The sequence below is a fragment of the Paraburkholderia phytofirmans PsJN genome (assembly GCF_000020125.1).
In the GTDB taxonomy this organism is placed as follows: Bacteria; Pseudomonadota; Gammaproteobacteria; order Burkholderiales; family Burkholderiaceae; genus Paraburkholderia; species Paraburkholderia phytofirmans.
Genome location: NC_010676.1, coordinates 2,285,583 through 2,341,867, shown reverse-complemented (window position 1 = coordinate 2,341,867; position 56,285 = coordinate 2,285,583). Strand labels below are relative to the sequence as shown.

Annotated in this window: 50 protein-coding genes and 1 pseudogene (1 of these 51 only partly in view); 32 read left to right on the top strand and 19 right to left on the bottom strand. The window is 63.1% G+C overall.

The genetic code is table 11. The annotated features are described in order from the left end of the window. The 5 genes and pseudogenes from BPHYT_RS30250 to BPHYT_RS30235 form a co-directional block, all read right to left on the bottom strand. A protein-coding gene (locus BPHYT_RS30250; protein WP_012427941.1) for an MFS transporter crosses the window boundary here: on the bottom strand, window positions 1-797 show its 5' portion. 562 nt of this gene lie to the left of the window's left edge; only the first 797 of its 1,359 coding nucleotides appear in the window; the start codon lies at window positions 795-797; its stop codon lies beyond the left edge, outside the window. 75 nt (window positions 798-872) lie between these two features. Continuing rightward, complete coding sequence (locus tag BPHYT_RS30245) at window positions 873-2,093, bottom strand: porin (protein ID WP_012427940.1); 1,221 nt, start codon at window positions 2,091-2,093, stop codon at window positions 873-875. Window positions 2,094-2,442: 349 nt separating this feature from the next. After that, window positions 2,443-2,787 (bottom strand): cupin domain-containing protein, encoded by a 345-nt coding sequence (locus BPHYT_RS30240; RefSeq protein ID WP_012427939.1) that lies wholly within the window; start codon window positions 2,785-2,787, stop codon window positions 2,443-2,445. A 34-nt stretch (window positions 2,788-2,821) separates the two neighbouring features. Further along, window positions 2,822-3,011, bottom strand: a pseudogene (locus BPHYT_RS39285) (succinylglutamate desuccinylase); the annotation flags it as partial. A gap of 14 nt (window positions 3,012-3,025) precedes the next feature. Continuing rightward, window positions 3,026-4,108 (bottom strand): tartrate dehydrogenase, encoded by a 1,083-nt coding sequence (locus tag BPHYT_RS30235; RefSeq protein ID WP_012427938.1) that lies wholly within the window; start codon window positions 4,106-4,108, stop codon window positions 3,026-3,028. Between the two features lie 145 nt (window positions 4,109-4,253). Here BPHYT_RS30235 and BPHYT_RS30230 point away from each other — a divergent pair, with 145 nt between their 5' ends. Beyond that, window positions 4,254-5,210, top strand: coding sequence for a LysR substrate-binding domain-containing protein (locus BPHYT_RS30230; protein WP_012427937.1), 957 nt, complete (start codon window positions 4,254-4,256; stop codon window positions 5,208-5,210). A gap of 60 nt (window positions 5,211-5,270) precedes the next feature. On the opposite strand, the gene BPHYT_RS30225 is transcribed toward BPHYT_RS30230, so the two are convergent. The 4 genes from BPHYT_RS30225 to BPHYT_RS30210 form a co-directional block, all read right to left on the bottom strand. Beyond that, entirely contained in the window at window positions 5,271-5,768 is a 498-nt protein-coding gene (locus BPHYT_RS30225; protein ID WP_012427936.1) for an Lrp/AsnC family transcriptional regulator, read from the bottom strand. Window positions 5,769-5,823: 55 nt separating this feature from the next. Then, entirely contained in the window at window positions 5,824-7,221 is a 1,398-nt protein-coding gene (locus BPHYT_RS30220) for an aspartate aminotransferase family protein (protein WP_012427935.1), read from the bottom strand. Window positions 7,222-7,404: 183 nt separating this feature from the next. Beyond that, entirely contained in the window at window positions 7,405-8,331 is a 927-nt protein-coding gene (locus BPHYT_RS30215; RefSeq protein ID WP_012427934.1) for a 2-hydroxyacid dehydrogenase, read from the bottom strand. Window positions 8,332-8,337: 6 nt separating this feature from the next. Continuing rightward, window positions 8,338-9,210: a GNAT family N-acetyltransferase gene (locus tag BPHYT_RS30210; protein ID WP_041759755.1), complete on the bottom strand. Its 873-nt coding sequence runs from the start codon at window positions 9,208-9,210 to the stop codon at window positions 8,338-8,340. A gap of 525 nt (window positions 9,211-9,735) precedes the next feature. Here BPHYT_RS30210 and BPHYT_RS30205 point away from each other — a divergent pair. The 10 genes from BPHYT_RS30205 to BPHYT_RS30160 all read left to right on the top strand — a co-directional run bounded on the left by BPHYT_RS30205 (window position 9,736) and on the right by BPHYT_RS30160 (window position 20,537). Then, on the top strand, window positions 9,736-10,404 hold the full coding sequence (locus BPHYT_RS30205; RefSeq protein ID WP_012427932.1) for a haloacid dehalogenase type II: 669 nt from the start codon (window positions 9,736-9,738) through the stop codon (window positions 10,402-10,404). 43 nt (window positions 10,405-10,447) lie between these two features. Then, the gene (locus tag BPHYT_RS30200; protein WP_012427931.1) at window positions 10,448-11,722 is read left to right on the top strand and encodes an NAD(P)/FAD-dependent oxidoreductase; all 1,275 of its coding nucleotides are present in this window, start codon (window positions 10,448-10,450) and stop codon (window positions 11,720-11,722) included. Window positions 11,723-11,801: 79 nt separating this feature from the next. Continuing rightward, window positions 11,802-13,418, top strand: a complete 1,617-nt coding sequence (locus BPHYT_RS30195) for an ABC transporter substrate-binding protein (protein ID WP_012427930.1) — start codon at window positions 11,802-11,804, stop codon at window positions 13,416-13,418. A gap of 81 nt (window positions 13,419-13,499) precedes the next feature. Further along, window positions 13,500-14,453, top strand: a complete 954-nt coding sequence (locus BPHYT_RS30190) for an ABC transporter permease (protein ID WP_012427929.1) — start codon at window positions 13,500-13,502, stop codon at window positions 14,451-14,453. After that, the gene (locus BPHYT_RS30185; protein WP_012427928.1) at window positions 14,450-15,400 is read left to right on the top strand and encodes an ABC transporter permease; all 951 of its coding nucleotides are present in this window, start codon (window positions 14,450-14,452) and stop codon (window positions 15,398-15,400) included. The genes BPHYT_RS30190 and BPHYT_RS30185 overlap by 4 nt, the downstream gene beginning before the upstream one ends. After that, the gene (locus BPHYT_RS30180) at window positions 15,400-17,244 is read left to right on the top strand and encodes an ABC transporter ATP-binding protein (protein WP_012427927.1); all 1,845 of its coding nucleotides are present in this window, start codon (window positions 15,400-15,402) and stop codon (window positions 17,242-17,244) included. Before BPHYT_RS30185 ends, BPHYT_RS30180 begins: the two co-directional genes overlap by 1 nt. After that, window positions 17,241-17,555 (top strand): (2Fe-2S)-binding protein, encoded by a 315-nt coding sequence (locus tag BPHYT_RS30175; RefSeq protein WP_012427926.1) that lies wholly within the window; start codon window positions 17,241-17,243, stop codon window positions 17,553-17,555. The genes BPHYT_RS30180 and BPHYT_RS30175 overlap by 4 nt, the downstream gene beginning before the upstream one ends. Further along, window positions 17,540-18,946, top strand: a complete 1,407-nt coding sequence (locus BPHYT_RS30170) for an FAD/NAD(P)-dependent oxidoreductase (RefSeq protein WP_012427925.1) — start codon at window positions 17,540-17,542, stop codon at window positions 18,944-18,946. The genes BPHYT_RS30175 and BPHYT_RS30170 overlap by 16 nt, the downstream gene beginning before the upstream one ends. Further along, the gene (locus BPHYT_RS30165) at window positions 18,943-20,112 is read left to right on the top strand and encodes an NAD(P)/FAD-dependent oxidoreductase (protein ID WP_012427924.1); all 1,170 of its coding nucleotides are present in this window, start codon (window positions 18,943-18,945) and stop codon (window positions 20,110-20,112) included. The genes BPHYT_RS30170 and BPHYT_RS30165 overlap by 4 nt, the downstream gene beginning before the upstream one ends. Continuing rightward, window positions 20,109-20,537, top strand: coding sequence for a helix-turn-helix domain-containing protein (locus BPHYT_RS30160; protein ID WP_012427923.1), 429 nt, complete (start codon window positions 20,109-20,111; stop codon window positions 20,535-20,537). The genes BPHYT_RS30165 and BPHYT_RS30160 overlap by 4 nt, the downstream gene beginning before the upstream one ends. On the opposite strand, the gene prpR is transcribed toward BPHYT_RS30160, so the two are convergent. Next, window positions 20,494-22,485, bottom strand: a complete 1,992-nt coding sequence (gene prpR, locus BPHYT_RS30155; RefSeq protein ID WP_012427922.1) for a propionate catabolism operon regulatory protein PrpR — start codon at window positions 22,483-22,485, stop codon at window positions 20,494-20,496. The two genes, BPHYT_RS30160 and prpR, sit on opposite strands and share 44 nt — an antisense overlap. A 218-nt stretch (window positions 22,486-22,703) precedes the next feature. On the opposite strand from prpR, the gene prpC reads away from it, so the two are divergent. From prpC to prpF, 3 genes are all read left to right on the top strand, one after another. Further along, window positions 22,704-23,873 carry a bifunctional 2-methylcitrate synthase/citrate synthase gene (gene prpC / locus BPHYT_RS30150; protein ID WP_012427921.1) on the top strand — a complete coding sequence of 390 codons (1,170 nt, stop codon included), beginning with the start codon at window positions 22,704-22,706 and terminating at the stop codon, window positions 23,871-23,873. Between the two features lie 328 nt (window positions 23,874-24,201). After that, on the top strand, window positions 24,202-26,799 hold the full coding sequence (gene acnD, locus BPHYT_RS30145) for a Fe/S-dependent 2-methylisocitrate dehydratase AcnD (RefSeq protein ID WP_012427920.1): 2,598 nt from the start codon (window positions 24,202-24,204) through the stop codon (window positions 26,797-26,799). Between the two features lie 110 nt (window positions 26,800-26,909). Beyond that, entirely contained in the window at window positions 26,910-28,097 is a 1,188-nt protein-coding gene (gene prpF / locus BPHYT_RS30140) for a 2-methylaconitate cis-trans isomerase PrpF (protein WP_012427919.1), read from the top strand. A 256-nt stretch (window positions 28,098-28,353) separates the two neighbouring features. Here the strand turns inward: prpF and BPHYT_RS30135 are convergent, their stop codons facing one another. Next, window positions 28,354-29,187, bottom strand: coding sequence for a class I SAM-dependent methyltransferase (locus BPHYT_RS30135; RefSeq protein WP_012427917.1), 834 nt, complete (start codon window positions 29,185-29,187; stop codon window positions 28,354-28,356). 230 nt (window positions 29,188-29,417) lie between these two features. Between BPHYT_RS30135 and BPHYT_RS30130 the strand changes: the two genes are divergently transcribed. After that, complete coding sequence (locus BPHYT_RS30130; RefSeq protein ID WP_012427916.1) at window positions 29,418-30,467, top strand: AraC family transcriptional regulator; 1,050 nt, start codon at window positions 29,418-29,420, stop codon at window positions 30,465-30,467. A gap of 31 nt (window positions 30,468-30,498) precedes the next feature. Here BPHYT_RS30130 and copM read toward each other — a convergent pair whose 3' ends face one another. After that, window positions 30,499-30,912 (bottom strand): CopM family metallochaperone, encoded by a 414-nt coding sequence (gene copM, locus BPHYT_RS30125; RefSeq protein WP_012427915.1) that lies wholly within the window; start codon window positions 30,910-30,912, stop codon window positions 30,499-30,501. 29 nt (window positions 30,913-30,941) lie between these two features. After that, a complete protein-coding gene (locus BPHYT_RS30120) occupies window positions 30,942-31,139 on the bottom strand; it encodes a heavy-metal-associated domain-containing protein (RefSeq protein ID WP_012427914.1) in 198 nt (65 codons plus the stop codon). A 151-nt stretch (window positions 31,140-31,290) separates the two neighbouring features. Between BPHYT_RS30120 and BPHYT_RS30115 the strand changes: the two genes are divergently transcribed. The 9 genes from BPHYT_RS30115 to BPHYT_RS30075 all read left to right on the top strand — a co-directional run bounded on the left by BPHYT_RS30115 (window position 31,291) and on the right by BPHYT_RS30075 (window position 39,767). Then, window positions 31,291-31,731, top strand: coding sequence for a hypothetical protein (locus BPHYT_RS30115; protein WP_012427913.1), 441 nt, complete (start codon window positions 31,291-31,293; stop codon window positions 31,729-31,731). A 97-nt stretch (window positions 31,732-31,828) separates the two neighbouring features. After that, the gene (locus tag BPHYT_RS30110) at window positions 31,829-32,134 is read left to right on the top strand and encodes a hypothetical protein (protein ID WP_012427912.1); all 306 of its coding nucleotides are present in this window, start codon (window positions 31,829-31,831) and stop codon (window positions 32,132-32,134) included. Next, on the top strand, window positions 32,131-33,591 hold the full coding sequence (locus BPHYT_RS30105; RefSeq protein ID WP_012427911.1) for a TolC family protein: 1,461 nt from the start codon (window positions 32,131-32,133) through the stop codon (window positions 33,589-33,591). Before BPHYT_RS30110 ends, BPHYT_RS30105 begins: the two co-directional genes overlap by 4 nt. A gap of 1 nt (window position 33,592) precedes the next feature. After that, a complete protein-coding gene (locus BPHYT_RS30100; RefSeq protein WP_012427910.1) occupies window positions 33,593-34,888 on the top strand; it encodes a multicopper oxidase family protein in 1,296 nt (431 codons plus the stop codon). Between the two features lie 54 nt (window positions 34,889-34,942). Next, window positions 34,943-35,278 carry a copper-binding protein gene (locus BPHYT_RS30095; RefSeq protein ID WP_012427909.1) on the top strand — a complete coding sequence of 112 codons (336 nt, stop codon included), beginning with the start codon at window positions 34,943-34,945 and terminating at the stop codon, window positions 35,276-35,278. 135 nt (window positions 35,279-35,413) lie between these two features. Next, window positions 35,414-36,997: a tetratricopeptide repeat protein gene (locus BPHYT_RS30090; protein WP_012427908.1), complete on the top strand. Its 1,584-nt coding sequence runs from the start codon at window positions 35,414-35,416 to the stop codon at window positions 36,995-36,997. Between the two features lie 124 nt (window positions 36,998-37,121). Beyond that, entirely contained in the window at window positions 37,122-38,081 is a 960-nt protein-coding gene (locus BPHYT_RS30085; RefSeq protein ID WP_012427907.1) for an O-fucosyltransferase family protein, read from the top strand. Window positions 38,082-38,240: 159 nt separating this feature from the next. Continuing rightward, the gene (locus BPHYT_RS30080) at window positions 38,241-38,555 is read left to right on the top strand and encodes an antibiotic biosynthesis monooxygenase family protein (protein WP_012427906.1); all 315 of its coding nucleotides are present in this window, start codon (window positions 38,241-38,243) and stop codon (window positions 38,553-38,555) included. 204 nt (window positions 38,556-38,759) lie between these two features. Continuing rightward, complete coding sequence (locus tag BPHYT_RS30075; RefSeq protein WP_012427905.1) at window positions 38,760-39,767, top strand: zinc-dependent alcohol dehydrogenase family protein; 1,008 nt, start codon at window positions 38,760-38,762, stop codon at window positions 39,765-39,767. Window positions 39,768-39,807: 40 nt separating this feature from the next. Here the strand turns inward: BPHYT_RS30075 and BPHYT_RS30070 are convergent, their stop codons facing one another. The 3 genes from BPHYT_RS30070 to BPHYT_RS30060 all read right to left on the bottom strand — a co-directional run bounded on the left by BPHYT_RS30070 (window position 39,808) and on the right by BPHYT_RS30060 (window position 42,273). After that, complete coding sequence (locus tag BPHYT_RS30070) at window positions 39,808-40,431, bottom strand: ABC transporter ATP-binding protein (RefSeq protein ID WP_012427904.1); 624 nt, start codon at window positions 40,429-40,431, stop codon at window positions 39,808-39,810. 117 nt (window positions 40,432-40,548) lie between these two features. Further along, entirely contained in the window at window positions 40,549-41,397 is an 849-nt protein-coding gene (locus tag BPHYT_RS30065; RefSeq protein WP_012427903.1) for a shikimate dehydrogenase family protein, read from the bottom strand. Window positions 41,398-41,580: 183 nt separating this feature from the next. Beyond that, the gene (locus BPHYT_RS30060; RefSeq protein WP_012427902.1) at window positions 41,581-42,273 is read right to left on the bottom strand and encodes a phosphatase PAP2 family protein; all 693 of its coding nucleotides are present in this window, start codon (window positions 42,271-42,273) and stop codon (window positions 41,581-41,583) included. A gap of 751 nt (window positions 42,274-43,024) precedes the next feature. Between BPHYT_RS30060 and BPHYT_RS30050 the strand changes: the two genes are divergently transcribed. From BPHYT_RS30050 to BPHYT_RS30020, 7 genes are all read left to right on the top strand, one after another. Further along, window positions 43,025-44,593, top strand: a complete 1,569-nt coding sequence (locus BPHYT_RS30050) for a sensor histidine kinase (RefSeq protein ID WP_012427900.1) — start codon at window positions 43,025-43,027, stop codon at window positions 44,591-44,593. Beyond that, window positions 44,575-45,951 (top strand): sigma-54-dependent transcriptional regulator, encoded by a 1,377-nt coding sequence (locus BPHYT_RS30045; RefSeq protein ID WP_012427899.1) that lies wholly within the window; start codon window positions 44,575-44,577, stop codon window positions 45,949-45,951. The genes BPHYT_RS30050 and BPHYT_RS30045 overlap by 19 nt, the downstream gene beginning before the upstream one ends. A 139-nt stretch (window positions 45,952-46,090) precedes the next feature. Next, window positions 46,091-46,897 (top strand): hypothetical protein, encoded by an 807-nt coding sequence (locus BPHYT_RS30040; RefSeq protein WP_012427898.1) that lies wholly within the window; start codon window positions 46,091-46,093, stop codon window positions 46,895-46,897. Window positions 46,898-46,924: 27 nt separating this feature from the next. After that, on the top strand, window positions 46,925-47,491 hold the full coding sequence (locus BPHYT_RS30035) for a hypothetical protein (protein ID WP_012427897.1): 567 nt from the start codon (window positions 46,925-46,927) through the stop codon (window positions 47,489-47,491). A 50-nt stretch (window positions 47,492-47,541) separates the two neighbouring features. Then, window positions 47,542-48,708, top strand: a complete 1,167-nt coding sequence (locus tag BPHYT_RS30030) for a metallophosphoesterase (protein WP_083772108.1) — start codon at window positions 47,542-47,544, stop codon at window positions 48,706-48,708. Continuing rightward, the gene (locus tag BPHYT_RS30025) at window positions 48,705-50,015 is read left to right on the top strand and encodes an MFS transporter (RefSeq protein ID WP_012427895.1); all 1,311 of its coding nucleotides are present in this window, start codon (window positions 48,705-48,707) and stop codon (window positions 50,013-50,015) included. Before BPHYT_RS30030 ends, BPHYT_RS30025 begins: the two co-directional genes overlap by 4 nt. A gap of 9 nt (window positions 50,016-50,024) precedes the next feature. Beyond that, the gene (locus tag BPHYT_RS30020) at window positions 50,025-51,296 is read left to right on the top strand and encodes an arsenic transporter (protein WP_012427894.1); all 1,272 of its coding nucleotides are present in this window, start codon (window positions 50,025-50,027) and stop codon (window positions 51,294-51,296) included. 195 nt (window positions 51,297-51,491) lie between these two features. On the opposite strand, the gene BPHYT_RS30015 is transcribed toward BPHYT_RS30020, so the two are convergent. After that, window positions 51,492-52,517 (bottom strand): NAD(P)H-dependent flavin oxidoreductase, encoded by a 1,026-nt coding sequence (locus BPHYT_RS30015; RefSeq protein ID WP_012427893.1) that lies wholly within the window; start codon window positions 52,515-52,517, stop codon window positions 51,492-51,494. Between the two features lie 531 nt (window positions 52,518-53,048). Between BPHYT_RS30015 and BPHYT_RS30010 the strand changes: the two genes are divergently transcribed. After that, window positions 53,049-54,953 (top strand): AAA family ATPase, encoded by a 1,905-nt coding sequence (locus BPHYT_RS30010; RefSeq protein ID WP_012427892.1) that lies wholly within the window; start codon window positions 53,049-53,051, stop codon window positions 54,951-54,953. Between the two features lie 80 nt (window positions 54,954-55,033). Here BPHYT_RS30010 and BPHYT_RS30005 read toward each other — a convergent pair whose 3' ends face one another. Beyond that, window positions 55,034-55,294 carry a hypothetical protein gene (locus BPHYT_RS30005; RefSeq protein ID WP_012427891.1) on the bottom strand — a complete coding sequence of 87 codons (261 nt, stop codon included), beginning with the start codon at window positions 55,292-55,294 and terminating at the stop codon, window positions 55,034-55,036. Between the two features lie 89 nt (window positions 55,295-55,383). Next, window positions 55,384-56,178: a sulfite exporter TauE/SafE family protein gene (locus BPHYT_RS30000; RefSeq protein ID WP_012427890.1), complete on the bottom strand. Its 795-nt coding sequence runs from the start codon at window positions 56,176-56,178 to the stop codon at window positions 55,384-55,386. Between the last annotated feature and the right edge of the window lie 107 nt (window positions 56,179-56,285).

Genomic DNA, 56,285 nt, shown 5'->3' with positions numbered 1-56,285 from the left:
TAGGCGATCCACAGCATCACCGAACCGATGATGTACGAGCGCGACAGCACCACCGCCATACCCTTGCCGCCGGTTTGCGGCGCGGTTTCGGTCATGACGAAACTGCCCGCTTGCGCAGCTTCGCTCGAAATGCGCGCGAGCGCCGCGCGAATCCGTTCGACCGGCTTGTTATTGGCCACCATGTAACGCACCGATTCCGGCATCTTGATCGCCAGCACGATCAGAAGCAGAAGCGGCGTGATGCCGCCGAGCAGCAGCACGCTGCGCCAGCCGAAATGCGGAATCATCCACGCCGCGAGGAATCCGCCGAACGCGGCGCCGAGCGGGAAGCCGCAGAACATCAGGTTGATCACCGTTGCCCGGCGGCGGTCCGGGCAGTATTCGCCCATCATCGTGACGGCGTTCGGCATGGCCGCGCCGAGACCGACGCCGGTGATGAAGCGCAGTGTCGTCAGTTGTTCGATGCTGGTCGAGAAGGCGGAGCCGAGGCACGCCACGCCGAACAGCAGCACTGAGCCGAGCAGCAGCGAGCGTCGCCCGAGCCGGTCGGACAGCGGTCCCGAACCGAGCGCGCCGCAGGCGAGGCCGAACAGCGCCGCGCTCAACACGGGCGCGAGCGCCGGCCGGGTGATGCCCCATTCGGCGATCAGCGAAGGCGCGATGAAGCCGATCGCGGCGGTGTCGAAGCCGTCCAGCAGGACGATGATGAAACACATGAAAAACACGAGCCATTGGAACGGCGAAAACGGATGCTCGTTGATAAAGGTCTGAACGTTCACAGCGGTGCTGCGGTTCATGATGGTCTCCTCACTGCTGAATACGGAAAGGCTCGTGAGAACGAGCCTTTTCTTTTTATACGATCGAACGCCGTTTTAGAAGCGGTGCACGATGCCCACGCCGGCGGCGAACTGGCTGCGCGACGACGACGGCGCGCTCTGGAAGCCGTCGCCGATGGTTGCCGTCGCGCTGATAATGTGGCCCGAGCCCGCAGTGCCCAGCGTATTGCCGTTGGTGCGCTGGAACGCCTGCAATGCATAGAGCCCGGTGCGCTTCGACAACGAATAGTACTCGGACAGGTTGACCTGCTGATACTGCGCCGAACTCGTGATGCCGTTCGCCTTGGTGGCGCGCGTATAGCTATAGCCGGTCGCGAAGTCCCACGAAACGGTCGGCTTCCAGTGCAGCACGACACCGCCCGTGTTGAAGATCGCCGTATCGCGGAAGCTGGAGCCGACACCCGGAATGTACTGCACATTCGAGTAAGCCGCGGACACGTCCCAGCCGCCGCCGAAGTTATAGCCGCCGGTCACGGCAAAGCGCTGCTGCGCCTGCGCCGTTTGATAGCCGTTGGTCACGGCCGACACGCCCGGTTGCGCGCCGTTGTTCGACACGGTCGAATCCGCGCCGTATGCGCCGCCGCCGAGCGTCGAGTTGTTGATGCGCATGAAGCCGACCGCGAGTCCGACCGGACCCTGGATGTACTGCACCGCGCCGCTCCAGGTCGAGCCGCGGTTCAGGTTGCCCGGCACGCCGCCGAGCGAGTACGAACCGCTGAACGTGAAGCCGTACAGTTTCGGCGACGTATAGACGAGCGAGTTGTTCGCGCGGTAAATCGTATCGAGCGCGTCGACGTCGCCCGCGTGCGCGCCGTAGAAGCCCGTGAGCCACGTGGTCGGGCTATACGGCGACAACATCGAGTAGTACGCGGTGTACTGGCGGCCGGCCTGCAACGTGCCGTAAGTCGGATTCGTCACACCGACCCATGCCTGGCGGCCGAACATCGCGTTTGAGAATTGCTGCGCGCCGGTGGCGGAATTGAAACCCGACTCCAACTGGAAGATGGCCTTGGTGCCGGCGCCGAGATCTTCCGCGCCCTTCAGGCCGAAGCGGCTGCCGGCCCACACGCCGTTGATCATATTCACTTTGGACTTGCCGCCGGAGGTCGAACCGAGCGAGGGCGCCTGGCTGCTTTGATAGCCGATACCCGTGTCCACGATACCGTACAGCGTCACGCTGCTTTGCGCGAAAACTGGTGCGCTGGCCAGAGCGGCGATCGCACAGGCGAGCCGGGTCATAGTGATATTGCGATGCATGAAGTGTTCTCCAATTCGACCTGCCTGAACCGCGTCGGCAGTTTCTGCGAGGCGGTCGTCGTCATTTCTTTTGTGCGAGATGTTCGTATGTAGAACTGCGATTCTTTATGCGAACAAGTCGGCACTGTAAGTAATACGACGACGGAGGGTCAACGCGGGATTACCCGACTCTGTTGCAGATGCACATCGATTGGAAGAGAGCGCTGGACAGGGCGAAAGATCGGCGGGGCCGCGGCGCATCGCGGTGCGCCGGGAAAAGGCGGGATTGGTATGCGGGACGAGCGCCGGCCTGACGGGCGCCGCATTGTGCGGCGCGGCGCAGCGCTCGTGGGAATGCGCGACGCGGCGCTCAGAAGATGACGTACACCTTGCGCATGGTTTCCTCGACTTCCCAAAGCCCTTCGGTATTGGCTTCGAAGAAGAGGGTGTCGCCGCTTTGAAAGTGAATGGTTTCTTCGTTATCGGGCGTGAAGCGTCCGCGTCCCGCGACGAAGTGCATCACTTCGGCTTGCTTGACCGAGCGGCGGTACGTGCCGGCGGTGCATTCGAAGATGCCGGTATCGACGGCTTCGCTGCCCTTGATAACGCGTTGCACGCCCGACACCTGAATCGGCGTCGTGCCGGGCAGTCCAACCTTGCCCCAGTCTTCGAGATCTTGCAGATTCACGCTTTGCTTGAGCTGCTGTACCTTCATCTTCACGTTACCTTTTGAGTGTGCACGGCCCGTTTCACTGGCCGCTAGATGGGTTGTTTGTCACGGTCTGCTCGATCTTGCCAAGGCGCACGACGGTCACGCCGCGGCCGTAGTTGCCGCAGCGCAGGCATGACGAGCATGCAGTTGTCGTAGGGCGTGGTGAGCGCCTCGCCGTTGGACCAGCCGATCACGGCACCGGCCTCGGCGAAGATCTCGAGACCCGTGGTGAACGAAAGACTCAGGCGAGTCTGGCCGCGATCGCCTGGCCGACTTCGGTGGTGTTCGCCTTGCCGCCGAGGTCGCCGGTGTGCGGGCCTTCCACCAGCGTTGCTTCGATGGCGGCAAGAATCGCGTCGTGCGCCTCGCGCTCCTTGCCCTCGTGATTGCCGAGGAAGTCGAGCATCATCGCGGCCGACCAGATCATCGCGATCGGATTGGCGATGTTCTTGCCGGCGATATCCGGCGCCGAGCCGTGCACCGGTTCGAACAGTGAAGGAAACTTGCGGTCCGGATTCAGATTGCCCGACGGCGCGAGACCGATCGTGCCGGTACAGGCGGGGCCGAGGTCGGACAGAATATCGCCGAACAGATTGGTGGCCACCACCACGTCAAAGCGATCCGGGCTCAGCACGAAGCGCGCGCAGAGAATGTCGATGTGCTGCTTGTCCCACGTCACGTCCGGATACTGCGCTGCGATACCGGCCGCGACCTTGTCCCACCACGGCATGCTGATCGCGATGCCATTGCTCTTGGTCGCCACGGTGATCTTCTTGCGCTCGCGCCGTTGCGCGAGATCGAACGCGAACTTCAGCACGCGCTCGCTGCCGTGCCGTGTGAAGACGGATTCCTGCAGCACGAATTCGCGCTCCGTGCCTTCGAACATCACGCCGCCCACCGACGAGTACTCGCCCTCGGTGTTTTCACGCACGATCCAGAAGTCGATGTCGCCCGCCCTGCGGCCCGCGAGCGGCGAAGGCACGCCGGCAAAGAGGCGGGCCGGGCGCAGGTTGATGTACTGATCGAATTCGCGGCGGAACTTCAGCAGCGACCCCCACAGGGAAATATGGTCGGGCACCGTGTCGGGCCAGCCGACCGCGCCGAACAGGATCGCGTCCGCCGATTGGAGTTGCGCTTTCCAGTCGTCCGGCATCATCTTGCCGTGCTTCGCGTAGTAGTCGCAGCTCGCCCATTCAATGTGCTGATACTCCAGCTCAATGCCGAAGCGCGTTTTCACCGCCTCCAGCGCACGAATGGCTTCCGGCATGACTTCGACGCCGATGCCGTCGCCGGGAATGACTGCGATCCGATATTTCTTCGACATGTTGTGCTCCTCCGCTTGGGTCTGTTGGGGCTTCTGAACGATTCGACAACGTTATTTTATTCCTGCTGTTTGAGACTAAAATGGTCGCTTTAGTTAAGCCACTGTGCACGATTCGTGTACAAACTCAGGTGTGAGCAATCGACCCATGAACGCCATACCCTCACCCGATCTCGGCGATTTGCGCGTGTTCTGCGAAGTGGCGCGCAAGTCCAGTTTCAGCGCGGCGGCGGAGGCGCTGTCGGTGTCCGCGGCCTACGTCAGCAAACGCATCAACGTGCTCGAGACTACGCTCGGCACGCGTTTATTGCACCGTTCCACGCGCCGGGTTGCGATCACGGAAGCCGGTGAGCGCGTCTACACGTGGGCCGAAAAGATTCTCGACGACGTCGATCAACTCGTGGAAGACGTCTCCACCACGCGCCGCATTCCCGGCGGCAAGCTGCGCATTTCCAGCAGCTTCGGCTTTGGGCGGCGCTTCGTCGCGCCCGCGCTCGCGCGTTTTTCCGAGCGCTATCCGCAACTGAGCGTGCGGCTCGATCTGTTCGACCGTCTCGTCGATGTCGGCGGCGAAGGCTTCGACCTGGACGTGCGCATCGGCGACGAGATCGCGCCGCATCTGATCGCGCGGCGGCTTGCGTCGAATCATCGCGTGTTGTGCGCTTCGCCCGATTACATCGCGCGGCATGGCGCGCCGCGCCAGCTTGCCGAGCTGTCCTCGCATGCGTGTCTCGCGATCAAGGAGCGCGACCATCCGTTCGGTCTGTGGCGTTTGACGGTGCGCGGCGAGACCGTGTCGATCAAGGTCACGGGACCGTTGTCGACCAATCACGGCGAAGTGGCGGTGGAGTGGGCGCTGGCCGGACGCGGCATCGTGCTGCGTTCCATGTGGGACGTGCGGCCGCTTCTCGAAAGCGGGCACCTGCAGCAGGTGCTGCCCGAGGTCACGCAACCGGCGAATCTGTGGGCGGTGTATCCGGCGCGGCTCGCGCAATCGGCGAAGGTGCGGGTTTGCGTGGACTTTCTGAGCGAGGAGTTCGCGCAAGGGAATGCGCGAGGCGACGATGCGGCCGGCGTGAACATGGCCGGTGTTGCCGACCGTTGAACGTTGAATACTGAACGCTGAACGACGGCAAGATCCGGCCGATCAGAAACCAGCCGACGCCTAGTGATGATTCTGCGAGAACAGCGTTTCGAGCGGGTAATGGCTCTTCACGAACGGCGACTTGATGATCACGTAGCTGAAGTACTTCTCGATGCCGATATCGCGCTCAAGCAGCCCTTCCACGATGCTCTGATAATGGCTCACACTGCGCGTGACGAACTTCAGCAGGTAGTCATAGCCGCCGCTCGCCAGATGGCACTCCACAATCTCGTCGACGTTGCGAATCGCATTCACGAACTTGATGAAGTCTTCCCGCCGATGATCGGCGAGCGTGACCTCAGTGAAAACGATCTGCACGTCGCCGAGCTTTTCGAGCTGGATCTGCGCGCCGTAGCCGATGATGTAGCCGGCTTTCTCCAGACGCTTGACGCGGATGAGGCAAGGACTGGGCGACAGCCCGACCGCGTCGGCAAGCTCGACGTTGGTTATGCGGCCTTTCTTCTGCAATTGGGAAAGTATGCGCAGGTCAATCCGGTCTAGCTTGCAGTCGCTGCTCATCGTAACGTTGTCGCTCCGGCGATCGGTGTGTGGGGGACTGGGATGGCCCTCTACTCTAGCATGCGATGGCATGAGTTTTGACCTTCAACGCGGCACGCACATCGGCTTGTGCGAGTACGTCGTCGAGCGTCTTTTCAAGCCGTTCGAACATCAGGTCGAACTCGGCCTCGGTGTACGAGAGCGCCGGTGCGAAGCCGAGGATGTTGTCGCCGAAAGCACGGAAAATCAGGCGGTTTTCATAAGCGGCGGCGGCGATCCGTTCGGACAGTTTCAACGCCGGGTCGAAGCCCGCCTTGCTGTCTTTGTCGGCGACGAGTTCGAGCGCGCCGAGCAGGCCGCGGTGGCGCGAGTCGCCCACCAGCGGATGCGCGAGCAGCGCGTCGAGACCGCGCGCGAAACGCGGCGCGCGCGCCACGCCGTTCGCGAGCAGACCGCCTTCGTGATACAGGCGCAGCACTTCGAGGCCGATCGCCGCGCTCACCGGATGCGCCGAATACGTGTGACCATGGCCGACCACTGCTTCGGCGTGGCTGTCCGCGATGCCCTGATAGATTTCATCCGACATCAGCACGGCGCCCATCGGCGCGTAGCCCGCAGTCAGACCTTTGGCCACCGTCATCAGATCCGGCTCGACGTTTTCGCCCTGGCAGGCGAACAGCGGACCCGTGCGGCCGAAACCGGTGATGACTTCGTCGGCGACGAACAGAATGCCCAGCTTACGGCAGCTTTCACGCATGGCCTTGAGCCAGCCGACCGGCGGCACGATCACGCCGCCCGAGCCCTGAATCGGCTCGCAGAAAAACGCGGCGACGTTGTCGGCGCCGAGCTCGGCCACCTTCGCTTCCAGCGCGGCCACCGAGGCGGCGATCAGCGCGGCGTCGTCGGCGAAATCGTTGCGGTACGCGTACGGCGACGGCAGATGATGCTGGTTCGGCAGCGGCAAGTCGAAGTTGCGGTGGAACGCGGGCAGGGCGGTGAGGCCGGCGCCCGTCGTCGACGAGCCGTGGTAGCCGCGTTGCAGCGCGATGATGTGCTTCTTCGACGGCCGCCCGGTGGAGTTGAAATAGTGCGTGATGAAGCGCAGCGCCGAATCGACCGCGTCCGAGCCGCCGAGTGTGAAGTACACGTGTTGTAGCGAAGCGGGCGACACCTCGACGAGCTTCTGCGCGAGTTCGATGGCCGGCTCCGAGCCGAAATGAAAATAGCCGGTCGCGTAGGGCAGCTTCTGCATCTGCGCGGTGGCGGCGTCGACAATGCTCTGCTGGCCGTAGCCGACGTTCACGCACCAGAGTCCGGAAAACGCGTCGAGCAGTTCGTTGCCGGCCGCGTCGCGCAGAAACGCGCCGCTGGCGGATTCGAGAACGGTGACGCCGCGTGCTTCGTGCGCGCGGTAGTTGATGACCGGGTGAATCAGATGCTTGCGGTCGGCTTCAATGAGCGATTGAATCGGCATGATGGTTTCTCGTCGCGGAAAGGGGCTGTTGACGGTTCCATACTACTGACCAGCGACGGTCGCCTGCTTACCTAAACAATTGCCTGAAAAGCGCGCACGACGCGTTTTGATGCACGGTCTTGGCATTTTCTGCTGCGGACGCTGAAAAGCCGCGTCGCGCGGGCGTTTCATGCGGTGCCGCCCTCAATAGCCTTGCACGCGGTCGACCTGGCCGAGCATCGGCAAGCCTTCGCGATGACGGCGCAGGTTCTCCAGCACCACGTCGACGGCGGTGTCGGGCCGCGTCGCGCTGGCGATATGCGGCGTGATGCGCACACGTGGATGCGTCCACAGCGGATGACCGGCGGGCAGCGGCTCGGGATCGGTCACGTCGAGAATGGCGTTGCGCAACTGGCCGCTTTCGAGCGCGGCCAGTAGATCCTGCTGATTCAGATGCGGACCGCGTCCCGTTTGAATCAGCGACGCGCCGCGCGGCAGCTTCGCGAACAATTGCGCGTCGAGCAGCCCGCGCGTCGCGGGCGTGAGCGGCAGCAGGCAGATGAGGATATCGGTGCGCGCAAGAAACGCATCCAGCGCGCCTTCGCCCGCGTAACACGCCACGCCTTCGATCTCGCGCAGAGACCGGCTCCATCCCGCACAGTCGAAGCCGAACAGGCGCAACCTTTCCAGCACGGCCGTGCCCAACACGCCGAGCCCAAGCACGCCGACGCGGCGCTGGCTGGCGGGCTTGAGCGGCAACTCGTGCCAGACCTGCTGCTGTTGCTGAAGACCGTAGTCGAACAGATCGCGATGAATCGTCAGCACGGCCTGCGTGACGTATTCGACCATGCCCTCGACGATCCCCGGCTCGATCATGCGCACCACGGGCACATGCTCCGGCACGCCCGACAGATCGAACTGATCGATGCCGGCGCCCACCGAGAACACGACCTCCAGATTAGGAAAGGTGCGAGTCGGATCTTCCGGCGGCTGCCAGGCGGCGAGATAGCGGACCGCGGCCGGGTCGCCGAGATCGGGCCAGATATGAAACGGCAGCTCGGGCGCCTTCTGCGCGAAGAGTTTCGCCCACTGCGCGCCGCGCGCCGGGTCGGCTTTATAGAGGAAGGCCATGATGGGTTAGAGGATCGCCTGGTTGATGATGCCGTATTGCAGGTATTGCGCGTCCTGGGCGCCGTTCGCGAGTTCGCCAGGCGTGGCGGGGCGGACCATTTTGATCACCGTATCCACGCGCGGCAAGCCCAACTGTTCTAGCCAATCCGTAAGGCCGCTTTCGCCTGGTGTGTCGATACGCACGAATACGCCTTCGTTCAGCGCCAGCCAGTGGCTGATGAGAGCCTTGGCGCGGGCTGAATCTTCCGAGGCGGGCGCGACGACCGGACCGATCGCAAAGCCGCGTCCGAAGCGGCGAAACAGCGCGAAGCCGATCAGTTCGCCGTCGCGGTCGAGCGCGATGCCGTCGGCGGTGCCGAGCAGCGCGGGCAAGACTTCGGCGCGATCCAGACCGCTGGCCCGGGACGCCAGTTCGACCAGCCGCGCGGTGTCGCTCGAGCCGAGCGGGCGCAAACGCTCGCCCGGCGGCAGCGATACGAGCGGCGGCTGGAACGCCGCGCCCTGATGCTGATCGAGCGTGCCGGCCGCGCAAAAGCCGAGCTTTTCATAGAGCGGCTGGCCGGCGGGAGTGGCGTGCAGGAACGTCACGCGGTCGCCCACTTCCTCGAGCACCAGCTCCATCAGCTTTCTGCCGATGCCGCGCCCTTGTTGCGCCGGCGACACGATCACCATGCCGAGCGAGGCACGCTCAGCGCCGTATTTCCAGCACAGGGCGGTGCCGATCACGCCGCTCGCGTCTTCCGCGACGAAACCCACGCCCAGCTGTACGACGAATCTCCAGTCGTCCGTGCGATGCGGCCATTTGACTTCGGCCGTCAACGCGTGCGCGGCGGCGATGTCGTCGAGGGTGAAGCGTCTATAGGTAATCGAATCGGTTATCGAATCGGACACGCCGTACTCCCTGATTGACTGAAGGCTTACGCCGTCACTGTGTCATCCGGTGCGCGGTGTGACTAGGACGATCTTTCTATCACGACCCGTGGAAAGGCCCGCCTCGAAATTCGATGCAAAACGCCAGGTCCGGGCGCGCATTACAGGTGGGTTCTGCTGCGTGGCGATTTTTGTCGGCGACATATGCCACGCCCGCGGCTCTACGATTTTGTCATGGAGGAAGCGTTCACGAAACGCACCGCACGAACCACCGGCCGGTCATACAGGAACCCGATGCACGTCCGATGAGCACCCGGTATTCCAGCCGCAAACCCAGTATGGGCAAGGCTTTCAGCCCGATCGCCGCATTCTGTGCTGTCAGCGGCCTCAAAACGCATGATTTGTGTCACCAGCAACGCCCTAATCAGGGACATCTATGTTTTTGCGCTGATTAAATCTTTAACAGGGATGAGCAATCACTGTTTTCGCCAATGAGCTCCCATAGCGGGTTCACCATCACGATAGGACTGCACCATGATCGAATTCGAACCGAAATACATCACCTTCGACTGCTACGGCACGCTGACGAAATTCCGCATGGCCGAGATGACGCGCGAACAGTACGGCCACCTGCTCAACGGTGAAGACCTGGAAAAGCTCATCGCGTTCTACTCGGGCTATCGTCGCGACGAAGTGCTCGGCGCATGGAAGCCGTACCGCGATGTGGTGGTCAATGCGCTGCGCCGCGCCTGCAAGCGCATGAACGTCGAATTCAACGAAGCGGGCGCCCAGAGCATCTATGACGCCGTGCCGACCTGGGGTCCGCACCCGGACGTGCCGGAAGGCGTCGCTCGACTCGCGAAGAAGTACAAGCTGGTGATTCTCTCGAACGCTTCGAACAACCAGATCCAGAGCAACGTCGACAAGCTCGGCGCGCCGTTCTATAAAGTCTTCACGGCGGAGCAGGCGCAATCGTACAAGCCGCGCATGCAAGGCTTCGAATACATGTTCGATCAATTGAACTGCAATCCGGAAGACGTGCTGCACGTGTCGTCGAGCCTGCGCTACGACCTGATGACCGCGCACGACATGGGCATCAAGCACAAGGCCTTTGTCAAGCGCGGCCACGAACCGTCGACGCCGTACTACCAGTACTACGAGGTCAACGACATTCCGCATCTGGCTTCGGAACTCGGCCTGTAAGCGCCGGTTTTCACGCTCATCGCCCATCTCAAGGACAGACCGGATGAAGCTCGATTCCTACTGGCTCGACACCGCGCCGCCCCTGCTTTCGGCGAGCGAGGGTCCGCTCGACGGCCAGACCGACGTGGTGGTGATCGGCGGCGGCTTCACCGGACTCTCGGCGGCGCAAGCGTTGGGCAAGCGCGGCGCCGCGGTGACCGTGCTCGACGCGGGCCGCATCGGCGGCGGCGCGTCCGGGCGCAACGGCGGGCAAGTCAATACCGGCGTCGCGCAAGACTTCGTCGCGCTGGTCGCGCAACTCGGTGTGGAGCGCGCGAGCGCCTGCTACCGCGCGTTTTCGGATGCGGTCGACACGGTCGAGCGTCTGATCCGCGAGGAGAACATCGACTGCAATTACATCGCGACCGGCAAGCTGAAGCTGGCCTCCAAGCCGCATCACCTCGCGCATCTGGAGAAGACGGCCGAGGCGATTCGCCGTGAAGTCGATACGGATATCGAACTAATCGACCGCAGCCGTATCCGCAGCGAAATCCAGTCCGACAGTTTTCACGGCGGGTTGCTGCAACGGCATGGCGGCCAGATGCACATGGGCAAGTTCACGGTCGGTCTCGCCGAGGCCGCGGTACGTCGCGGCGCGAAGCTGTACGAGAACGCGGCGGTCACCGCCATCGCAAAAGACGGCAACGGCTATCGGATTACCACGGCGCGCGGCGAAGTGCGGGCGAAGCAGGTGCTGATCGCGACCGGTCCGTCGCGGCACGGTCCTTTCGGCTGGTATCGGCGGCGCCTCGCGCCGGTCGGTTCGTTCATCGTGGTGACGGAACCCTTGTCGCCCGAGCTGCTGGCGCAAGTGTTTCCGAACCGGCGCGCGTACACGACCACGCGTTTGATGCACAACTACTTCCGCGTGACGCCCGATTCGCGGTTGCTGTTCGGCGGCCGCGCGCGCTTCACGGCGTCCGAACGCCCGTCGGATGCGAAGAGCGGACGCATTTTGCAGGAAGGCCTCGCCGCGATGTTCCCGACGCTCGCGAGCGCGCGCATCGACTATTGCTGGGGCGGTCTGGTGGATATGAGCGCCGACCGTCTGCCGCATGCCGGGCAGCACGACGGCATCTATTTCTCGATGGGTTACAGCGGCCACGGTACGCAGATGTCGACCCACATGGGCCAGGTGATGGCCGACGTGATGGACGGCCACGAAGATAAAAACCCGTGGCGCGAGTCGGAGTGGCCCGCGATTCCCGGCCATACCGGCAAGCCCTGGTTCCTGCCGCTGGTGGGCACGTACTACCGTATCAAAGATATTTTTTATTAATTGTTCGTTGTTCGATTGGCAATTAAAACCACGCAGCCAGGTCTGCTCACCCTCACTGTTACCCTCGCGGAGAAGTTCGATGAATAAGGAAAACTCGCAACATGGCGCTCTTCATCTCGGCAGCGAGCTGGAGCGGTTGACTGCCAAAGGTGCGTCGCGGCGCGGTGTGCTGCGCGCGATGGCGGCAGCCGGGATGATGTCGGTGACGGGCGCCGGCCTGCTGACCGCGAGCGGTGAGGCCCTGGCGCAAGCCACCCCCAGGCAGGGCGGCAAGATCCGCGTGGCGACGCAGTCGGCCTCCGCGGCTGATACGCTCGATCCCGCGAAGGGCTCGCTCGGCACCGATTACGCTCGTGGCTTCATGTTCTACAACTGCCTGACCGAACTCGACTCGCATCTCGGCGCGAAGATGTCGCTGGCGACCTCGCTCGATACGAAAGACGCCACCGTGTGGGTCGTCAAGCTGCGCAACGGTGTGCAGTTCCACGACGGCAAAGCGCTCGCGCCGGCGGACGTGGTCTACTCGATCATGCGCCACAAGGATCCGGCCACGGCCTCCAAGGCGAAGACGCTCGCCGATCAGATCAAGGACGTGAAGGCCACGGGCCCGAACGAAGTGACGATCACGCTGGTCGGTCCGAACGCCGATCTGCCGGTGATCCTTGCCACCTCGCATTTCCAGATCATCAAGGACGGCACCAAGGATTTCAAAACGGCGATCGGCACTGGCCCGTTCAAGGTCAAGGAATTCTCGCCGGGCGTGCGCACGATCGGCGTGAGGAACGAGAAGTACTGGAAGCCGGGCCTGCCGCACCTCGACGAAGTCGAACTGATCGGCATCGGCGACGAATCGGCGCGCGTGAACGCGCTGCTTTCCGGCGACGTGCAGCTGATCAACGCGGTGAGCCCGCGTTCGACCACGCAGATCAAGGCTGCGAGCGGCTTCTCGGTGCTGGAGACGAAGAGCGGCGTGTACACCGACCTGATCGTGCGCGACGATGGCGGCATTACCGGCAACGACGATTTCCGTCGCGGCATGATGTACCTGCAGGACCGCGAGCAGATGCGCCGCGCGATCTTCCAGGGTTACGGAACCATCGGCAACGATCAGCCTATCGATCCGACCAACAAGTACTACCTGGCCGGCTTGCCGCAGCGCGCCTTCGATCCGGACAAAGCGAAGTTCCATTTCCAGAAAGCCAAGGTGGGCAGCGCGCCCATCCAGATTTTCGCGTCGCCGGCGGCAGAAGGCTCGGTTGAAATGGCCATGTTCCTTCAGCAGGTCGCGCCGCAAGCCGGTCTGAATCTGCAGGTATCGCGCGTACCGGCCGACGGTTACTGGTCGAATCACTGGATGAAGCATCCGTTGGGTTTCGGCAATATCAACGCGCGGCCGAGCGCCGACGTGATCTTCACGCAGTTCTTCAAGTCGGACGCACCGTGGAACGAGGCGAACTGGAAGAGTCCGAAATTCGACCAGTTGCTGCTGCAGGCACGCGGCGAACCGGACGACGTCAAGCGCAAGCAGTTGTACGGTGACATGCAGGTGCTGGTACACGAAACGGGCGGCATCGGCATTCCGCTGTTCCAGAGTTCGCTCGACGCGTACCCGAACAAGCTCAAGGGCCTCGGTTCCATTCCTCTCGCCGGATTGATGGGCTACATGTTCGCGGAAAACGTCTGGCTCGAAGCCTGAGCTCGACCGGGGGCACGCCCTGCAATACACGCGCCGCCTCATGGCGGCGCGCAGCTTCAACTGCAATGGAGGCGATTCTCGATGAAAGCACATGCGCAACGTCTCATCGCCGCGCGCCTTGGCCTCGCGCTGCTTACGCTGCTGCTGGTGTCGGCAGTCGTGTTCGCCGTCACCGGGCTGCTGCCCGGCGACGCGGCCCAGCAGGCGCTTGGCCAGGCGGCAACCCCCGAAGCCGTGGCTGCCCTGCGGCATCAGTTCGGCCTCGACCAGCCCGCGCTGCAACGCTACCTGGTGTGGCTGCTTCATGTGGTCAGCGGCAACTTCGGCATCTCGCTGTCGAACAATCTGCCCGTCAGTCAACTGATCGCGACGCGTCTGCCGAACTCGCTGGTGCTGGCCGGACTGACGGCGGTGGTCTCGGTGCCGGTAGCGCTGCTGATCGGCATTTCGTCGGCGATGTTCCGCGGCTCGCTCCTCGACCGCACGCTCAACGTGCTGACGCTCTCCACGGTCGCGGTGCCGGAATTCCTGATCGCCACCATCGCGGTGCTGATCTTCGCGGTGAAGCTGCGCTGGCTGCCGGCGCTGTCGTATCTGTCGGAAGTGCATTCGTTCGGCGCGCTGCTGCGCATCTACGCGATGCCGGTGATGACGCTGTGCTGCGTGCTGGTCGCGCAGATGGCGCGCATGACGCGCGCCGCGGTGCTCGATCAGCTCAATTCGTCGTACGTGGAAATGGCCTTGCTCAAGGGCGCCTCGCCGGTGCGCGTGGTGTGGCGGCATGTGTTGCCGAACACCATCGGACCGATCGCCAATGCCGTGGCGCTGAGCTTGTCGTATCTGTTCGGCGGCGTGGTGATCGTCGAGTCGATCTTCAATTATCCCGGCCTCGCGAGCCTGATGGTGGACGCGGTGACCAACCGCGACATGCCGCTCGTGCAGGGCTGCGTCATGGTGTTCTGCGCGGCGTATCTGGTGCTCGTGCTGATCGCCGACCTGTGTCAAATCGTATCCAACCCGAGGCTGCGTCGATGATGAGCCAACCTACCAATCCCCACCATGTTCCTCACGCCGGCACGGAGCTGTACGACGTGCGCCGCGACGAACTGGTCGTCGAGCCTGCGCCTGTCGAAGTGGCGCCGCTGAAACAGGGCGTGTTCAAACGTCTCGTGCACCGCTTTTCCGTACTCGGCCTGATCGGTCTGCTGATGGTGGCGTTCTGGCTGCTGGTCGCGTTCATCGGGCCGCTGGTCGCGCCGTATAAAGGCGGCGCGCTGACCTCGACGGAAATTTTCGGCCGTTACAGCGCGGCGTATCCGCTTGGCACCGACTATCTCGGCCGCGACATGCTGAGCCGGATTCTCTACGGCGCGCGCTACACCGTCGGCCTCGCGCTCGCTGCAGCAGTGCTCGCGAGTGTGATCGGCACGTTCTTCGGGCTGCTCGCGGCGGTGTCGGGCCGTGTGGTCGATGAAATTCTGAGCCGCCTGTTCGACGCGCTGATTTCGATTCCGAGCAAGGTGCTCGCGCTCGTCGTGATCGCCGCGTTCGGGTCGTCGATTCCGATGCTGACGACGGTCGCCGCGGCCGCCTACATTCCCGGCGCGTTCCGCATTTCGCGCTCGCTCGCGGTGAACGTGATGAGCCTCGAATACGTGCAGGTGGCTCGGGCGCGCGGCGAAGGCATCTTCTATATTGCGCGGGTCGAGGTGCTGCCCAACATGATCCATCCGATGCTCGCCGATTTCGGCCTGCGCTTCGTGTTCATCGTGCTGCTGCTGAGCGGGTTGAGCTTCCTCGGCCTCGGCGTGCAACCGCCGAACGCCGATTGGGGTTCGCTCGTGCGCGAGAACATCGGCGGCTTGTCGGAAGGCGCGCCCGCCGTGCTGATGCCGGCCATCGCGATCGCGACGCTGACCATCGGCATGAATCTGCTGATCGACAACTTGCGGCGTCGCAGCCGCAAGCATGGAGGTGCGTGATGGCTGAGCGCGACATGATTGAAGTGAAGGGCCTGAGAGTCGTCGCAGGTGCGGCGCCGGGGCCGGTGACGGAGATCGTCAAGGGCGTCGATTTCTCGGTGAAGAAGGGCGAAGTGCTCGCGCTGATCGGCGAGTCCGGTTCGGGCAAGACCACCATCGCGCTGTCGCTGCTCGGCTATGCGCGCGCGGGCTGCGCGATCAGCGGCGGGTCGGTGCGCGTCGGCGAGGTCGAGGTGTTGTCGCTCGATGCAAAGGGGCGCCGCGCGCTGCGCGCGCGCACCGTCGCGTACGTCGCGCAGAGCGCCTCGGCCGGCTTCAATCCGGCGCGCACGATCATGGATCAGGTCATCGAACCGGCGCTGCTGCATCGCCTGATGTCGAAAGAAGCGGCGTCCGCCAAGGCGATCGGACTGTTCCGTTCGCTCGCGCTGCCCGCGCCGGAAACTATTGGCGAGCGCTATCCGCACCAGGTATCCGGCGGTCAGTTGCAGCGCCTGATGGCGGCGATGGCCTTGATCACCGATCCGGCCGTCGTCGTGTTCGACGAGCCGACCACCGCGCTCGACGTCACCACGCAGATCGAAGTGCTCGCGGCCTTCAAGAAGGTGATTCGCGAACTCGGCACCACGGCTGTGTACGTGTCGCACGATCTGGCGGTGGTCGCGCAAATGGCGGACCGCATCGTCGTGTTGAACGGCGGCGCGGTGAAGGAGAACGGCGCGGTCGCGCAAGTGCTCGACGCGCCCGTGGATGCGTACACGCGCCAGTTGCTGGCCGCGACGCGGCGTCCGGAAGCCGTGCTGACGTTGCCGCAAAACCCTGGCAAGCACGTGCCGCCGCTGCTGGAGATTCGCGGACTGTCGGCGGGCTATGGACGCATCGACCGGCAAGGCGCGCCTGCCGTGCGCGTGCTCGACGACGTCAGTCTGTCGATTCCGCGCGGCAGCACGCTCGGCGTGATCGGCGAATCCGGCTCCGGCAAGACGACGCTCGCGCGTGTGGTGGCGGGGCTGGTCGACCGGGCGCGCGGCGAGGTGCTGTTCAACGGTGAGCCGTTGAACGCGCAAATCTCCCGCCGCACGCCGGAGCAGTATCGGCAAATCCAGATCGTGTTTCAGAACGCCGATACGGCGCTCAATCCGAGCCATTCGATCGCCGATATTCTGGGGCGGCCTCTTGCGTTCTATCACCATCTGCGCGGCTCGGCCGCGAAGAAACGCATGCTGGACCTGCTCGATCTGGTGAAGCTGCCGGCTTCGATCGCCACGCGCACGCCGGCCGGACTCTCCGGCGGCCAGAAGCAGCGTGTGAATCTGGCGCGCGCGCTCGCCGCCGAGCCTGCGTTGATACTGTGCGACGAAGTGACATCCGCGTTGGACACGGTGGTCGGCGCCGCGATTCTCGATCTGCTCGCCGAATTGCGGCGCGAACTGGGCGTGTCGTACATGTTCATCAGCCACGATATTTCGACGGTGCGCGCGATCTGCGACGAAGTGATCGTGCTGTACGCGGGACATCGCGTGGAAGCGGGGCAGCGCGAGGTGCTGGCGGCGCCGCCGTATCACCCGTACACGGGCTTGTTGGTCGATTCGGTGCCGGCGTTGAAACCCGGCTGGCTCGACGCGCGCCGCGACATCGTCGCGACCGCCCTGCCGGCGATGGGCGAGAGCGCCGACATCGCCGAGTTGTGCTCGTTCCGCGCGCGCTGCCCGGTGCGTATCGACGGCAAGTGCAACGTGACGCCGCCTTCGTTGAAGAAGCTGCCTTCGGGCGCGGAGATTCTGTGCCACCATCCGGCCGCCGAACTGAACCGTTTGCAGACCGTGGAGGCGACCCCGGCATGAGCGGACGGTTTGTACGCGTCGCGGAAACGGGCCGCAAGACCTTTCCGATCACCGTGGACGGCGTCGTGCGCGAGGCCGCCGAAGGCGACACGCTGATGGTCGCGCTGCTCACCAGCACCGCCACGCTGCGCGACTCCGAATTCGGCGATGGCCGGCGCGCCGGTTTCTGTCTGATGGGCGCGTGCCAGGACTGCTGGGTGTGGACCGCGCAAGGCGAGCGCGTGCGCGCGTGCAGCACGCCCGCGCTGCCCGGCATGTCGATCGTCACGAAGCTGGCGCAAGCCGGGGAGGGTGAATGGCCCCGCGCGTAGTCGTCATCGGCGCTGGGCCGGCGGGGGTGCGCGCCGCGCAGGCGCTCGCGGAAGCGGGGCTGCGGCCTGTCGTGATCGACGAAGGCCGGCGCGACGGCGGGCAGATTTATCGACGTCAACCGGAAGGGTTTTCGCGCAGCTATGAGACGCTCTATGGCACCGAGGCCGAGCGTGCCACGTCGCTGCATCAGAGCTTCGATGCGTTGAAGAGCCGGATCGACTATTTGCCGGAAACGCTGGTCTGGAACATCTCGCCGAACGCCGTGCATCTGGTGAGCGGCACGCGGTATCGGTCGCTCGCCTTCGACGCGTTGATCGTTTGCAGCGGTGCGACGGATCGGCTAATGCCGGTTAAGGGCTGGCATCAGGCCGGCACTTATAGCCTCGGCGGCGCGCAGGTCGCGCTGAAGTCGCAAGGCTGCGCGATCGGCTCGCGCATCGTGATGATGGGCAGCGGCCCGCTGTTGTATCTCGTGGCCGCGCAGTACGTGAAGGCGGGCGCGCAGGTTGCCGCGGTGCTCGACACTTCGACGTTCATGCAACGCGTGGCCGCGTTGCCGCGCCTGCTGGCGATTCCCGCCGCGCTCAGAAAAGGCATTGCGTTGACGCGCGTGCTGGCCCACGCGCGCGTGCCGGTTCATCGCGGCGTGGAGCCGCTCGAAATCAAAGGCTCGGCGCAAGACGGCGTGAGCGCGGTCGAAGTCGCCTTGCCCGGTGGCAAGCGCCTCGAATTCAAGTGCGATGCCGTCGCGCTCGGTTATCACCTGCGGCCCGAAACGCAACTCGCGGACCTCGCGGGCTGCCGCTTCGTGTTCGACGAAAACGCCCAGCAGTGGCTGCCGCAGATCGATGCCGACGGCCGCAGCAGCATCAAGGGCGTCTATCTTGCGGGCGACGGCGCGCGAGTACGCGGCGCGGATGCAGCGGAGCGCTCGGGCCGTCTCGCGGCGCTGGCCGCATTGGAGGACCACGGTATAGCGGTGGACGGCGTGGAGCACTTGCGCGCCGAACTCGCACGCTTCTCGCGATTTGCCCAAGGTCTGCGTGGAGCGTTTCCGTGGCCGGCGAAATTCGCCGCGTCGCTGCCGGACGAAACGATCGTCTGCCGTTGCGAAGCGATCACGGCGGGCGAATTGCGTCGCGTGGTGCAGGCGACCGGCGCTAAAGAAGCCAATCGCGCGAAGGCGTTTTCGCGCGTCGGCATGGGTCGTTGCCAGGGGCGCTATTGCGGCCACGCAGGCGCGGAAATCATCGCGGCGGCGGCATGTGTGCCGCTGTCTTCCGTGGGACGGCTGCGCGGCCAGGCGCCGGTCAAACCGCTGCCGGTGGCGCTGACCGAAGTAGCAAGCGAAGTAGTAAGCGAAGCGGTAAGCGCCGAGGTGAGCAAATGAACGCGACGACCCGCAACGAAGCCGATGTGATCGTGATCGGCGGCGGCATCATGGGAACGACGACAGCGTTCTTCCTGCGCCGGCGCAACCGCTCGGTGATTTTGCTCGAACGCGGACTCACCGGCCAGCAGGCGAGCGGCGTGAACTTCGGCGGCGTTCGCCGTCAGGGCCGTGCGTTATCGCAACTGGCGATGGCGAACCGCGCGCTGCGCACATGGCAACGCTCGACGGAACTGCTCGGCGAGGACGTCGAGTTTCTGCCGTCGGGACATACGCGCGTGTGCTACCACCAGAAGGACGTCGAGAACTTCGAGCAGTACGCGATCGATGCGCGCGCCTACGGTCTCGAACTCGAAGTGCTGCACGGCGAAGCGTTGTTCAGGCGTTTTCCGTTTCTCGGCCGCGAGGTGCTGGCGGCTTCGATCTCGCCACTCGACGGCCACGCCAATCCGCGTCTCGCCGCGCCCGCGTTCGGTCGCGCGGCGGCCCGGCTGGGCGCGCAGGTGATCGAGGACACGGAAATCGTACGCGTCGAAAAAGACGGCGAACGGTTTCGCGTGGAAAGCGCGCGCGGTGACGTGTACTGGGCGGCGCAACTCGTGATCTGCGCCGGAGCGTGGGCGAGCCGGCTGGCTGAGCAGTTCGGCGAATCCGCGCCGCTCACCACGCGCGGGCCGCAAATGTGCGTGACGGAGCCGGTGCCGTACGTGTTCAAGTCGTCGATGGGCGTGTTTACGTCGATCAAGGAGGAGAGCATTTATTTTCGGCAGATTCCGCGCGGCAATATCATCGTCGGCGGAGGTCCGCCCGGTCCCGCCGACGCGGTGACGAGCCGCGCTTCGGTGTTGCCGATCAACACCGTGCGGCAACTTGCGCAGATGCGCCGGCTCGTGCCGGCATTGGCGCCGCTGCATGTGATTCGCGTGTGGAGCGGCGTGGAAAGCTATCTGCCCGACAGCGAACCGGTGATCGGTCCGAGCAGTCAGGTCGACGGTCTGTTCTACGCGTTCGGCTTCAGCGGCTCGGGGTTTCAGATCGGCCCGGGCGTCGGCGAAACGCTGGCGGAACTCGTCGATACGGGCACTACGCCGATTCCTCTCGACGCGTTTTCCATCCGGCGTTTCGCGAAACAGCCGGCGGCCCGCTCGACCATCGTGACGTCATGAAACAGTCCGTCAGTCTCAATGCGGCCCGCGCGTTCATCGAAGACCATTTCGACGAACCCGTGACGCTCGCCCAGCTTGCCGCGCTGTCCGCGCTCAGCGTGTCGCGCTTCGCCACGGTGTTCCGGCAGCAATACGGATCGTCGCCCTACCGGTATCTGTGCGGGCTGCGGATTCAGCGTGCGCAGACGCTGCTGCTCGAAGGTGTGCCGGGATCGGTGGTGGCGACGGAGGTTGGGTTCTTCGATCAAAGCCACTTTGGCCGCCATTTCAAGCGATGCTGCGGCATGACGCCCAGCATGTTCATCGCGCGCGCCGGGGTCAACGCGGCGCGGCATGGCGGCGCGAGCGGCTTGAGTGGCTTGAATGGCTTGAGTAGCGCGCCTACTGCGTCGCGCTCAGCTTCCGCCATAACGTCGTCTTGCTGATGCCGAGCGCCTCGCAGACCGCGTCGCGGTCGCCGTCGTGCGCGGCGAGCGCGGCGCGGATTTCGTCGGCTTCCACGTGACGGCTGCGTTCGCGCAGGGTTAGCGCGGCTTTTTTCGTGCGCGCGTGCGGCTCGACGATTTCAGGCGCGACCGTGCGCAACATGTCGCGGGTGAGAACGGGTGCGGCGGCGCCTGCTGATATTGCGCCCACGTCCGCATTTGCGTCTGCATCCACATCCACATCGGCGAGTTCGACCGCGATCCGTTCGATCACGTTCTGCAATTCACGCACATTGCCGGGCCACGCGTAGCGCTTGAGCGGTTCGGCGAGCGTGGCGAGCAGGCGCTCGGCGGCGGCCGCGTCCGGCAGGCGCGCCGCGAGCCTCGGTTCGCGCGCGGCGGCTTGCAGCAGCAGTTCGACGGCGAGCGGCAGCAGGTCGGTCGGCCGTTCGCGCAGCGGCGGCAGCGCGATGCTCAGAATGTTGAGCCGATAGTAGAGGTCCGCGCGAAAGCTGCCTGCTTCGATGCCCTCGGTCAACGCGCGATGCGTCGCCGCGACCACGCGAATATCCACACGTGTCGGCTCCGTCGATCCGAGCCGCACGACTTCACGTTCCTGCAGCACGCGCAGAAGCCGGCTTTGCAGCGACAGCGGCATTTCGCCGATTTCATCGAGAAACAGCGTGCCGCGGTGCGCGACTTCGATCAATCCCGCTTTGCCGCCCTTGCGCGCGCCGGTGAACGCGCCTTCCTCGTAGCCGAACAGTTCGCTCTCCAGCAGCGCCTCGGGAAACGCGCCGCAATTGATCGCGACGAATGCGAAGTCGCGCCGTGGGCTCAACTGATGCATGCTCTGCGCGACCATTTCCTTGCCCGTGCCGCTCTCGCCGAGAATCAGCACGGTGGCGTCCGAACGGGCATAGCGCCGCACCAGCGCGCGCACGCGTTCGATCGAATCGGACGCGCCGACAATATCGTCGAGCCGGTAACGCGCGCTGAACTGCTGCACGCGCTGGCGTGAACGCAAGGTGCGGTCGAGCCGCTCGACCGCGCGCGATTCCTGAAACGTCAGCACCGTGCCCGCCGCCGCGCTGCTGCTCGCCAGCGGCCCGCGATGCACGACATAGCTCACGCCACGCACCGTACACAACGCGTCGCCGTCCGCGTCCGGCAGGCTGCCCGCGAGATCGGGCGCGAGTTCGAGCAGCACGCGGCCCACGGCCTTCGCCGCTTCGAGGCCGAGCACGCCGGCGAGGCGCTGGTTCATCGCTTCGACGCGGCCTTGCGCGTCGAGCGCGACGACGCCGTCGCGCAGATGCTGCAGCAGATTGTCGAGCCGTTGACGCCGGATCGTTTCGCGCCGCGTGGCCTGCGCGACTTCGAGCGCGGTGTCGAAGGCCGCGCGCACCGACGCGCGCGAGTACAGGAACACCGCACCCATGCCGGCATTCGCCGCGAGATCGGTGACCATTCCAGGACCGACCACCACGTCGATGCCGCGATCGCGCAGATCGAGCACGACGCTCTCCGCGTGCTGCGCCGATTGATAAGAGGCGAAGGTGACGTCGAGCGCGTAGGCGGCGACGAAGCGGCGCACTTCGTCAGGCGTGTTGCCGTGCGTAACGAGGGCGACCTTTGCTCCGTCGCGTCGCGCCCGCGCGAGCGCATGCATCACGTCGAAGCCGGTCGGGCCGATCAACACGACCGGCACCGACACGCGTGTCTTCAGATACGCGCCGTTCGAGCCGCCGGCAATCACGACATCCGGGCGACCGGCGCCTGCGGCGTCGATCTCGCGCACGGCGTCTTCGAAACCGTGCGAGACGATGCGCAGGTCCGCGCGTTCCACGTATTCGCCCGCGATGTCGAAAAACAGATCGCGCAGGCGGCTGATACTCACGGCCCAGATGCGGGGGCGCTGGACGGGTTCGAAAGGAGGTGTGCTCAAGGCTGGGCGGCTCGCGGCGAAGCTGGTGAAGTCCGTCTATTATGCGCGCGTCCATTTCTGATTTGAAATGATCATTTCAATTGTGAAACGAAATGTGGATCGGCATGGGTGGCGGTTGTTCGTGAAATCAGGCACTTAGCGTGCGTCGAAGCGGCTGGCCCGTTCTTTGCATTTAGGCTGCGTTCAAAAGCATCCCCCATGCATCAGGAGACGAACTCATGAGCGAAGCAGACAACAGCACGCCGAACGCAGGCGCATTCAAACCGAAGAAATCCGTCGCCCTGTCGGGCGTGACGGCGGGCAACACGGCCCTCTGCACGGTCGGCAAGACCGGCAACGACCTGCACTACCGCGGCTACGACATTCTCGATATCGCGAGCGCCTGCGAATTCGAAGAAATCGCGTACCTGCTCGTGCATGAAAAGCTGCCGACCCAGGCTGAACTGACCGCCTACAAAACCAAGCTCAAGGCGCTGCGTGGCCTGCCCGCCAACGTGAAAGCCGCGCTCGAATGGATCCCGGCCGCCGCGCATCCGATGGACGTAATGCGCACCGGCGTCTCGGTGCTCGGCACCGTGCTGCCGGAGAAAGACGATCACAACCTGCCGGGCGCGCGCGACATCGCCGACAAGCTGATGGCCTCGCTCGGCTCGATGCTGCTCTACTGGTACCACTACTCGCACAACGGCAAGCGCATCGAAGTGGAAACCGACGACGATTCGATCGGCGGCCACTTCCTGCATCTGCTGCATGGCGTGGAGCCGTCGAAGGCATGGGTCGACGCGATGCACGTGTCGCTGAACCTGTACGCCGAACACGAATTCAATGCGTCGACGTTCACTGGCCGCGTGATCGCGGGCACGGGCTCGGATATCTATTCGGCGATTACCGGCGCAATCGGCGCGCTGCGCGGGCCGAAGCACGGCGGCGCCAATGAGGTCGCGTTCGAGATCCAGTCGCGCTACCAGACGCCGGACGAAGCCGAAGCGGATATCAGAAAGCGCGTCGAGAACAAGGAAGTGGTGATCGGTTTCGGCCACCCGGTGTACACGATCTCCGACCCGCGCAACAAGGTCATCAAGGAAATCGCCAGGAAACTCTCGAAGGAAGCGGGCAACAGCAAGCTGTTCAATATCGCCGAGCGGCTGGAGTCGGTGATGTGGGACGCGAAGAAGATGTTCCCGAATCTCGACTGGTTCAGCGCGGTCTCGTATCACATGATGGGCGTGCCCACGGCGATGTTCACGCCGCTCTTCGTGATCGCTCGTACGGCGGGTTGGAGCGCGCACATCATCGAGCAGCGCATCGACAACAAGATCATCCGTCCGAGCGCGAATTACACCGGACCCGATGATCTGCCGTTCGTGCCGCTCGCAAAGCGTGTTTGAGGGTGTTTTAAAGATGCCTTCGCTGGCGTCTTCATCGCCATCGATTGCGTGAGCGTGTAGCCACGCGCAGGCAAGCGTTTCTCCTCCATTGCGTCTAAAGAGCGCGGCGCAATGAAGTTGGGCCTTGGCTCGCTGAAACCCCGGGCCAAGGCCGTTTTTTGCGGCGCATTCGCGCGGCCGCCCGCAAACCCGAGCCGCACGGCGCTGCGCGCTAAACTACACGTACTGCCTGACTGGCCCGCTAGGGAAGCGCTATATAAAAGGGGCCGCCGATCGTGATCGGCCGCCACCGTCGTCCCCGGATCATTACTGTTTTGTCCCCTACGCCATGAATACTGCCAACCGCAAACGCCTTCCCGGCACCCAGCTCGATTTCTTCGACACGCGCGCCGCGGTCGACGCGATCCAGCCCGGCGCTTACGACAAACTGCCGTACACGTCGCGCGTGCTCGCCGAAAACCTCGTGCGCCGTTGCGATCCGGTCACGCTGACCGCGTCACTTAAGCAGATCATCGAACGCAAGCGCGAACTGGATTTCCCGTGGTTCCCGGCGCGCGTGGTGTGTCATGACATTCTCGGCCAGACGGCGCTCGTCGACCTCGCCGGCCTGCGCGACGCGATTGCCGCGCAAGGCGGCGATCCGGCGCTGGTCAATCCGGTGGTGCCGACGCAACTCGTGGTCGACCATTCGCTCGCCGTCGAGTGCGGTGGCTTCGATCCGGATGCGTTCGCGAAAAACCGCGCAATTGAAGATCGCCGGAACGAAGACCGCTTCGACTTCATCAACTGGACCAAGCGTGCGTTCAGGAACGTCGACGTGATTCCGCCGGGCAACGGCATCCTGCATCAGATCAACCTGGAGCGCATGAGCCCGGTGGTGCAGGTGAAAGACGGCGTGGCGTTCCCCGATACGCTGGTCGGCACCGACTCGCATACGCCGATGGTGGATGCGCTCGGCGTGATCGCGATCGGCGTGGGCGGGCTCGAAGCGGAAAGCGTAATGCTGGGCCGCGCGTCGTATATGCGCCTGCCGGATATCGTCGGCGTGGAACTGACGGGCAAGCCGGCCGAAGGCATCACGGCGACCGACGTGGTGCTCTCGCTGACCGAATTCCTGCGCAAGGAAAAGGTGGTCGGCGCGTACCTCGAATTCTACGGCACGGGCACGGCCAAGCTGACGCTGGGCGACCGCGCGACCATCGCCAATATGGCGCCCGAATTCGGCGCCACGGCCGCGATGTTCTCGATCGACGAACAGACCATCAAGTATCTGAAGCTCACCGGCCGCGACGACGAGCTCGTCAAACGGGTGGAAACGTACGCGAAGAAAACCGGCCTGTGGGCCGACAGCCTCGTCAATGCCGAATACGAACGCGTGCTGAAGTTCGATCTGTCGACGGTGGTGCGCACGCTCGCCGGTCCGTCGAATCCGCATCGCCGGTTGCCGGTGTCGGAGCTGGCGGCGCGCGGCATTAGCGGCAAGGTGGAGAACGAGCCGGGTTTGATGCCGGACGGCGCGGTGATCATCGCCGCGATCACGAGTTGCACGAACACCAACAATCCGCGCAACATGATCGCAGCCGGTTTGCTGGCGCGTAACGCGAACCGCCGCGGACTGACCCGCAAGCCGTGGGCGAAGACCTCGCTCGCGCCGGGATCGAAGGCGGTCACGCTGTATCTGGAAGAGGCCGGGCTGTTGCCGGAGTTGGAGCAGTTGGGCTTCGGCGTGGTCGCGTATGCGTGCACGTCGTGCAACGGCATGTCCGGTGCGCTGGATCCGGTGATCCAGAAGGAGATCGTCGAGCGCGATCTGTATGCGACCGCCGTGCTGTCGGGCAATCGCAACTTCGACGGCCGCATTCATCCGTATGCAAAGCAGGCATTTCTGGCGTCGCCGCCGCTGGTGGTGGCGTATGCGATTGCGGGCACGATCCGTTTCGACATCGAGAAAGATGTGCTCGGTATCGATGCCGACGGCCAAGCCGTCACGCTGAAGGACATCTGGCCGACGGATGCGGAGATCGACGCGATCGTCGCGTCGAGCGTGAAGCCGGAGCAATTCCGCAAGGTGTATGAGCCGATGTTCGCGGTTTCCGTCGATACCGGCGAGAAAGCCGATCCGCTTTACAACTGGCGCCCGATGAGCACCTACATTCGCCGTCCGCCGTATTGGGAAGGCGCGCTTGCCGGCGAGCGCACTTTGAAAGGCATGCGTCCGCTCGCCGTGCTTGGCGATAACATCACGACCGATCACCTGTCACCGTCCAACGCGATTCTTGCGGACAGCGCTTCGGGCGAATATCTGGCGAAGATGGGCTTGCCGGAAGAAGACTTCAATTCGTATGCGACGCACCGCGGCGATCACCTCACGGCGCAACGCGCGACCTTTGCCAACCCGACGCTGAAGAACGAGATGGTGCTCGAAGACGGCAAGGTGAAGGCGGGATCGCTCGCGCGCATCGAACCCGAGGGCAAGGTCACGCGCATGTGGGAGGCGATCGAAACCTACATGGAACGCAAGCAGCCGCTGATCGTGATTGCCGGCGCGGACTACGGTCAGGGTTCGTCGCGTGACTGGGCGGCGAAGGGGGTGCGTCTGGCCGGCGCGGAAGCGATCGTCGCCGAAGGATTCGAGCGCATTCACCGCACGAATCTGGTGGGTATGGGTGTGCTGCCGCTGGAGTTCAAACCGGGTGTGAACCGGCTCACGCTGGCAATCGACGGCACGGAAACCTTCGACGTGATCGGCGAACGCAAACCGCGTGCGGACCTTACGCTGGTGATTCATCGCAAGAACGGCGAGCGGGTCGAGGTGCCGGTGACGTGCCGGCTCGATACGGCCGAAGAGGTTTCCATCTACGAAGCCGGCGGCGTGTTGCAACGCTTTGCGCAAGACTTTCTCGAGTCGTCGAAGAAGGCGGCTTGAGGAGGCTCGAGACACCTTGAGGCAGCTTGAAGCGGCGAACGTTTTAACGCGGCAACGGGTGGCATGGCACGCTTTGCCATATCACCCGTCCACATCAGGATACGATTTTCATGGCCCACCAACCCCAGATCAAGATTCCGGCCACCTACATGCGTGGCGGCACCAGCAAAGGCGTGTTCTTCCGCCTGCAGGATTTGCCCGAAGCGGCGCAGGTGCCCGGCGCCGCGCGCGACGCGCTGCTGATGCGCGTGATCGGCAGCCCCGATCCGTACGGCAAGCAGATCGACGGCATGGGCGGCGCGACGTCCAGCACCAGCAAGACGGTGATTATCGCCAAAAGCAGCCGCCCGGATCACGATGTGGACTATCTGTTCGGGCAGGTCTCGATCGATAAGGCGTTCATCGACTGGACCGGCAATTGCGGCAATCTCTCGGCCGCCGTGGGGCCGTTTGCGATCAGCGCGGGTCTCGTCGACCCGAGCCGGATTCCGCGCGACGGCGTGGCCGTTGTGCGCATCTGGCAGGCGAATATTGGCAAGACGATCATCGGACACGTGCCGATGACCGACGGTGCCGTGCAGGAAACCGGCGATTTCGAACTCGACGGCGTCACGTTTCCGGCGGCGGAAGTGCAGCTCGAATTCATGGATCCGGCTGCGGAAGAAGAAGGTGCGGGCGGCTCGATGTTCCCCACCGGCAACCTGGTGGACGATCTGGAAGTGCCTGGCGTCGGCACGCTGAAGGCGACCATGATCAACGCGGGCATTCCGACCATCTTCGTCGATGCCGAGTCGATCGGCTACAAGGGCACGGAGTTGCAGGACGCCATCAATAGCGACGACAAGGCGCTCGCGATGTTCGAGACGATCCGCGCGCATGGGGCGTTGCGCATGGGGCTCATCAAGAACCTCGACGAGATCGCAACGCGCCAGCATACGCCGAAGGTGGCGTTCGTCGCGAAGCCGGCCGCGTACGTGGCGTCGAGCGGCAAGCAGATCGGTGCGGGCGACGTCGATCTGCTGGTGCGCGCGATGTCGATGGGCAAGCTGCATCACGCGATGATGGGTACAGCCGCAGTGGCGATCGGCACGGCGGCGGCGATTGCCGGCACGCTGGTGAATCTCGCGGCGGGCGGCGGCGCGAAAGAATCGGTGCGCTTCGGTCATCCTTCCGGCACGTTGCGGGTCGGCGCCGAGGCGAGTGAAAGCGGCGGCGAGTGGACGGTGACCAAGGCCATCATGAGCCGCAGCGCGCGGGTGCTGATGGAAGGCTGGGTGCGGGTGCCGCAGGAGCGGTGAGCGAACGTCCGGCTTCGTCCGCAAGGGACGAAGCCGGGGAACGGGTTTTGATGCAACGGCGGGTTTTGATGCAACGGCGAAGCCTAGGACGTCAACCCGATGCTGGCGAGAACGAACCGAAGACCGAAGAAACAAACGGACGAAAACAGCGGCAGGCCGAAAGCTAGCGACATACACCGCAAGCCGACGGCGCTGGCCTGTGGCCATCGATCGAAAAAATAGACAGCCGCGCCGGCCAGTACGCGGCCGACCCCGTTCATTGCCGCACCATCACGATCTCGAGATACTCGCTGGGCAGCACGAGTGTCCCGTCGCCTGACCGGTTGCGGCTTTCCATCAGCGTCATCAGATCGCGCTGGAAGGCCGCTTGCCGTTCGCCGTCCATTGCGGCGAATGCCTTGTTGATCGGGCCGTAGTAAGTCCGGAACACCTCAAGCCAATGCGCCGGCGAGTGGTAACGGAACATGAATTCGCGGCTCGTCACGGCAACACTGCGCACACTGCCGTCAAACAACTCGTCGAGCCGCGCCCGGGTGCCCCACAGCGCCGGCGATTTGAGGCCTGGCGGCGGAGGCAGATACTTACCGATCGTCTTGAACACCTGGCCGATGAAGCTTTCGGGCGTCCAGTTCGCGAGGCCGATCTTGCCACCGGGTCTGCATACGCGCGCCAGTTCGCTTGCCGCTTTCTCCTGATTCGGCGTGAACATGACGCCGAAAGTCGACATGACGACATCGAACGAGGCGTCTGCGTAGGGTAGCGCTTCGGCGTCGGCTTCGCGGAACTGCACCGCTGTCAGACCTTCCGCTTGCGCGCGAGCCTTCCCTGCGTCGAGCAGCGAGGCCACATAGTCGGTCGAGGTGACGTCGCACCAGCGGCGCGCGGCGGCGAGCGTGCCGTTGCCGTTTCCCGCTGCGACATCGAGCACGCGGCTGCCGGCGCGCAGATCGAGTGCTTCGCACAGGTTTTCTCCGACGATCTGTAGCGTTGTGCCGACGACGGCGTAATTGCCCGTCTCCCACGCGGCGTGCTGGCGCGCTTTGACGTCAGCGAATTCGGAGGTTTGTGAAGAAGAATGGACTTCAGACATGGAGATGCTCCAGAGAAAAAAGTTGTGTAAGGCACGCTAGTGTTAGTACGCCAGGGTTTATGAATTCATGTGGTGCCTCCTTAATTTCGGTTAAGTATTCGATTCATTCAAGAATCCTTAGCATTGTTGTAAGGGATTCGCATGGATGCTAGTATCAGTGCGACTGTTGAATCGATGAATGACCAGGCGTCCAGATCTTTTGCGCAGGACGCCGAAGTTCCTGGACAACGATGGACGCTCTCTCCGACGTGCTCCGCCTGGTTCGCCTCGGTGGCGCGGTGTATTTAAATGGCGACTTCACCGCACCCTGGTGTTTGTACGGCCAGGCTGACGCAGGGTTGTGCGGTAGCTTTCTTCCTCCGGCCGAACGTATCGTCTCCTACCATCTGATCACCGAGGGGGGCTGCTGGGCTTCGCTCGCTGACGACCCCGAGTCCGCTATTTACGTGGCCGCCGGCGAACTGCTTGTCGTGCCGCAAGGCGAGGCGCATCTGCTTGGCAGTTCGCTCGACGTCACGCCCGGACCCACTGGCGAACTGCTTGAGAGTCAGTTGCGCAATGCACCGGGTCAGGTGATGGCGCTTTGCTACGGCGGTGGTGGCGACCGTACGCGTCTGGTGTGCGGCTTTCTCGCGTGCGACGACACCTTGAGCAACCCGGTGCTGTCCGCGCTGCCTCGCATCTTCAAGGTCGACATGCGCAACGATCCGCAGTCCGCGTGGCTCGAATCGTCGCTAAGGTTCGCGGCGGCAGAGGCCGCGGAATGGCGCGTGGGCAGCGCGATCGTTCTCGCGCGGCTATCGGAGCTGCTTTTCGTGGAGGCGGTGCGGCGTTGTATCGACGCGCTGCCGTCCGACCGGAAGGGCTGGCTCGCGGGTGTGGGCGATCGCTTCGTTGGTCGAGCGCTCGCGTTGATGCATGCGCAGCCTGCGCACGGGTGGACAGTCGACGAGCTGGCGCGCAAAGCCGGCTTGTCCCGCTCGGCGCTGGCGCAGCGATTTACGCAGTTGCTCGGTCAGCCGCCTATGCAGTATCTCGCGCATTGGCGTTTGCAGATTGCCGCGCAGGAGTTGCGTGGCGGCACGAAGTCGCTGGCGGCGGTGGCCGACCAGGTGGGATATGAGTCGGAGGCGGCGTTCAATCGGGCTTTCAAGCGCGAGTTCGGAATGCCGCCGGCAGGGTGGCGGAGGAGCCGCGGCGAGATGACGGGTATTGCCGCGGGCTCTGGCGGCGCGGCTGCCGCCGCCATAGATGGATCGTTCGACGATCGAGGTGGCTAGACCGCTGGCCGCGCGATCCAGCGCGCCGCCGTCACTTCACCCCATGCTTCGCCTGCCAGCTCTTCATGAACGCGATTTCGTCGTGCTGCGCCTTGATGATGTTTCTGGCCAGCCGCTTCAACTCCGGGTCCTTGCCGTACTTCAACTCGACCTGCGCCATTTCGATCGCCCCTTGATGATGCGGAATCATGTGCGCGACGAAGTCCTTGTCGGCGTTGCCCGTATAGTCGGCGCTCATGTCCTGCATCATTTTGTCGTCGGCGGCCTTGAAGGCTTGCGTCGCATCGCCGGCACCGGTATCCGCCGACTTCGACATGTCCATGCCGGGCATAGCGGCCGGTTGCTGGGCGTGGGCGGGCACGGTCGCGACAGCAAACGCAAAGCCGCTGAACAGGCAAAGGGCACGAAAGGCACGAAAGGTACGAAAGGCACGAAGTTTTTTCATAGTGAATGTCCGTTGGGAAGAGGTGTCCGTCAGGCTCTCAGCGACGGATGAAAACCCGCCGTCTCGATGGCCTCGATGAGTTGTCCGGCTGCCAGCGTCGACGTAACCCTGACGATTTTAACGGGGACATCGACTTCGAGCTTCGCCGCAGGGTCGACACTCGTGACCGCACGCGTGATGGCGTTGGCGCAACCGCCGCAGGACATATCCGGCACGTCGAATTCCATTTCCTACCTCCAATGAGAAGTCATGGCTCAAGCATGGACCTTCCCACGGCGGTAAGGTCAAGCAGGTTTTCGTCGGCGGCTGAAATCGTGTCGGCGCACTGCGAGCCACCATGCGCGGCATCGTTCCAGCCTTACGATTCTGCAAACCTGCATGCTAGACTTCGTACCCATGTCCTACTGGCGCAAACTCTTCATCGTCGTGCTGCTCGTGCTGAGCCTTCCGGTTCAGTCGTTCGCGGCCGTCTCCATGAAATGCGGGTCCTCGCATTCCGTAGGCGATGCGGCGCCCGCGCATGAGGAGGCTGCTCGTGCAATGGCCCATCATCACGACCATGCCGCGATGATGGCCGGGTCAGCCGGCAATGACGCGAGTGCCCACCTTCAGCATCACGACCCGGCAGGCGGCGAGCATCATGCGCACGCTTGCTCCGCTTGCGCATCCTGCTGTTTCGGCGGCGCGCTGCCGGTCACGCCGCTCGCGTCGCTCTCCGTCAACGCGGCTCATTTCGCTGTTCCCCTGCCTCCCGCTGTCCGCGTCGCGTCGTTTCTGACCGGCGGCGTCGAACGGCCTCCCCGCATCTCTCTCGTCTAGTTCTTTCGCAGCCTCGCGCTGCGTTGCTCCTGTTTCCATTCCGCCTCGATGGACGGCCGCGCGCCATCCGTCGTGGCCGCACATGACGAGATGATTCATGCGAACGTTCATTGCGGCGCTGCTCGGCGCGACGGCATGTCTGCCGGAGCTCGCGCACGCCACATCCAAACTTCCTGATCCGGCCGATCCGGCGGCGTCCGTGCCGGTGCTCGATACGCCGTCAGTAATGGCCGACTATCGGCCGTACCGTGATCAGCAAGCGCCGAGCTGGCCGGCGCTCAATCGCGCGGTGACGCGTCCAGCGGGCCGCGCGGGAGCGAGCCACGGCTCGCTGCATTCGAGCAGCTCCGATGACATCAAAGAAGACGCCCACGCTTCCCATCGCGAAGGGGCGGCGAAATGAGGCCGTACGTGTGTCCTGCCACCCGCGTTATGGCAATCGCCATCGCGGTGACTTTACTCGCCGGCTGCACGACGTTCTCGAAGGACGGCGGTTTCGGCACCGTGTCGAGCGCCGCATCCGAACGACTCGGTAAAGATGCCGTGCTGATCAAGACCGACGACGACCGGAGCGCCATCGCCAAACGCACGCAGGAACTCCTTTCCGCGCCGCTCGGCATGGACGACGCAGTCCAGATCGCGCTCCTGAACAATCGCGGTTTGCAGGCGTCGTACAGCGAGTTGGGCATTGCCGAAGCGGACCTCGTTCAGGCGGGCCGTTTGCCGAATCCCGGCTTTTCGTTTAGCCGCACGCATGGTGGGGATGACTTGAGCATCAGCCGCACGTTCACGCTCGGCATGTTGCGCGTATTGACGATGCCGTTGACGACGCGCATCGAAAGCCGTCGCTTCGCGCAGACCCGCTTGCTTGCCGCCAACACCATGCTCGAGGTCGCCGCCGATGCGCGGCGCGCCTACATCCGCGCAGTCGCTGCCAAGCAATCGGCCGCCTACGCGGAGCAGGTGAAAGACTCGGCCGAGGCCAGCGCCGAACTCGCTCGGCGCATGCAGCAGGCCGGCAACTTCAGCAAGCTCGATTACGCACGAGAGCAGGCCTTCTACGCGGATGCGATGGCGCAACTGGCAAGAGCGCGTCAACAGTCGGTGTCCGCGCAGGAAAAGCTCACTCGCGTGATGGGTCTCTGGGGTTCGCAAGCGCACTACGCGTTGCCCGAGCGTCTGCCGGATCTGCCTGCCACACGCCCAGAGCTGCACGATCTGGAAACCTTCGCGATGCAAAACAGGCTCGATATCCAGGCCGCGAAATTGCAAACGCAAAGCGTCGCCAGTTCACTGGGTTTGAGTCAGGCAACGCGTTTCATCAACGTGCTGGACGTCGGCTATCAGAACAATTTCACGACTTCCGACGGACGCGAGCAAGGCTATGAAATCAGCGTGGAGATTCCGCTTTTCGACTGGGGCAGCGCCAAAGTGGCGCGCGCTGAAGCGATCTATATGCAGTCGGCGAATCGCTTCGCCGGGACCGCGATCAACGCGCGCTCCGAAGTGCGTGAAGCGTATTCGACCTACGTCTCCGGCTACGACCTCGCGAAGCACTATCGCGACGAAGTCGTGCCGCTGCGCAAAACCATCTCCGATGAACTGCTGCTTCGCTATAACGGCATGCTCGCAAGCGTGTTCGAACTGCTCGCGGATTCACGCGACCAGATCGGCGCGGTGAATAGCGCCATCGACGCGCTGAAGGACTACTGGCTCGCACAGACCGATTTGCAACAGGCGCTCGGCGGCCGTCTGCCTGCTGGCGCCGACGCGGCGCCGCTCGCATCCGCGACGACGCAAGCGGTGTCTTCCACTGAATCCAAAGAATCCGAAGAATCCAAAGAATCCGAAGGTCAATGACATGGTGTCACGTCGACATTTTATGGGCGGCTCGGGCGCCGCTTTGCTGGGAGCCGCACTGGTGAGCAAGGCCGGCGCCGCGTCGCTGCCCGAAGCACCCACGATGACCACGGCCTCGATGCAGCCGCCGCGCGCGCCGTCGAACGGCCGGCCGTACACGCCGGTCGCCACACTCAACGGATGGTCGTTGCCGTGGCGCATGAAGAACGGGTGGAAGGAATTTCATCTGATCGCCGAACCGGTGGTGCGCGAACTCGCGCCGGGCATGCGCGCGAATCTGTGGGGCTACAACGGCCAGGCGCCGGGGCCGACCATCGAGGCCGTTGAAGGCGACAAGGTGCGCATCTTCGTGACCAACCGGTTGCCGGAGCACACCACGGTCCACTGGCACGGCATGCTGCTGCCGTGCGGCATGGACGGCGTAGGCGGTCTCACGCAGCCGCACATTCCGCCGGGCAAGACCTTCGTCTACGAATTCCAGCTCGAAAAGCACGGCACCTTCATGTATCACCCGCACGCCGACGAGATGGTGCAGATGGCGATGGGCATGATGGGCACGTTCATCGTCCATCCGAAAGATCCGGGCGTAATGCAGGTGGACCGCGACTTCGTGTTCATCATGTCCGCGTACGACATCGACCCGGGCAGCTTCACGCCGCGTGTCAACGAGATGACCGACTTCAACATGTGGACGTGGAATGCGCGCGTGTTTCCGGGCATCGATTCATTGCCGGCGCGCGCGGGCGATCGCGTGCGGATCCGCGTCGGCAATCTGACCATGACCAATCATCCGATTCATCTGCACGGCTACCACTTCGAAGTGGTGGGCACGGACGGCGGCTGGATTCCGCCGTCTGCGCGCTGGCCCGAGGTGACCGCCGATATCGCGGTCGGGCAGATGCGCGCCATCGAGTTCACCGCGAATCGTCCCGGCGATTGGGCATTCCATTGCCACAAGTCTCATCACACGATGAACGCGATGGGGCATCAGGTCCCGAACATGATCGGCGTGCCGCAAAAAGACCTCGCCAAACGCATCAACCAGCTGGTGCCCGACTACATGGCGATGGGCAGCACGGGCGGTTCGATGGGCGCGATGGAGATGCCGCTGCCCGACAACACGCTGCCGATGATGACCGGCACCGGCCCATTCGGCGCGCTCGAAATGGGAGGCATGTTTTCGGTGGTCAAAGTGCGCGAAGGGTTGGGTCGCAACGACTACCGCGACCCGGGCTGGTTCAGGCATCCGAAGGGAACGGTGGCTTATGAATATACCGGCGAGTTGCCGGATGGTTGACGTCGGCGGTCGCGGGTTGGCCGTGTAGATCGTATTTAACGTGGAGCGTGTGAGATGAAGAATGGATTAATTTCAATGGCGATGGGTTGCATGGTGATGATTTCCGCATCGGCGTACGCGGCGGGCGAGGCGAGTGAAGTGCAGGCCAATGCGAGCGTCGATGCACAAGCGGCGATGTCGCATGGCGAAGTCAAAAAAGTGGATGTGGCTGCCGGCAAGCTGACCATTAAACATGGTCAGCTGGACAACCTCGGCATGGATGCCATGACGATGGTGTTCAAGGTCAAGGACCCGGCGATGCTCTCGCAGGTCAAGCCCGGCGACACGATCGGCTTCATTGCCGACGAGGTGGCCGGAGTGTTGACGGTGGTCAAGCTGGAGAAACGCTAGCGCGCCTGGCGAGAGGGGCGATTCGGAGCGGTCCTACAGACTGGCCGATGAGCGGCAAGGATAATCCGCGCACACCGTTCGCGGGCAGGCAGCATCGCCCGCGACATGTCACCGCGTCCTCTCATTGCGCCGACTATGCCGACCGATTCTGCTTTGCCATTCGAAAAAACCCTTAACGCCTGGTTCAATCAAGCCGAGGAGGCGCGTCTCGCAGGCGAGTTCGACACAGCCCGAACGCTGCTCGACCGGATCATCGGGCAAGACCCCGCACATGCGGACGCGTTGTACACGTATGGGCTCGTTGCGCTTGCATCGAATCAACTCGAGTCGGCCCAAAGCTGGGTGGAACGCGCGCTCGAAGTGCGTTCGGATCCGGCGTATTACGGCACGTTGTGTATTGTCCAGATCAAACTGCGTGACTATGCACGCGCTTTGCAAACGGCCGAGTGCGGGCTCGCGCTCGAACCGGCGTCGCTGCCGCTTAACTTCTTCATGGCCGTCATCCTGCAAGTGCAGGGACGTTCCGACGATGCCGCCGTCGCCTACCATCGCTTGCTCGAACTCCGGCCGGACCATCCGCAAGCGCTTGTTAATCTGGGCGTGGTCGTGAAGGACCTCGGCTCGCTGAGTGAGGCCGAGCGGCATCTCAGGCAAGCCATCGCGCTCGCGCCGTCTTACCTCGGCGCGCGCGCAAGCCTCAGTCAGGTCCTGTTGGCCGCCGGCCGTTATGAAGAAGCCTGGCCGTATTTCGAAGACCGTTGGGCCAATTTCGTGGATGCCGACGGGCGGCCCGCATCGGTGCGCCCGACACTGCCGCTGCCTCAATGGAAAGGCGAGCGCCTCGACATCGCGAGCGCCAGCCAGGGAATGCCCGAATACGGCGCGCGTCTGCTTGTCATTCCAGAGCAGGGTCATGGCGACAGCCTGCAGTTCGTGCGCTATCTGCCGATGGCGCTCGAACGTTTTGCGCGCGTCGGCTATATATGCCCGCCATCGCTGCGGCGCTTGTACGAAGAGTCTTTCGCGCATTTGCCGGGCCTCATGATGCTCGACGACGGCCTATCCGACCTGAGCGACTGGGACTGGCATTGCCCTTTGATGTCACTGCCAATGGCGTTCGGCACGCGGCTCGACAACATTCCCGCCGCCACGTACCTGCATGCGGATGCCGCCCGCTCGGCCTCATGGCGCGCGCGGCTTGCCATGTTGCCCGATGCCGGCTTGCCGCGTGTCGGTCTGGTGTGGGCCGGTGGCCATTCAGGTCTGACCGAAGACCGGGCGCGTAGTTTGAATCCCGCGCAAGTCGCGCCATTGCTCGCGTTACCCAATGTGCGCTGGATCAGCCTGCAAAAGACGGATGACCCCGCGAAGCGCGCCGATGCCGTAACACACGCGCCTTTGACGGACTGGATGGACGACGCGACGGACTTCGCTGATACCGCCGCGCTGATCGACAACCTCGATCTCGTGATCTCCGTCGACACGTCGGTTGCACATCTGGCCGCGGCAATGGGCAAGCCGGTGTGGCTGCTCAACCGCTTCGCCGGGTGCTGGCGCTGGTTGCGCGATCGCGACGACAGCCCATGGTATCCCAGCGTGCGGCTCTTCACGCAGTTGCAACGCGGCGACTGGGACGGCGTGCTCGAGCGAGTCGCCGAGGCTTTGCTCCACGCGACCGGTGCAACCTATAGGAAGTCTTACCGATCCTTTGTGCGTTAGCTCACGAAGACAAGAGGATCTTACTCGCCCCGCGCTTTTTCGATGTTATGCTCGGTCGTCGTGAACTTCTTCATGCATAGACGCGTGCGAATTAAAAATACCTAGATTCCATTAGGAGCCGGGCATGCTGAGAAAAGTAGTCGATCGGGCAAAACAGATCCGACGCAGTGAGGGGTTCAAGCATTCCGTTGCCACGCCACGTCGCATCTCGCTTCATGCCACACAGCGATTGAACAGGGGAATCTTTGCCATTGAAATTCAGGAGAACTCGGGTTTCTTCTCCGTGATGCAAATGGTCCTGTTTATTCTGATGTATTGCGACGAGAAGTGTCTGACGCCGTCCATCAGCGCGCGCGGCGGGCTCTACGGAGACGCCGCGGGAACGATCGACTGGTTCTCGTCCTTCTTCGAGCACGTGAATGGCAAGGCCACGGCACCGCTCACACACAAGGTGAGAAAGTCGACGGTTCGCGACCTGGTCCAGCTAGGGTTTCGTCAACGCTACGAGGCGCAGCTTCAACTCAAGAGCGCCAGCAAACTATTCTTTGCACATTACCGGCCAGCCGGCCATATCGTCGATGAAGTCGATACGATTTGTGGCAAGCTCGAGATCGGCTCGTCCACGCTCGGTGCGCATTTTAGAGGCACAGACAAATCGCTGGAAGCCATCCCGGTTTCATGGGGCGATTTCTGCCGCCACATAGAAACGACACTTGCGGAAAACCCGCACCTGAGCAACGTTTTCGTTTCGAGCGACGAACAGGCATTTCTCGATTTCTTCGTCGCGTGGCCGTTTTCCAGGCCGGTCAACGTGGCGCCCGCGAAACTGCTCGCGTACGGCAATACGCCCATCCATTTCAGCGGTTATCCGGGGCTCGAAATCGGCCGTGAAGCGCTGGTCTCCAGTCTGCTGTTGTCCCGTTGCGGCTATCTGGTAAAGACGCCGTCGTACCTGTCGGCATGGTCGAGAATATTCAATCCGTCGCTGCCCGTGAAACTCGTGTCGCCGCCGCGGCCGGACGCATTCTGGTTTCCCGACAGCCGGCTATGGCTCGAACAGGTGGCGCAGGACAAAGCGGCTTGAACGCAAGCGCGTTCGTGTCGCTTGTGTGTATCGCGGTCGTGGCATCGGCAGGAAGAATGACACGCATATAATGAAAGGCCGCCTGACCGGTTGGCCGGAACAAGTCGTTCGAGTCCGGTAATCCGCCAGATACATCGTGACTGCAAAGAGGCCTTCAGCATGTACATTGCCATGAACCGTTTCAAAGTGACGCCCGGATCCGAAGCTGCTTTCGAACATCTGTGGACCACGCGCGATACGCATCTGAAAGAGGTGCCGGGTTTCGTGGAATTTCATCTGCTGAAGGGTCCGCAGAAGGACGATCACGTTCTCTATTCGAGCCATACGATCTGGAAGGACTACGCGTCCTTCGAGGCGTGGACGAAGTCCGACGCCTTTCGGGCCGCGCATCGCAACGCAGGCGGTGACAATCGCGTGCTCTATCTCGGGCATCCGGAATTCGAAGGCTTCGAAGTCATTCAGACCGTCAAGTGAAGGCATGACCCTCGCGACCCCTCCGCGTCGTTCCCGGGCGTCGCGAAGGGACTTCCCCAAGTGGCAATGCGCTTTCAGCGAGCATTTCGCCCGCGTCGGCCCCTGCGCGCCACGACAACGCGCTGAGCAGGCTTGCGGTATTCTTTTGCGAGCATTTCGCCGCGACGCGTCACGCGCCGGCGCAACTCACAAAGGAACGAAAAAATGAAAGCCGTCAAAATCGGTTCGCCCGCCACCGTCGCCAATCTCCAGGTCGTCGACATCGCCGATCCCGGTCAGCCCGCGGCGGGCCAGATTCGCGTGCGCATTCACGCGAACTCCTTGAACTTTCACGACTATGGCGTGGTGAGCGGCAATCTGCCTGCCGAACCCGGGCGGATTCCGATGGCGGACGGCGCGGGTGTCGTGGAGGCGGTCGGCGCGGGCGTGTCGGAATTCAAAGCGGGCGATCACGTAGTGTCGTGCTTCTTTCCGTTCTGGGAAAACGGGCCGCCTGCCATCGCCGATTTCACGACCACACCCGGCGACGGTATCGACGGGTACGCGCGCGAAGCGGTCGTGCTGCCGAGCCACTATTTCACGCATGCACCGCGCGGCTATAGCCATGCCGAGTCCGCAACGTTGACTACAGCGGGGCTGACCGCATGGCGCGCGCTCGTCGTGGACGGCCAGTTGAAGGCCGGCAACACGGTGCTCGTGCTCGGCACCGGCGGCGTGTCTATTTTCGCCTTGCAGATTGCTAAAGCGATGGGTGCTTCGGTGATCGCGACGTCGTCATCGGACGCAAAACTCGCCAGGCTTCGCGAACTCGGAGCCGACCATACGATCAACTATCGCGAGAATCCGGAATGGGGCAAGCAGGTCCGCTCGCTGACCGGCGGGCGCGGTGTCGATCATGTGATCGAAGTGGGCGGCCCGGGGACTTTGCCGCAGTCGATCACCGCGTGTCGGATCGGCGGTCATATCGCACTGATCGGCGTGTTGACCGGGCGGGCAGGGCCGGTGCCGACCGCGGCGCTGATGGCGAGGCAGCAGCGCTTGCAAGGCTTGATCGTCGGTAGCCGTCAGGATCAGCGTGAGATGATTCGTGCACTCGAAGTGACCGGCATCAAGCCGGTGATCGACAGCACGTTCGAACTGGCGAAACTCGCCGACGCGTTCGCGCACGAGGAATCCGGCGCTCACTTCGGGAAGATTTGCGTGGCGGTTTAAGGGCGGCTCGCGCGCGCGAATGAACGCCGGCTTGCCGGTTTCACTCGCGCTTTTCCAAGTCGGCGAAGTCGACGCTGCGCGCTTCGCACGCATTCGTAAAGACCTCGTCGTAGCTCGAGAAAAACACCGTGCGTGTTTGCGCCAGTGTCTTGAACAGATCGACCAGCACGGCGCGTGCGGCGGCGTCGAGGCCGCCGACGGGTTCATCCGCGATCAGCACCTGAGTGTCGCCGAGCACGGCCGACGTCAGAAAAAACTTCTTGCGCGTACCGAACGACATCTGCTCGAAACGTTTGTCGAGATGCGGCGTGAGGCCGAAGCGGTCCGCGAGCGCCAGCGTATCGGTGGTGACCACGGTGTTTCTCGCCGATGCCACCGTGTTCAGATACTCGCGACCGGTCTGGTCCGAATAAGGCATGCAGTCTTCGGGGACGTACGTGAGCACGGATTGCGCGGCCAGTGGCGCGCTGCGCAGCGAATGGCCGCCAAGCCACACCTCGCCGGTATCGGGTTCGATCGTGCCCGCGAGGATGCCGAGCAACGTCGACTTGCCGCTGCTGGATTCGTCGTTCAGCGCGACGCATCCTGATGCCGTGTCGTACTGCAGTGCCTGAAAGATGAGGCGTTCGCCGTAGCGCTTGCTGAGGTTTTCGAATCGAAGCATGGTTGGAGCGTGAGTCGGGAGAAGACGCCGCGTCGAATTGCGGGGCACGTGTCTTCTACAGGTTGGCGTCGCGCAAGTGTAGCAGCGCGAGCCGTGGACGCTCTCGCGTCCCACTCTTCAGTTAAAACGCTCGGCATCCAGCAGGAAAGCCACCATCCGGTCGCACACGCGGCCGAACATTTGCGTGCCCGTCACCGTCGGGCATCCGCGCGCGCGGGCGGCTTCGATCAACGGCGTGAGCGGCGGCTTCGTCACCACATCGCCGACGAACGTCGTGGCCGGCAAACGCGATACGTCGAGAGGCAGTGGGTCGTCCGCACGCATGCCGAGCGGTGATGCATTGATCACGACATCGTAAGTACTGGCGTCCACGGAAGCAGCCGCGCTGCGCACTTCACCTTGTCGCAGCGCATTCAACCGGCCGATCAGCGACGCCGTGCGTTCAGCATCGTTATCGCGCACGTCGAGCGACGCCACGCCGCCTTGCACTAGCGCATGGCCGATCGCGCAACCCGCGCCGCCCGCGCCGACCAGCAGCGCATGCTTGCCACGCAGATCGCAGCCTGCATCGACGAGCGCCGCGACGAAACCGGTGCCGTCGAACATGCCACCGTGCCAGTTGCCGTCCGCCGTGCGACGCAAGGTGTTGACCGCGCCGAGAAAGCTCGCCTGCTCGGTGAGCGAGCCGCAATACTTGATGGCGCTGAACTTGTGGGGCACGGTAATGATCACGCCGTCGACATTGCGCATGGGCGTCACGCCTGCAAAAAACGCGGGCAAATCGGCGGGCGCCACGTGCGCGGGGACCACCAGCGCATCGCGTCCGGCTGCGCGCAAAGCCGCGGTCACGCCGGACGGCGAGCGGACCTGCGCAATGGGATCGCCGACGATGAAAACCACCCGCGTGGCGCCGCTGAGGCCTTCATCCAGCGAGGTGGAAAAAGAAGAGGCGTCGGATTGCGTCATGTCGAGTGTCTCCAATGTTGCCCGGCTTTCATCTTGCGCGATGCCCGGCAATCTTGCTTGAATGTGCGCGGCGCCGAAGTATCTGTGCGAAATGACACCGCCCACGGCGAGCAATCCCGCTTCGACAAAATCACTCGCTCAAGCTGCGTCACCACTGACACGCTTTGCAGCGCCACGCGTGGTTCATAAATTTTTGAACACACTGCTCGCCAGCGTGCGCAGTTCGTCGAACTGCGTAACGAGTTCGAGGCACAGAAGAAAGGCCAGCATCCCTGATGGCCCCGGGTAGCGATCGATCCATCGCAGCGCCGGCCTCGCGTAACGCACGCGGATGGCCTCTCGAGTCATGACGTAGGTAATTCCGATTCCCACGGCGGCGCCCACCAGCAAATCGGTTGGGTAGTGAAAGCCGAGATAGGCGCGCGGCACGCAAATGACCAGCACGGTATAGAGAATCGCCAGCACGCCGATGCTACGCCACACGAGGAAGATGCCGGTGGCGACCGCCATCCATAGCATTGCGTGATCGCTTGGGAAGGAGCTCCAATTTGTCAGCAGTGCGTCCTTGATATTGTTACCCGCAAAGCGCAGATGCAGTTCGGCGCTATAGATGGGACGCACCCTGAACGGCAACCAGTGAGTCAGCAGTCTTCCGACGAAGAGCGCCACGAGGCCACTGAGAAGCGTCGCGAGAACCATTTCTCGCCGCCATTCGCTGCGCTCATCCTGCTGAAACCACATCCACCAAAGCACGGGAATGAGTACGAGGCCTTTGAACGTGTAGAGGTCGGTGATACGTTCAATGGATCGGGTCGCGAAATAGCCGAGATGTACATTTGACAGGTATGTTTCGATAGCTAGATCGAAGCTGTTCATTATTTTGAAATGAAGTTGAGCTAGTCGCCGGAGGTTAGCATAGCCGACTGCATGCGCTGCATTTTTTGGTGCTTACTTTGTTGGGTGAGCCACTCGCACTTCAGCCGGGAATCCTCCGACGATCCTGTCACGAGCGAATGCCGTGCGAAATCGCTGGTTAGGGCGGTTATGCAGCGGTAGCAAATCTTGCAATGGTGTCTAACCGATCTTGCAGCAGCGCCAATCTACGACGCTGATCGCGCATCGCTGGCAGAAGCTTGAGCACCTCAAGTCGGGCGAACCAGTAGGAAACGGGAAGGGGGCCTTTCGCGATGTAAGGGAACACCTGTTCGAGGTGTAAAAGTTCTCCTTCGATGTATCGATGGTTCATAGTTATGCGCCCCCGCGCTGCGTCAGTGGAAGGACCGGTGCAATCCGGTCGCAAAGAAAAGCAGCTCCAGCAAACGTCGTGCCCGGCTGCGAGTTGGTTCGGTGTTCATATCGGCGGCAAATCCAGACGGCGAGGCTCACTACGGCCGGATCGCTGGTCCACGGTGGATTACCAGTGGAATAAAACGTGCTTATAGTTGGGGCGCGCGTTGTGTCGCGAGGGAAACTCCAGATGGATTCGAAAACTGTTGCGCGGGTCGCGTGCGTTCTCGGAGTGCTGCATTACACTCATTGCCCATCGGGATAATGTGTTGCGACCGCCGAAACGACCTCGCGCAATCTCCTGGGCCACTTCGACTTAACGCTGCGGACTGTCACCACAATGAAGCGAATCTCCTTCGCAACGCAGCTGGCTTTGCTGTGGGCGCTTGTTGCAGTCGTCTGCATGCTGCTCGCTGGAATTATCTGGCTGCTATTCCAGACAGACCAGAGCCGGCAGATTTCCACCGCCAGCCAACAGTCCATCGCCGCGTGCCAACACGTGGCCGCACGCTATGCGCTTTCCCGGCAGCTCGGCACAGACTCACCTGCCACCGACCTGATGCATGCAGTCCTCGACACGGTTCTGATCCAGACGCCGAAAATCGAAGGTGGCTTCTGGGGAAGCAGTGGCGACACCCTAAGCAACCGGACTCCAGCGCCTCCTCCCATGCCCGGTCCGGCCGGCGGTGCGGCACCGCCGAGAGCGCCTGATGGATTTCTCGCGTACTCATTCCCGACGTACGAAGGCAGCGGCGTCAAACGGGACATTCCTCAGGCCGAGACGCCCCTGATACTCCGCACGCTGCGCCTCGCAGCGTCCAGACACGCTTCGGTTTATGACTCGGTGCCCGGCGGCGAGGGCGCTACGGTTGCCGCTGCCTGCCCGGTCGCCGGAAGTACAACGCTTTATGCATGGACGCTGACCAGGGCACAAGCTCCGCTTGGGCAATACGGCCATATCCTCGTGCTGTCTCTCGCCGTCATCCTGACGGGTATTCTGGTCATTGCCCTGATTCTTGGCATTGCGCTGCGACGGTGGAGGAAAAACCTGTCGGCACTCGAGCGGGGCCTATCGCCAGAAACAGCGGACTCCCTGACCGAGCTTCCACTAGTCGGAGAAGCCGACCTCGACAAAATCATCAACGCCGTGAACGCCTTCGCCGCGCGGTCCAAGGCTTCACAAGCCCGTGCCTCCGCTTTAAGCGAGAAATTACTGCAAGCCGAGCGCTTCGCTTCGCTTGGTAAGCTCGCTGCACAGGTAGCACATGAAATCCGCAATCCATTGGGTGCCGTCAGGTTGAAACTGGAGAACGTTCTTGCGCACGACGGCCACGCGCCGAATCAATCGCTCACGTCGGCCCTCGGCCAGGTGGAACGTATCGAGACGCAGGTAACGAGTCTGCTCGCGTTGACGCAGCCCGTCACACTCGTCATGAATACAGTTGATGTGGCGGAATGGGTAACGGCGAGCGCGGGTACGCATCGGGAACGGGCGGCGCAGAAGGCTGTCGACCTGACAGTCGAGGTCGACCCTCTGAAGCCGGCGCAACCGGAGGTCGACGGTCAAGCGGCGAGGTTCGACCCGGTACAGATGGCAAGGGCGCTCGACAACCTCATACTCAATGCGATCAGGCATGCCCCGCCCGGGGGCAAAGTCGCGGTACGCGCACAGCACACCGGCACCGGCAATATGTTGCGTATTGCTGTCGTGGATAATGGACCAGGGATACCGGTCGCCGACCGGGAACGTATTTTCGAGCCGTTCGTCACCGGACGGCCGGATGGCTCGGGGCTGGGCCTCGCCGTTGTCCGCGAAGTCGCGGCGGCGCACGGTGGCCGCGCGCACGTGGCCGACACGGACAGCGGCGCTTGTTTCGTCATTGAGATTCCATGGCACACATACTCGTAGTCGACGATGACGATGGCTTTCGTGAGGGGCTCGTCGAAACGCTGGTCGACCTTGGGCACTCGGTCGAGGAGGCGAGCTCCGGCGAACAGGCGCTGGGAATCCTGACGAATGCCGCCGTTCCGTTCACCTGCATGTTTCTCGACTTCCGCCTGCCCGGCATGGACGGGCTCGCTATACTCGAAGCATTGCAGACAACCGTCCACGGGCCGACGCTGCCGGTTGTCATGCTGACCGGCTTTGCCTCGAGCGACAACACGATAGGCGCGATGACGTTAGGGGCCTTCGACCATCTGACGAAGCCGGTCGGAAGACAGGCGATACAGTCGTTGCTCGAGCGTATCGTCTCCTCGACAGCGGCAGGCGCGACGTCCGACGAGCCACTGCCTAAGTTCGCCGCTGAGCCGGCGAGTACAAAGCCCCGGTTGCTGGGTGTCAGCGAGACGTTGCGCGAGGTGCAGAAGCAGATCGGGCGCGCGGCATCATCCGATGCAACGGTCCTCTTGAGCGGCGAAACCGGTACAGGAAAAGAGGTGGCGGCACACGTGCTTCACGATGCGTCGAAGCGCCGGGATAAGCCGTTCGTCGCGGTCAACTGCGCCGCCATTCCTTCTGAACTGCTCGAGAGCGAACTGTTCGGGCATGTTAAAGGCGCCTTCACAGGGGCCTCAGCAGACCGCGCCGGATGTTTCGCCGCTGCCGACGGCGGCACGCTGCTGCTCGACGAGGTCGGCGACATGCCGCTGCCGATGCAGGCCAAGCTGTTGAGGGTCATCCAGGAACGGCAAATTACTCCGCTAGGCTCGAGTCGCGTGATTCCTGTCGATATCAGGCTCGTCGCGGCAACCCATCGCGACCTGAAGGCAATGGTCGAAGCAGGAGAGTTCCGTGAGGACCTGCTTTACCGGCTCAACATTATCCCCATCGAACTACCCCCTCTGCGCGAGCGCCTGGCCGACATCCTTCCGCTTGCCGAACACTTTCTCGCCGAAGTCGCCATTCGCCGGTCTCGCGGCATGCGGCTGTCCTCGCCGGCGCAACGTCTGCTGCTCGGTTACGCGTGGCCGGGAAATGTCCGTGAACTCAGAAACGCAATCGAGCGCGCGGGCGCACTGGCTCCGGGACCTTCGATTACGGCAGAAGACCTCGGGTTTCTGAACGCGAAACCGAACGACGGCCAGCCGCTTCTGAACGCAAGCTTCTTCGACATGTCATTGCCGGGCGCCGTGGAAGCAGTCGAGCGGGCCATGATTAGCCACGCGCTGAGACTCGCTGACAACAACCGCGCCGACGCGGCGCGCCGGTTGGGCATTAGCCGCCAGACGCTTTACGCGAAGCTGGCGGCGCTCAAGCTCGAATAAGGTGTCAAGCAACGCGACGCGCCCTGTCGGGTTGCCTGACACTGGTCTGGCTAAATCGCCCGCAAAGCCCTGTGGAGAAGGGATAGTCGTTATGGCATAGGCCTTGCAATTAACTCCGTGTCGTTCAACGGAGAGCATCATGGCCTCAGATCGTTTCAACCCGACGGGCAGCCGGCACACGCTGGCGAGCCGTACCGCTCCAACCACAAAGGTCGCCCGCGCCGCAGCCCTGGCACTGTGCCTTGTGACATTCGCGTGTGCCGCGCAGACCCCGCCTCTTCAGGGACCCGGCACGCCTATTCCTCCACCGCTCGCCGGTGCACCCGCTGGCGCGATGCCAGCCGTGGCGCCGCCACCTCCGCCGCCGCCCACCCCGGTAGCGATGCAGCAGCAGCCGGTTGTCGCAACCGGGGCGGTGAGCCGCTTCGTCATCAACCCTGAAGGCGATGTCGACGGCTTCCTTCTGAGTGACGGTTCGCTGGTTCACTTTCCGCCGCATATGAGCGCCCAACTGGTCAGCGTTGTCCATGCCGGCGACACGGTGCAGATCGCAGGGTTTCGTGGCGGCGCGGGCAACGTCACCGCGCAGCAAATCACCAATCAACGAACGTCCCAGCAGGTCGTCGACCAGCCTCCGCCAGTCAACGCAATGCGTCTTCCGCCGACCTTGCGCGGAGCCGGTCTCGTCAAACTCAGTGTCAAGGGCACGGTGGCACGCGTCACGACGGCACCGGGCGGAGAGCCTGATGGCGTGATGCTCAGCAATGGAACGGTCATCAAGATGCCGCCGCCGCAAGCACAGCAGTTTGCCAGCCTGATGCGACCAGATGCATTGGTGGCCGCCAGCGGATACGGAACGCGCAATCAATTCGGCGAGGCGCTGCAGGCAACCGCGTTCGGCACGCCTGGCAATGTCACGCAGTTGTACAACGATATGCCTAACTAACTTTTTCTATCTTACTGGAGCAACACCATGCATTGGATTGACCCGGAGTGCTTGCAGGAAACGCGCGGCACCGTTACCCGCTTTCTCCTGAATCCCCACGGGGAACTGGACGGTTTGATTCTCGACAACGAGAGGCAGGTGCATTTCCCGCCGCATCTTTCCAAACTGGTCGCGAAACATGTCAGCGTGGGCGACAAGGTTCGCGTGAGAGGCGTCAAACCGCGTGCCGCCGATATCGTCGCAGCCGTCCAGCTGCTATCGGCAACCGGTATCGTGATTCTTGACGAAGGTCCGCATCACCATGGTGAGAGGCATGAGAAGCCTCATGCCGACAAGCGCGCAATGGAGGTCACGGGCGAAGTGGAACTCTCACTGTATGGGCCCAGGGGCGAACTGCGCGGCGCCTTGCTGACCGATGGAACCTCGATTCGCATGCCTCCTCATGCCGCGGAGAATCTGTCCAGTTACCTCGCACCCGGTGCCCACATCCAGGTCTGGGGCCATGGCGTGAAGAACCGGCACGGCAAAACGATCGATGTCGACGACATCGCCGAACTGGTCGATGCGGAGGATCTCCCGGCGACAGCGGAGTAGTCGCACGAACCGAACCTTATCCAGCCACTTTCTTTGAAGAAGAACGCGAAATGGTACAAAGGCAAAACACGTTTCCGCCATCGAGGCTTTCGCACTGCGGCGAGCCGCTTGTATGGATGCATATCGGCGACCTTCATCTGACGGAGGCCGAACTGCCCAACCATCTCGCGCTTCGCGACATCGTCGCGCAGGCGAATGCGCATCTCGCAGGGCAAATCGACTTTGCCGTGCTACCCGGCGACAATGCCGACGACGGTACGCCTGCGCAGTACGACATTCTTCGCGCTGAGCTCGACGATCTCGAGATTCCGGTTCACATCATCCCCGGTGATCACGACTTCAAGTCTCGAAATCTGGACGCATTTCACACTGTGCTTCGCGCCGAACATCTTCCGAAAGCCACCCCGGTTAGAGACTATCGCTGCTTCTTTCTGGACTACGTCTCTGCCGGAACCGGTGGTCCGGATTTCAGGCTAGGGCAATCTCAAATGGATTGGCTAAAGGCAGAGCTTCAAAACGCCGCTGCAGCAGGTAAAGAAACGGTGGTTTTCGCCCATGGCTATCCGGCTGACCTTGCAGACGCTAACGAAGCCGTTGCGTTCCATCGTTTGCTCCGGGAGTTCCGCGTCGCGGTTGTCGATATGGGGCATACCCACTACAACGAACTCGCGAACGACGGCAGGACCATCTATGCATCGACACGCTCGACCGGTCAGATAGAGGAGGGACCGGCGGGTTTCTCGCTTCTGGCGGTGGATAGCGGTGTGGTGAGCTGGCGTTTCAAACCTCTCGATGAAGCATGGCCCGTGGCGATGATTACCTCGCCGGCGGACAGGCGACTGGTGACTCGACCGTATCTGCTCAATCAGGTGCCCTCCGGTCAAGCCTGCATCAGAGTGAAAGCGTGGAGCGCGTCAGGCATAAGAAGCGTGGACTGCCGGATCGGCGACGGCGAATGGCAGCCCATGGTGTTCGCCGAATCCGAGCGGCTCTGGACGCTCAATTGTGCAATCCCTGACGGAGCATGTCCGATTGTTGTACGTGCGACGGATCGTGCCGGGTCATCTGGCTTCGACAGCATCGAAGCCACCTCGACATTCGATGAAGACCGGGAGCGGCACGCGGATGGAAGCGATCGCGACACGATTGGCGCGTGGGAAGAGAAACACCTGATGGGCACGCAGCTCGGACCGAACCGTAACGGGAGAAAGTGGTGAGCCCGCGGTCAGAGCAGCCGCCGGCTGACGACGAAGCGCCGAAGTCCCCGTCGTCACGCAGCCTGCGCGGGCTCGACGGGTTAAATTTCCTGATGGCCGACGTGCGGGACGGCCTCGGCCCCTTCCTGTCCGTCTATCTGAAAGGCACCCAACACTGGGGCTCGGGCAACATCGGTCTGGTCATGGCGGCCAGCGGTGTTGCCGCGGCTATCTGCCAGATTCCGGCGGGGTTACTGGTGGACGCGGTCCGAGTCAAGCGCCTGCTCATTGCGATTTCAGGTCTGCTGGTCGGCGCGGGATGTCTTCTGATTGCCTTCTTCCCGAAACTGCCGACCGTGCTCGCCGCGCAAATTACGCTCGGTGCAGCCTCGGCCATCATTCCACCTTGTCTCGCGGCATTGAGTCTCGGCGTGGTGGGACACCGGCTGCTGCCTGCCCGGATAAGCCGCAACGAAGGGTTCAATCACGCCGGGAATTTCACGGCGGCTGTTCTGGCGGGCGCTCTGGGACAGTACGTCGGGGTTATCTGGCTGTTCTATCTTATCTGCGGATTTGCAGTGGCAAGCGCGCTCGTGGTTCTGCTGATCAAGCCGAAGGAAATTGACCACGAGCTCGCCCGTGGCGCCGAAAAGCCGTCGGAGACGAAGGGGCACACCAGCCCCATGCCGTTTTCGGCGCTATGGAAAAAGCGCGACCTCAAGGTGTTCATCATCTCGGTCGTCCTTTTTCACTTCGGCAATGCCGCGATGCTGCCGCTCGCGGGCCAGGTCATTGCAAAGGTCCATCCAGGAATGGATGTCATCGCACTAAGCGCCTGTGTTATCGCTGCACAACTCGTGATGGTCGCGGTCGCCGCGGCCGTGGGCCATGCCCTGTACAAAGGGGTTGGGCGCAAGAAGATTTTCCTGGTCGCACTGGCTGTACTGCCGGTCCGGGGTGTGCTGTTCTCGATGACGAGCAGTCCCTATGCCGTGGTGGCGATTCAGTTGCTCGACGGCGTCGCCGCCGGCATTTTTGGTGTTATTGGGGTCGTCATAGCGTCTGACCTGATGCGCGGCACCGGACGGTTCAATCTCGCTCAGGGCCTCATGGCGCTTGCGGTGGGAATCGGCGCTGCGCTCAGTAACGTCACCGGGGGATATGTCGTCGAGAAATTTGGTTTTACGGCTGGATTTCTGACCCTGGCTGCTATCAGCGCGCTGGCACTCGCGTTCTTCGCGGCGTTCATGCCGGAAACGCGACCGGACGAGGAGGGTAAGGCGGCGCCGGGCGAGCAGCGCCGAGACTTCATTCCAACATCGAACTGACTGGAAAAAATGAATGCATTGCTGAGTTCCCCTGTGTCCGTCTGGGCTATCGCCGCGCTCTCAACGCTCGGCGTCATCACCCGGCCGTTCAGGCTTCCTGAAGCAGTGTGGGCGGTGCTTGGCGCACTTGCCCTATGCGGGCTTGGGATGCTGTCATGGTCCGACGCACTTGCGGCGGTCGGCAAGGGCCTCGACGTCTACCTGTTTCTGACCGGCATGATGGTAGCGTCCGAGCTTGCCCGCAAGGAGGGGCTGTTCGACTACCTGGCTGCACTTGCTGCGAAACGCGCTGCAGGCTCGGCGAAGAAGCTGTTCTTTCTGATGTACTGCGTCGGTACTATCGTGACTGTCTTCATGTCCAACGACGCGACCGCAGTCGTGCTGACACCCGCGGTGCTCGCTGTTGCCCACGTCGTCAAGGCAGAGAAGCCTCTGCCGTATCTCTACATTTGCGCCTTCATTGCGAACGCCGCGAGTTTCGTCTTGCCCATCTCAAACCCTGCGAATCTGGTCATCTTTCAGGACCGTATGCCGACGCTGCTGAGCTGGCTCGGTCGTTTCGCCGTACCGTCGGTGTTGAGCATTGTCGCCACCTATCTGGCGCTGCGTTTCATGCAGCGGCAGGAACTCACGCAGCAGATTGAATCCGAGGTCGAGGTTCCCAGGCTGTCGGCGGCAGGCAAAGCGACGGGCCTCGGCATCGCCGTGATGGCTATCGTGATGCTGGGCGCGTCGGCGCTCGATGTATCCCTTGGCCTGCCGACTTTCTGCGCCGGGCTGGTGCTCTTTTTGGCCATCTGCATCCTTAAGCGGAAGTTTCTCGGCGCGCATCTTGGCGAGATTTCCTGGGCGGTCCTCCCACTGGTCGCCGGACTTTTCGTTCTGGTCGAGGGTCTTCAGCGCACAGGCGTGATAGCAAATCTGGCCGCTGTCGTCAGGACCGCTTCGACAACTATCCCCACTCACGCGGGCTGGATTTCCGGTGCCGTCATGGCTGTCGCCTGCAATCTCATCAATAACCTGCCGGCTGGCCTGATAGCCGGCTCAGCGCTCACGGCCGCTCATGCACCCACGCCTGTCGCGAGTGCGGTCCTGATAGGCGTCGACCTCGGTCCGAACTTCTCGGTCACGGGCTCGCTCGCCACCATTCTCTGGCTGACGGCCCTGCGCCGGGACGGTATCGAAGTGACTGCGTGGTCTTTTCTCAAGCTGGGTGTCGTCGTGACGCTGCCTGCGTTGGTGACTGCATTAGGCGCTGTTGCCTTGGGAGCGACCTGGTAGCCGTGTTGTCCTCAGGCAGCCTGACGCGGCTTGAGTAACGCGAAGGACGTATTCCGCCGGGCGAATGCGTGAAGCGGACTTGTCGGCGCCGCATTCAGGGGAATTGATAAAGGCTCTGCGCGAGCCTGAGAGAGCAACCGGTGACGATGCGAACGGGCCCGATGAGGCCCGTCGCACCTCCCCAACGCTTGACTGTCAGTGCGCACTTGCGGCGCGGACCCGCGCCGCCGCGTCCGCCGCCTCGTTCATGAGCCGGGCGATAACTTCCGCCGCCGGTGCGCACCGCTCGACCAGCGCCGACGATTCCCCCGCGAACAGCGCCATTTTTTCCATATCGCCCACCGTATCGCGTAGCGGGGAGATCGTGCTGAATTTGTAGATCGGCCCTTGGTCGTCGTGCGCGATTTCTTCGCGCGGCAACACGTGGGGATGATTGCCGAACAGATGGTCGCCGGCCTCGCGCGTCACGCTGTTCGCCAGCACGCGCACTGGCGAGCCCGGCGGCCAGTTGATCGCGTAGACGTCGGTATGCACGGTGTCGCCCGCGCGGGCATCGACGATCCGTTGCTTGTGATAGTCGTGCGCGAAAGACTCATGCGTCGCGACGAATAGCGTGCCGCAGTGAATGCCCGCCGCGCCGAGCGCGAGTGCGGCAATCAGCCCGCCACCGGTCGCGAAGCCGCCGGAGGCCACCACTGGCACATGCAAACGCTGCGTGAGTTCCGGCAGCAGCGCCATGATGCCGATGCGCCCGCGCACATGGCCGCCGGCTTCCACACCTTGCGCGATGACGGCGTCCACACCGGCCTGCTGCGCGGCGAGCGCCTCGTCGAGCGAGCCGACTTGCCAGAGGACGAGCGCGCCGGCGTCTTTAGCGCGTTTCACCACGTCCGGCATGACGTTCCAGAAGAAGCACATGGCCGGCACCTGCGCCGCGCGGCACACGTCGAGTTGCGCATCGAGCAGCGCGGGGTCCGTCCGGAAAGGAATGAGGTTGACGCCGAACGGTTGGCTCGTCGTCGCGCGCACGGCGGCGATCTCGCACTCGATCACCTCCGGTGCTTCGCCAACCATGCCGAGCAGGCCAAAGCCGCCGGCTTCAGAGACGGCGACCGCCAACTCGGCGCGCGCCGGGCCGCCCATGCCGGCTGAAATGACGGGATGCCGACAACCGAGCAAACGGGTCAGCGCTGTGTCGAATACCGGCGTGTTGTCCTGCATGGAGGTCCTCCCATCGTGTCGCGCGGCGGTGGTGCACAGGATTGTGCGACTCGCCGCATCGAACCTGCATCCGCGGCGGTCTTTTTAGAGTAGATGCAGATGAGCGCGATCGCAGCGGCTATTTTTTCGTCGGAGGATAGACCGGCGCGACAAGTCGATATTCAGTAATTCTGACCGATTTAAATAGGGAGCGGTTAATAGTAGATATGTCGGATACGCAATGAATTTAGCGCTGGTAAACTGTGCGCCGGAGCACGGTCGTAGCGCGCTGCTCACAGCGCTCGCTCCCCAAAATCCGGCGGCTCGAAAACGCCGGATAGACTGTAGAACTAGGCCTTTTCTGCGATTTGGAAGAAGCGGCTGCACGGCATACTGGCCGTGTGCACGTTGCTAAAAGGGACGTATGGTTGGCTGTCCTGTCTTCCGGTTATGCATGGTGTCGCATCAGTCGATTCCCCTCCGCCAACCTCTGCCCATCTGAACTTTGACAAGTATCGGGGCTCGCTTTGAGCCCGTTTTTGGAAGTGACTCATGAAGCCGGGAAACAATTCGCTTGGTAAAAGACGCACGCGCAAGATCGCCATCTCGGTGGCGGCCGCGCTGATCGCAGTGCTGCTCGCATTCGGCGTGTGGCATTACCAGCAGCGCGCCGCGCAGGTCGCGCCTGCGCTGACCGGTGTCGCGAGCCAGATGCGCCACGATTCCTCGGCATGGACGCACGAAGAAAAAGACGCCTCGCAAATGCTGCGCGATATTCACGACGCGAAGGTTGCCGCGATCGGCGTGAGTCCCAACGCGATTTTGATCTCGAAGCGCGACGGCACGAAATACTTCGTCACCGACCATAACGCGACGTTCTCGCATGCGCTGCTGCTCGGCGAGCCGAAGGCCGACGAAGCCGCCGCGTATCAACTCGTCTGGCTTCCCGATGCGGATATTCAAACCGGCGGCTCGCGCTGGGTGCAGGTGTTCGATCAGGTGCGCGACGCCATCAGCGTGCTGCTGCCGCTGCTGCTGGTTGGCGGCATGGTGTGGTTCATGCGCCGCGAAATGCGCGGCGGCGCGACGCTGCTCGCGAGGGCGCCCGCACTGCGTTTCGACGACGTGATCGGTGCGGGCGAAGCGAAGACGGCGCTCGCGGACATTCGCGGCTATCTGTCCGACCCGAAACAATTCACGTCGATGGGCGTGCGCGCGCCGTGCGGCATTCTGATGGTAGGCGGTCCGGGCGTCGGCAAGACGCGGCTTGCGCAGGCGCTGGCCGGCGAGTGCGGCGCGAACTTCATCTCGATCACGGGCAGCTATTTCAGCGCGAAGTATTACGGCGTCGGCATCCAGAAGGTCAAGCATCTGTTCGAACTGGCGCGCAAGAATGCGCCCACCGTGATCTTCATCGACGAAGCCGACGGGCTCGCCAAGCGCACGGATACGGGCAGCGGTCCGGTCGAAGCCGAGAGCAATCGCATCATCAATCAACTGCTGGCGGAAATGGATGGCTTCGCTTCGAACGAAGGCGTGATCATCGTCGCGGCGACCAATCACCCCGACAATCTGGACGAGGCATTGCGCCGCCCGGGCCGCTTCGATCGCACCGTGCAGGTCCGTTTGCCCGATCGCGAAGACCGCGCGAAGATTTTCCGTTTCTACGCGGAGAAACTGAAGTCGAAAGCCGCCGACATCGACTACGATCAACTGGCGCGGCTGACCACGGGTTTGTCGCCGGCAACGGTCGCGATGGTGGTGAATCAGGCGGGGCTCGTCGCGCGTAAGTCGGGCGACACCGAAATCACCTCGAAGCATTTCATGGAAGCGATCAAGATTGCGCGGATCGGCGACGTGAGCGGCGCCGAGCGCGCATTGAGCGAAGACGAACGCACGCGTATCGCGGTGCACGAAGCGGGGCACGGTCTCGTCGCCGCACTGCTCGGCACGGGCGTGCTGGAAGAGGTCACGATTTTGCCGCGCGGCGGTGCGCTCGGTGTGGCGCTGATCACGAAAGCGCAGGACAAGCACCTGTACCGCGAGACCGAGATCCGCAACGAAATCCAGGTTTTGCTCGGCGGCCGCAACGCGGAAATTCTAACGTTCTCCGAAGCATCGAGCGGCGCCGCTTCGGATCTGCAGGAAGCGTCGCGTATCAGCCTCGACATGGTGTCGAAATTCGGTTTCAACAGCGACGGCGATCTGTTCAGCCTCGCGGCGCTGCCGTCGCAGTACGCGGGTCTGCAAATGAAGAGCGCTATCGAGCACGCGAACGTGCTGCTCAAGGAATTGAACGAACTATGTTACGGCTTGCTGCATGCGTACGAGCCGGTGCTGCGCGCAATTGCGGACGAATTGCTGGAGCAGGAAACCGTGCCCGGCGAAACCGTGTACCGGTTGATCAAGGAGCACAAGAGCGCGCTGAAGATCGTTCACGAGCCGGAAGCGGCTTGAACGGATGATCGACGGATTGCGTCGATCGCAAACAATGGGCGGCGCCAGTTATGGCGCCGCTTTTTTATTGGCCGCACCAGCTACGCGAAATCCGATGGGCCGGGCTCCGGGACGCCCGGAGGCGTCTCGGTGTCGCCCAGTGCCTCGCCGTCGTCGTCGTCAGCGGGCGGCAGTGTTTCGCCTTTTTTGGGCAGCGGTTGATCGAGACCCGGTTCGACCGGCGTGGGGATCGCATCGCCGATCGGTTTGGAAACCTCGGTGGGCGGCCTGCCGGGGTCTTCCTCGGGCTTTCGCGCGGGCTCGTGCTCTTGCTCGTTCGGGGAATTGGCCATGGTTGCCACGACGGGCTCTCCGGTTGGTTGGGGGTACACCGTTGTGCAGCAATGCGCGTACCACGGCCCAGTTCGAACGCGCGCTGACGGTGCGATCCTTATAGAACGCCGGATTTCCAGATCATCTGCGCGGCGGCGGCCACTACGAACACGAGCACCAGAATCCGGAACGCGGAGGGCGGCAAGCGGTCGCGCAAGGGCCGCACCAGCAGCATGCCCGCGATCACCGGCACGCTCGCGCAGGCGGAGATGGCCAGGTCCGTCCAACTGGCATGCGCTCCGCCGCTGAACGTCGCGACGAGCGTGATGATCGACACCACCAGAATGATGGCGATCTGCTTCGTAAATGCTTTGCCCGTCGCGCCCGTGGCGATCAGATACATTGCGAGCAAGGGGCCGGGCACCGAAGCAATGCTTTCCATCAACGCCGCGCCGAATCCAAGTACGAACCCGGCCGGCTTGGCCCACGTCGGCGAGAGCGTCAGCCGCGGCGAGGCGAGCAACAGCAGTGCTGCGATCATCAGCAAGGCGCCGGCGGCCGCTTGCGCGCGATGCGGCGCCAGCGAAATCAATACGGTCACACCGACGATGTTGCCGATCACCGTGCCGATCAACGGCGCGGCGATGCGCCTGACGGTCGGCAGGAGTTCGCCGCCTTCGAGCGCCTGCGGAATATTGCCGAGGATGATCGGCATCGACAGCAGAAGAACGGCTTCCTTGATCGGCAGGAAGTGGCTCAGGATCGGCATGGCCACGAGCGGCACGCCGATGCTGACCACGCCCTTGACCATTCCGCCCAGCAGGAGCGCGGCAACGATGCCGAGCAACGCATAGAGGTTGAGCGCCTGCAGGCCCGCGCCAAGCACGCCGCCGGCGAAAGTGAAATGAGACATGGTTGGACAGCGCGTGTTGGAAACCGCGAGCCGGCCGCGCGGTTCGGATGGACCGGACAGCGCGCGGGCGGTGGCTTGTTGTTATCGTTCGGCCAGTTCGATGTCCG

What these genes read in the sequence shown, in the direction of transcription:
- BPHYT_RS30220 (WP_012427935.1), bottom strand. Translation starts at nt 7,221, where the DNA reads ATGCCGATTCAATCGCTCATTGAAGCCGACCGCAAGCATCTGATTCAC.
- BPHYT_RS30030 (WP_083772108.1), top strand. Translation starts at nt 47,542, where the DNA reads ATGGTACAAAGGCAAAACACGTTTCCGCCATCGAGGCTTTCGCACTGC.
- BPHYT_RS30065 (WP_012427903.1), bottom strand. Translation starts at nt 41,397, where the DNA reads ATGACGCAATCCGACGCCTCTTCTTTTTCCACCTCGCTGGATGAAGGC.
- BPHYT_RS30050 (WP_012427900.1), top strand. Translation starts at nt 43,025, where the DNA reads ATGAAGCGAATCTCCTTCGCAACGCAGCTGGCTTTGCTGTGGGCGCTT.
- BPHYT_RS30165 (WP_012427924.1), top strand. Translation starts at nt 18,943, where the DNA reads ATGAACGCGACGACCCGCAACGAAGCCGATGTGATCGTGATCGGCGGC.
- BPHYT_RS30160 (WP_012427923.1), top strand. Translation starts at nt 20,109, where the DNA reads ATGAAACAGTCCGTCAGTCTCAATGCGGCCCGCGCGTTCATCGAAGAC.
- acnD (WP_012427920.1), top strand. Translation starts at nt 24,202, where the DNA reads ATGAATACTGCCAACCGCAAACGCCTTCCCGGCACCCAGCTCGATTTC.
- BPHYT_RS30190 (WP_012427929.1), top strand. Translation starts at nt 13,500, where the DNA reads ATGAAAGCACATGCGCAACGTCTCATCGCCGCGCGCCTTGGCCTCGCG.
- BPHYT_RS30070 (WP_012427904.1), bottom strand. Translation starts at nt 40,431, where the DNA reads ATGCTTCGATTCGAAAACCTCAGCAAGCGCTACGGCGAACGCCTCATC.
- BPHYT_RS30180 (WP_012427927.1), top strand. Translation starts at nt 15,400, where the DNA reads ATGGCTGAGCGCGACATGATTGAAGTGAAGGGCCTGAGAGTCGTCGCA.
- BPHYT_RS30080 (WP_012427906.1), top strand. Translation starts at nt 38,241, where the DNA reads ATGTACATTGCCATGAACCGTTTCAAAGTGACGCCCGGATCCGAAGCT.
- BPHYT_RS30170 (WP_012427925.1), top strand. Translation starts at nt 17,540, where the DNA reads ATGGCCCCGCGCGTAGTCGTCATCGGCGCTGGGCCGGCGGGGGTGCGC.
- BPHYT_RS30115 (WP_012427913.1), top strand. Translation starts at nt 31,291, where the DNA reads ATGCTAGACTTCGTACCCATGTCCTACTGGCGCAAACTCTTCATCGTC.
- BPHYT_RS30200 (WP_012427931.1), top strand. Translation starts at nt 10,448, where the DNA reads ATGAAGCTCGATTCCTACTGGCTCGACACCGCGCCGCCCCTGCTTTCG.
- BPHYT_RS30240 (WP_012427939.1), bottom strand. Translation starts at nt 2,787, where the DNA reads ATGAAGGTACAGCAGCTCAAGCAAAGCGTGAATCTGCAAGATCTCGAA.
- BPHYT_RS30110 (WP_012427912.1), top strand. Translation starts at nt 31,829, where the DNA reads ATGCGAACGTTCATTGCGGCGCTGCTCGGCGCGACGGCATGTCTGCCG.
- BPHYT_RS30060 (WP_012427902.1), bottom strand. Translation starts at nt 42,273, where the DNA reads ATGAACAGCTTCGATCTAGCTATCGAAACATACCTGTCAAATGTACAT.
- BPHYT_RS30120 (WP_012427914.1), bottom strand. Translation starts at nt 31,139, where the DNA reads ATGGAATTCGACGTGCCGGATATGTCCTGCGGCGGTTGCGCCAACGCC.
- BPHYT_RS30020 (WP_012427894.1), top strand. Translation starts at nt 50,025, where the DNA reads ATGAATGCATTGCTGAGTTCCCCTGTGTCCGTCTGGGCTATCGCCGCG.
- BPHYT_RS30135 (WP_012427917.1), bottom strand. Translation starts at nt 29,187, where the DNA reads ATGTCTGAAGTCCATTCTTCTTCACAAACCTCCGAATTCGCTGACGTC.
- BPHYT_RS30105 (WP_012427911.1), top strand. Translation starts at nt 32,131, where the DNA reads ATGAGGCCGTACGTGTGTCCTGCCACCCGCGTTATGGCAATCGCCATC.
- BPHYT_RS30095 (WP_012427909.1), top strand. Translation starts at nt 34,943, where the DNA reads ATGAAGAATGGATTAATTTCAATGGCGATGGGTTGCATGGTGATGATT.
- BPHYT_RS30245 (WP_012427940.1), bottom strand. Translation starts at nt 2,093, where the DNA reads ATGCATCGCAATATCACTATGACCCGGCTCGCCTGTGCGATCGCCGCT.
- BPHYT_RS30215 (WP_012427934.1), bottom strand. Translation starts at nt 8,331, where the DNA reads ATGGCCTTCCTCTATAAAGCCGACCCGGCGCGCGGCGCGCAGTGGGCG.
- BPHYT_RS30075 (WP_012427905.1), top strand. Translation starts at nt 38,760, where the DNA reads ATGAAAGCCGTCAAAATCGGTTCGCCCGCCACCGTCGCCAATCTCCAG.
- BPHYT_RS30100 (WP_012427910.1), top strand. Translation starts at nt 33,593, where the DNA reads ATGGTGTCACGTCGACATTTTATGGGCGGCTCGGGCGCCGCTTTGCTG.
- BPHYT_RS30130 (WP_012427916.1), top strand. Translation starts at nt 29,418, where the DNA reads ATGGACGCTCTCTCCGACGTGCTCCGCCTGGTTCGCCTCGGTGGCGCG.
- BPHYT_RS30195 (WP_012427930.1), top strand. Translation starts at nt 11,802, where the DNA reads ATGAATAAGGAAAACTCGCAACATGGCGCTCTTCATCTCGGCAGCGAG.
- BPHYT_RS30090 (WP_012427908.1), top strand. Translation starts at nt 35,414, where the DNA reads ATGCCGACCGATTCTGCTTTGCCATTCGAAAAAACCCTTAACGCCTGG.
- BPHYT_RS30205 (WP_012427932.1), top strand. Translation starts at nt 9,736, where the DNA reads ATGATCGAATTCGAACCGAAATACATCACCTTCGACTGCTACGGCACG.
- BPHYT_RS30035 (WP_012427897.1), top strand. Translation starts at nt 46,925, where the DNA reads ATGCATTGGATTGACCCGGAGTGCTTGCAGGAAACGCGCGGCACCGTT.
- BPHYT_RS30085 (WP_012427907.1), top strand. Translation starts at nt 37,122, where the DNA reads ATGCTGAGAAAAGTAGTCGATCGGGCAAAACAGATCCGACGCAGTGAG.
- prpC (WP_012427921.1), top strand. Translation starts at nt 22,704, where the DNA reads ATGAGCGAAGCAGACAACAGCACGCCGAACGCAGGCGCATTCAAACCG.
- BPHYT_RS30040 (WP_012427898.1), top strand. Translation starts at nt 46,091, where the DNA reads ATGGCCTCAGATCGTTTCAACCCGACGGGCAGCCGGCACACGCTGGCG.
- BPHYT_RS30000 (WP_012427890.1), bottom strand. Translation starts at nt 56,178, where the DNA reads ATGTCTCATTTCACTTTCGCCGGCGGCGTGCTTGGCGCGGGCCTGCAG.
- prpF (WP_012427919.1), top strand. Translation starts at nt 26,910, where the DNA reads ATGGCCCACCAACCCCAGATCAAGATTCCGGCCACCTACATGCGTGGC.
- BPHYT_RS30230 (WP_012427937.1), top strand. Translation starts at nt 4,254, where the DNA reads ATGAACGCCATACCCTCACCCGATCTCGGCGATTTGCGCGTGTTCTGC.
- BPHYT_RS30185 (WP_012427928.1), top strand. Translation starts at nt 14,450, where the DNA reads ATGATGAGCCAACCTACCAATCCCCACCATGTTCCTCACGCCGGCACG.
- BPHYT_RS30225 (WP_012427936.1), bottom strand. Translation starts at nt 5,768, where the DNA reads ATGAGCAGCGACTGCAAGCTAGACCGGATTGACCTGCGCATACTTTCC.
- BPHYT_RS30010 (WP_012427892.1), top strand. Translation starts at nt 53,049, where the DNA reads ATGAAGCCGGGAAACAATTCGCTTGGTAAAAGACGCACGCGCAAGATC.
- BPHYT_RS30045 (WP_012427899.1), top strand. Translation starts at nt 44,575, where the DNA reads ATGGCACACATACTCGTAGTCGACGATGACGATGGCTTTCGTGAGGGG.
- BPHYT_RS30175 (WP_012427926.1), top strand. Translation starts at nt 17,241, where the DNA reads ATGAGCGGACGGTTTGTACGCGTCGCGGAAACGGGCCGCAAGACCTTT.
- copM (WP_012427915.1), bottom strand. Translation starts at nt 30,912, where the DNA reads ATGAAAAAACTTCGTGCCTTTCGTACCTTTCGTGCCTTTCGTGCCCTT.
- BPHYT_RS30015 (WP_012427893.1), bottom strand. Translation starts at nt 52,517, where the DNA reads ATGCAGGACAACACGCCGGTATTCGACACAGCGCTGACCCGTTTGCTC.
- BPHYT_RS30235 (WP_012427938.1), bottom strand. Translation starts at nt 4,108, where the DNA reads ATGTCGAAGAAATATCGGATCGCAGTCATTCCCGGCGACGGCATCGGC.